Here is a 57671-nt window from a genome sequence, read left to right as displayed (position 1 = left end):
CGCCCCGCCCGCTTCTCCGTGCCCCCGGTCGCGCTGCGCCGCTCTGCCACCAGGGTCACCACGCACTCGATCACCTGGTCGAGCGTGAGCTCGGTGGTGTCCACCTCGACCGCGTCGTCGGCCTTGGCCAGCGGGGAGGTGTGGCGGCCGGAGTCGGCGGCGTCGCGCTTGATCAGCGCCTCCTTGGTGGCCGCGAGGTCCGCGGCCTCCTTGCCGCGCAGCTCGCCGCTGCGGCGGGCGGCGCGGGCCTCCGGGGAGGCGGTGAGGAAGACCTTGAGGTCGGCGTCGGGCAGGACGGTGGTGCCGATGTCCCGGCCCTCGACGACGATCCCGTCGGCCTCCTCGGCCGCCTCGGCGGTGATGGACCGCTGGAGCTCCGTGATCAGGGTGCGCACCTCGGGGACCGCGCTCACGGCGCTGACCTTGGAGGTGACCTCCTTGCTCCGGATCGGGCCGGAGGCGTCCTGCCCGTCGACGGTGATGGTGGGCGCGGACGGATCGGTGCCGGAGACGATGGAGGGCTTGCCCGCCGCGAGGGCGATCGCCTGCGGGTCGTCCGTGTCGATGCCGTTGGTGATCATCCACCAGGTGATGGCCCGGTACTGGGCGCCGGTGTCCAGGTAGCGCAGCCCGAGCTTGGCGGCCACGGCCTTGGAAGTGCTGGACTTGCCCGTGCCGGAGGGACCATCGATGGCGACGATCACGGCGGTCGGAGCTGCGGTTTCCACGGTGCGGGCACCTTCCTGGTTGCGCGTACGTGTCCGGGCGCGCCAATAGCGCCCCTCCTCCAGGTTACCGGGCTTTTCGCCGCCGCCCGCCGGAGCCGGACAACCCTAGGGCTGGCGCAGTGCCCAGCCGCGTTCGCGCAGCTCGGCCTGGAGGCCGGGGACCGCCCGGGGTTCGACCATCAGCTGGACCAGGCCGGCCTGCTGTCCCGTCGCGTGCTCGATCCGTACGTCCTCGATGTTGACCCCGGCCCGCCCGGCGTCGGCGAAGATCCGCGCGAGTTCGCCCGGCTGGTCGGAGATGAGCACGGCCACGGTCTCGTAGACGGCCGGGGCGGCACCGTGCTTGCCCGGCACCCGGACCCGGCCCGCGTTGCCGCGGCGCAGCACGTCCTCGATGCCGGCCGCTCCGCCGCGGCGCTTGTCCTCGTCGGCGGACTGCAGGCCCCGCAGGGCTTCCACCGTCTCCTCCAGGTCGGCGGCGATCCCGGCCAGCACGTCCGCCACCGGTCCCGGGTTGGCCGAGAGGATCTCCACCCACATCCGGGGGTCGGAGGCGGCGATCCGGGTCACGTCCCGGATGCCCTGCCCGCAGAGCCGTACGGCGGTCTCGTCGGCCTCCTCCAGCCGGGCCGCCACCATGCTGGAGACCAGCTGCGGGGTGTGCGAGACCAGCGCGACGGCCCGGTCGTGGGCGTCGGCGTCCATGACCACCGGGACGGCCCGGCAGAGCGCGACCAGCTCCAGCGCCAGGTTCAGCACCTCGTGGTCGGTCTCCCGGGTCGGGGTCAGCACCCACGGGCGGCCCTCGAAGAGGTCCGCCGAGGCCGCGAGCGGCCCGGACTGTTCCTTGCCCGCCATCGGGTGGGTGCCGATGTACGCCCTGGTGTCCACGCCGAGCGCGTCCAGCTCGCGGCGCGGGCCACCCTTGACGCTGGCGACGTCCACGTAGGCGCGTGCCAGGTCCCGGCGGATCGCGTCGGCGAGGGTGGCGGCCACGTGGGCCGGCGGTACGGCGATGACGGCGAGGTCGGCCCGGCCCTCGTAGGGCTCCTCGGTGCCGGCGCCGAGCGCGGCGGCCGTACGGGCCTGCCCGGGATCGCGGTCGGCCAGGTGGACGGCGATGCCGCGGGCGGCGAGGGCGAGCGCCGCGGAGGTGCCGATCAGTCCGGTTCCGATGACGACGGCGGTTCTCACGGGGCTCTCCAGGTGTAACAGGGGGCTTGCGACGGCGGTGCCTGCCTCAGAGTAGCCAGGGCGGACGGCCGAAGGGCCCGGCGGTCCGTCCGCTGGGACGGGCCGCCGGGCCCTCGGGGGTTGCCGTACCGCGGGAAGCGGGGGGGGGCGGTCCGCTCAGAGGTTCTGCTGCTTGATGATGTCCTCGATCGAGCCGGTCGGCACCGAGCCCTCGGGGGTCAGCTTGTCGACGGCCTGCGGCAGCGCCTGCGCGATCTGGTCGGCGGCGGCCTGCGGGGTGACGCCCGCCTGCTCGGCGACCTTGGCCAGGGTGTCGTCCGGGAGGGCCTTGGCGATCTCCGCGCCACTGACCGGCTGGTTCTCACCGGTGCCGACCCAGGACTGGGCCTGGTCGACCAGGCCCGACTTGGTCAGCATGTCCAGCAGCCCGCCGAGCGGGTTGTTCGCCGCCCCTCCGGCCGCCTGGGCGCCGCCCGCACCGCCGCCGCCCATGAGCGCGCCGAGGAGGGAGCCGAGGATGTTGCCGCCACCGCCGCTGCCGCCGCTGCCGCCCTGGCCGCCGCCTCCGAGGAGGCCGCCGAGAAGGGAGCCGAGGTCGTTGCCCGCCATGGTGATGCCTTTCGAAGAGGGACCGGGCGCACGGACATCGGCGTACCCGGCTTCGAGATACGGACAATGTCACCCAGACCGGGCACGCCTGCCACTTGGCGCAGAGCGGTGCGGCCGCTGCGGTAGAACGAACGGCATGATCTACCACCTCGTACCGCTCGCCGACTGGACCGCCGCTCCCGCGCGCCCGTACGCCCCGCCCTCCCTCGGTTCCGAGGGTTTCGTGCACTGTTCCGCGGACCGGGAGACTGCGCTGGCGATCGCCGCCTCGCACTACTCGGGCGTAGGGGGGACGCTGCTCGCCGTGGAACTCGACGAGTCCGCCCTGACCTCCGAGGTCCGCCGGGAGGGTGAATCGGGGGTCCGCTACCCGCACGTCCACGGACCGCTGAACCGGGAGGCCGTGATCCGCGTGTGGGAGGTCGTACGCGCTCCCCGCGCGCCGGCGGAACTCGTTCCCTGGCAACCGGAGGGCTGAGCAAAGGCGTGGCGGGGTGTTGCTGAGGCCCGTCACGCGCCAGGATGCGTCTCGCCATCCCGGCGATCACCCGAGGAGAAGTCATGAGCGACCCCATGCACGCCGCCCGGCGCACGGTTCTGGCGGCCGGCGCGAGCGTCCTGGCCGGCGGTGTGCTGACCGCCTGCGGCGGAACCGAAGAGAAGCCGAAGGCCGAGGGCGGCAGCGCGCCCACGGAGCAGGCCCCGAAGTCCCCGGAGGCGTCCGTGTCGCCGACCGGGCAGGCGAAGGCCATGCTGAAGTCCTCGCAGGTGGAGGTCGGCGGCGGCAAGATCCTCAAGGAGGAGAAACTGGTGATCACGCAGCCGACCGCGGGCTCCTTCCGCTGTTTCACGGCGGTGTGCACGCACCAGGGCTGCCTCGTTGACAAGGTCGCGGACGGCTCCATCGACTGCCCGTGCCACGGCAGCAAGTTCAGCGCGACGGACGGCTCGGTGACACACGGCCCGGCCACCCTGCCGCTGGCGGAGAAGGAGATCGTCGTCTCCCCGGCGGGCGAAATCTCGCTCGCCTAGCGGCGGCCCGCCCGCCTAGCATCCCCGGATGAACGACAAGCCGACGCCCGAGCCGCTCGAACTCACCCTGGTCAGGGACCACACGGTCTATGCGTGCGTGATGGGTTCGAGGGCGTTCGGCCTGGCGACGGAGGCGAGCGACACCGACCGGCGCGGTGTCTACCTCGCCCCCACGCCGCTGTTCTGGCGCTTCGAGAAGCCGCCGACGCACGTGGACGGGCCCCGGGACGAGGAGTTCTCCTGGGAGCTGGAGCGCTTCTGCGAACTCGCCCTGCGCGCCAACCCGAACATCCTGGAGTGCCTCCACTCCCCCCTCGTCGAAGAGCTCGCCCCGGTCGGGGAGGAACTCCTCTCGCTCCGCGGAGCGTTCCTCTCCCGCCGGGCCCACACCACCTTCAGCCGGTACGCCGTCTCCCAGCGCGGCAAACTCCTCGGAGACCTCCGCAACCACGGCGCTCCGCGCTGGAAGCACGCCATGCACCTGCTGCGGCTGCTCCTGTCCTGCCGTGACCTGCTGCGCACGGGCCGCCTGGTGATCGACGCGGGCCCCTACCGCGACCGCCTCCTGTCGGTCCGCCGCGGCGAGCTCACCTGGGAGGAGGCCGACGCCTGGATGACCCGCCTGACGGAGGAATGCGAAGCCGCCCTCTCCAGGACCCCCCTCCCCGAATCCCCGGACCTCGCCCGGGTGGAGGACTTCCTCCTGCGCACCCGCCGCACGTCGGCCTCCGGCCCGGCCTGACCCGCAGGACGGCGGGTACGCCGACGGGGTGGATCCGGCCCGAGCCGCTCGCACCGTACGTGCGGAAACCGGTCTCGTTCGCTCTGCATGGCGAAATCCCCTTTGCCAACCGACCCGTTGACCACCGGACGGGGCAATTCCGCCTACTGGCAGCACGGGAATATCCCGCCTGCGCCACAAACCTGCGACTCACCCCACCCCCCGATATCCGAACCGGCGGCGTCACCGTACCCACGGGATCCCTTCGGGGAAGCAGCGCGCCCGAGGAGAAACCCCAGCTCAGGCGCAACCTAAAAACTCTCCCAAACTCATTGCCTCATACACCAGTTCGACTTAGCATTCGACGGTTTTGATTACTTACCTGGGGTGGAACGTGGGAAGAATTCGTATGAGGGGGCTTTCGGCAGTCGTGACTGCCGCAATCCTCGCGGGCGCGCTGCCGGGGGTGGCAGTAGCGGCGGAGGCCACGAAGCGGCCTTCGCTGCCCGGGCTGAAGCAGCCGAAAGCCGTTCCCGTGGCAAAGGTCCCCGCGGGCGGCGACAAGCGCCCGGACGCGGCGGCCGCCGACGCGGGCAAGAAGCAGAAACCGAAGGCCGTCTGGCCCTCGGCGGGCTCGGCCGAGGTGTCCCTCGCCACGGGCGGACGCGCGGGCAAGCTGCCCGTGACGGTCACCCCGGCCGGGACCGTTCCGGGCAAGTCCGTCCTGCTGAAGGGCAGTCCGGCGGCAGGTGTCACCAATCCCGGCCGGATCAGGGTCGACGTCGCGGACCAGAAGGCCGCCCGCGAGGCGGGCGTGAACGGCGTCCTGCTGTCGGTGGGGCGCTCGGACGGTGTCACGAACTCCGTCCCGGCCGAGATCGAGGTGGAGTACGACTCCTTCCGCCAGGCCTTCGGCGGTGACTACGCGGCCCGTCTGCACCTCGTGGAGCTGCCGGCCTGTGCGCTGACCACTCCCGACCTCGCCGAGTGCCGGATCCAGAAGCCGCTGCAGACGAGGAACGACACCGCGACCGGCAGGCTGACCACGCAGGTCAGCACTCCCGGCACGACACCGGCCAAGGCCGCGGCGGCCGGTTCGGCCCGGTCCGCGCCGACCGCCGGCCCGGGGGCGATGGTCCTCGCGGCCACCGCGGGCAGCGCGGGTCCGACCGGCGACTACAAGGCGACCTCGCTCCAGCCCTCCGGCTCCTGGACCTCGGGCACGTCGACGGGCGGCTTCAACTGGTCCTATCCGATCGAAGTCCCCGACGTGCCCGCGAGCGTGGATCCGAAGATCTCCCTGGGCTACAGCTCGCAGTCGGTGGACGGCCGCATGGCCGCGTCGAACAGCCAGGCCTCCTGGATCGGGGACGGCTGGTCGTACGAGCCGGGCTTCATCGAGCGCAAGTACAAGTCCTGCGAGGACGACAAGACCGGCGGCACGAACACCACCAAGGTCGGCGACCAGTGCTGGTTCAACGACAACGCGACCCTCTCGCTGGGTGGCAAGTCGACGGAGCTGGTCTACGAATCGGGCAAGGGCTGGCACCCGGCCTCGGACTCGGGCGAGAAGGTCGAGAAGCTCACCGGCGCCGTGAACGGCGACAAGGGCACGGCCGGAGTCGACGGCGTGGGTGAGCACTGGAAGGTCACCACGGCCGACGGCACCCAGTACTTCTTCGGCCTGAACCACCTTCCCGGCTGGAAGGACGCCACCACTCCCACGACCAACTCCACCTGGACCACGCCGGTCTTCGGCAACCAGGCGGGCGAACCCTGCTACAACGCCTCGTTCGCGAGCGCCTGGTGCCAGCAGGCCTGGCGCTGGCAGCTCGACTACGTGGTGGCCCCCGGCGGCGACGCCATGGCCTACTACTGGAAGACCGAGACCAACAACTACGGCCGCAACGTCTCGCCCACCACGGGCAAGGGCACGGTCACCCCGTACGTCCGCGGCGGCTGGCTCGACCACATCGACTACGGCCTGCGCTCCGACACGGTCTACACCGCCAAGGCGATGGGCCAGGTCACGTTCGACGTCGCCGAGCGCTGCCTCTCCGCTTGCGGCACCTTCGACGAGACCAACGCCAAGAACTGGCCCGACGCCCCCTTCGACCAGTTCTGCAAGGACGGCTCGACCGAGTGCAAGGGGCAGTTCTCCCCGACCTTCTGGACCCGGACGCGGCTGACCGGGATCAACACCAAGGTCCTCACCGGCGGCGCGTACCAGGACGTCGACTCCTGGACGCTGGAGCAGGACTTCCCGCCGTCCGGGGACGGCATTTCGACCCCGCTCTGGCTCAAGTCCATCCGGCACACGGGCAAGGCCGGCGACGGCCCCGACCTTCCGATGCCGCCGGTGACCTTCGCGGGCGAACAGAAGGCCAACCGGGTCGACAAGACCGGTGACGGCCTCGCCCCCTTCATCCGGCTGCGCCTCTACCAGGTGACCACCGAGACGGGCGGCACCATCGGTGTCACCTACTCCCAGCCCGACTGCACCCCCACGACCCTGCCGCAGCCGGACCAGACCAACACCACCCGGTGCTACCCGGTCAAGTGGGCGTGGGAGGGCGACACCGCCAAGGTCGACTGGTTCAACTCCTACGTCGCCACCCAGGTGGTCGAGGGCGACAACCTGGCCTCCACCCCCGACAAGGTGACCTCGTACGCCTACCTCGGCGGCGCGGCCTGGGCCAAGGACACCGGCGAGTTCACCAAGCCCGAGAACCGCGTGTACTCGGTGTCCCGCGGCTACGGTCTCGTCCAGACCCGCACCGGCGCGGCCGGCGACCCGAAGACCCTCTCCGAGGCCCGCTACTTCCGCGGCCTCGACGGACAGGACGTCAAGGACTCGGCGGGTGTCGCCGTCACCGACCGGGAGCAGTTCGCGGGCAGCCCCCGCGAAACCGCCACCTACATCGGCGACGACACCACCAAGCTCGTCGCCGCGACCTCGGTCACCCCCTGGCGTTCGGCCGCCGTCGCGACCCGTACCCGCCCGGGGCTGCCGGACCTCGTGGCGTACAAGACCGGCACCGAGAAGGAATCGACCCGCACCACGGTCACCAGCGGCACCCGCACCACCGAGAAGACCCAGCACTACGACGCCTACGGCATGATCGACACGGTCTCGGAGACCGGCGACACCGCCAGGACCGGCGACGAGAGGTGCACCACCACCAGCTACGCCCGCAACACCGGCAGCTGGATCCTCGACAAGGTCAGCCGCGTGGAGACCGTGGCCGTCCCCTGCGGCAGCACGGTCAGCCGTCCGGCCGACGTCGTCTCCGACGACCGCACCTTCTACGACAACGGCACCCTCGGCACGCTCCCCGGGCCCGGTCTGGTCACCAGGACGGAGAAGATCAACGGCAAGGGCGACGGCTACGACGTCCAGTCCACGGTCCCCAGCACCTGCGGGGCCGCCAAGAACCAGCTCTGCTACGACGTCTACGGCCGCCGGCTCGCGGAGGCCGACGCGTACGGCAAGGTCACCACGACCTCGTACGCCCCGGCCGCCGGTGAGGTGGCGACCTCCACCACGGTGACCAACGCCAAGGGCCACACCGTCACCACGACCCTGGACCCCTACCGGTCCCAGCCCCGGCAGGTCACCGACGCCAACAACAAGGTCAGCACGACCGAGTACGACGCGCTCGGCCGGCTCACCAAGGTCTGGCTGCCCACCCGTTCCGCCGCCACCTACCCGGACTCGCCGAACCAGTCCTTCGAGTACCTGATCCGCAACGACGGTCCGATCGTCGTCACGACCAGGAACCTCACCCACGACAGTCAGTACGCGGCGAGCTACTCGATCCGCGACGGCCTGCTGCGCCAGCGCCAGACCCAGCAGGAGTCCCCCGACCGCTCCGGACGCCTGGTCAGCGAGGTGTTCTACGACACCCGGGGCCTGGCCTGGCGCAACTCCGGCACCTACTACGCCACAGGGGCCCCTGACGCCACTCTCGTCACCGGCCAGGAGCTGAACTACCCGTCCTCGACGGACACGGAGTTCGACGGCGCCGGACGTCCCACCGCGGTCATCTCCAAGAAGTTCGGCGACGAGACCAAGCGAACGACGACCAGCTACACCGGTGACACCACCACGGTGGTCCCGCCCAAGGGAGGCACCGCCGCCACCACGGTCCTCGACGCCCTCGGCCGCACGGTCGAGCTCAAGCAGTACACGGACGCCGCCCGCACGGCCTCGCAGTCCACGTACTACCGCTTCAACCGGCTCGGACAGCTCGACCAGCTGACCGACACCTCGGGCGCGCGGTGGGCGTACACCTACGACGTCCGCGGCCGCAAGACGGGGACGAACGACCCCGACAAGGGCGCCAGCACCACGGTCTACGACCAGGGCGACCGGGCCACGGACGTCACCGACGCCCGCGGGATCACCCTCCACACCGACTACGACGAGCTGGGCCGCAAGACCGCGGTCTCCAAGGGCGGCACCCTCCTGACGTCCTGGACCTTCGACACCCCCGCCAAGGGCTACCCGGCCAAGTCCACCCGGTACGTGGACGGCCAGGCCTACGAGTCGGCCATCACCACCTACAACAGCCTGTACCAGCCGGTCGTCACCCAGCTCACCGTCCCCTCGACCCCGGAAACGGGTGCGCTGGCGGGCACCTACAAGTGGACCACCAGCTACAACCCCAACACCGGCCAGACGATGTGGACCCAGCAGCCGGCGATCGGTGACCTGCCGGCCGAGAAGGTGGCCAACACCTACACACCCGTCACCGGCCTGCTCAACACCGTGGGCGCCGGCACCGACGTCCTCCTGTCGTCCGCGACCTACGACCACTACGGCCGCGACACCCGCCAGGAGTTCGGCGACTTCGGCCAGCACCTGTGGACCACCACCGAGTACGACGAACACACCGGCGCCGTGAGCCGCTCGTACGCCGACCGCGAGACCGCACCCCAGCGGATCGAGGACACCAAGTACGGCTACGACCTGTCCGGCAACATCACCTCCATCGCGAGCGCGTCCGGCCAGGACGCCCTGCGCACCACGGACACCCAGTGCGTCAGCCTCGACGCCCTGGGCCGGATCACCCAGTCCTGGACCAACACCGGTGAGCAGTGCGCCGCGGCGCCCTCCGCCTCCGTGGTCGGCGGCCAGGACGCCTACTGGACGACCTACGCCTACGACGCGGTCGGCAACCGCAAGACCGAGACGCAGCACAAGACGGCCTCCGGCCCGGCCGCCGACACGCTGCGCACCTACGCCGCACCCACGGCCGGCAAGCACGACCTGCCCAAGGTCACCCAGACCGGCACCGCCGCGCACGACGAGACCTTCACCTACGACGCCGCGGGCAACACCAGGACCCGCACGACCGGTACCGCCCCCGGGCAGACCCTGAACTGGGACGACGAGGGCCACCTGGCCTCCGTCACCACGGGCGGGACCGAGACCGCCTCCTACCGCTACACCTCGGAAGGGGACCGCCTGCTGGCGAAGGACGCCACCGGCACCACGCTCTCCATGCCGGCCGGCAACGAACTCCGCCTCTCCGCGGGCAAGCTCACCGGCACCCGCACCTACGCGGCGGGCACGCAAACCGTGGCCGTGCGGACCGGCGGCAAGCTCGCCTTCCTCCTCAACGACCACCACGACACCACGACCACGCAGGTCGGCGCGGATGCCGCGCAGAGCGTGACCCGGCGCAAGACCGGCGTCTTCGGCGGCGCCCGGGGCACCAAGCCGGCCGACTGGTCCGGGGACAAGGGATTCGTGGGCGGCACGAACGACGCGGCCTCCGGCCTCGTCCACCTCGGAGCCCGCGAGTACGACCCCGCGCTCGGCCGGTTCATCTCGGTGGACCCGCTGTTCCTGATGGACGACCCGCGTCAGCACAACGCCTACCAGTACGGCAACAACAACCCCGTCGGCAACGCGGACCCGAGCGGTCAGGCACTGGAAGAGTGCGCGAGCGGCATGTACAAGTGCCACGGCGGCAACGACCCGTACGACTACGGCAACCGGTACGAGACCATCGTGAACTCCGTGGGCGGCACGCTGTCCCCGGAATACGTGGAGAACAAGCGCCGCAGCCAGTCCGCCTGCCGGCACGACCCCGACTGCAAGTCGAGCGGCTCCTCCGGGTCGTTCTCCTCGTCCGGCAACTCGGGCGGCCAGAAGTCGGACCAGCCCAGGCCGAAGTCCCACAAGAGCGTCCTGGACACCATCGCCGGAGGTCTCAAGAACACGTGGAACTCGGCCAAGAACTCGACGGTCGGACAGTGGGTCGGCGACCACTGGAGTGAGATCAAGGACGTGCTGACCGTCGTCGGGTTCGCCGCCTGCCTCGTCGCCACGGTCGGGGCATGCATGGCCGTGGGCGTCGGGATCGCACTGGTCAAATTCGCGGGGGATACGGCCGAGGAGCTCAACGCCACGGGCAAATTCTCCGGGAAGACCCTGGTCGCCGGTGCCAAGGACCTGGCCTGGGTGGCCGTCGGCGGAGGAACCGCGGCCGCGTTCGGCCGCGCCTTCGGCGGGGCCCGAACCTGGGCGGAGGCCTACGGGACCAACGCCATCGTCCGGGACATCTCCGTGCGCATGGTGCGGCCGGCCAACAGCGTGAGGCCCGCCGTCATGCAGCAGACCATGCGGGTACGCACGGGTGACACCGTCGCCAACATGGGTGTCAACGCCGGATTCAACACCTTGTTCTGCGGATCGGGCAACACCAGCCTCGGCGCCTACGCGCACGGGTGTTAGAAAGATGACCGGCGTCCGGCACGCGGCCCTGCCCCGTGCCGGACGTGTCACCCCCCAATCCCGCAAGGAGTACGGCCGTGAAAACCCAGGGAAAACGACGGCAGGTGCTGCACCGGACGTCCTTCGTCGTCCTTTCGGCGCTCTTCACCACCGGGTTCGGGATCATGGCGCTCGGATTCGCGGTGAGCATGCTGGGCGGAGTACCCCCGCGGGGCCCGCTGGCGGTCGTGGCCGCGTCTCTGGGCGTGATCGCCTTCTGCCGTCGGATCACCGGTTCCCGGATCGTCCTCGGCCCACGGGTACTGAGCGTCGTGAACCCGGTGTTCACGTACGAGGTTCCGTACCGGTACGTGGCCAGGGTGGGCAGCGACCGGCGCGGCAACCTGGTCGTCACGACGAGGGAGGCGGTCGACATCCGCTCCGTCGGCTTCGCCGGATCCCTGATCGACCACTTCGTCGGCAGTACGGACAGGGCGGTGGCCGAGCTCAAGGCCGCTCTGGCCGAGCCCCGGGACCTGCGTGGGGACTCCCGCCCGGTCAGGCGGTGGACCCGCTCGTGGGTGGCCGACGGCTGCACCGCGGGCATGCTCGTCTGCATCGTGCTGGCCGTGTTCGCCAACGCGTGAGACTGCACGGCCAGTGCCCCGGTCCGGGTTTTCGGGACCGGGGCACCGGCCGTTGCACCACCGTCACGCGTCCCAGAGCGCGCCGAAGGACAGGAGTTCGTCGCGGTACTCGATGCGGCCCTCCCAGTCTCGGGGCCAGACGTCCGCGCCGAGGTGGGCGCCCGCGAAGGCGCCGGCCAGGCAGGCGATGGAGTCGGAGTCGCCCTTCGTGCAGGCCGCGCGGCGCAGGGCGAGCAGCGGCTCCTCGGGGAAGAGCAGGAAGCACTGCAGGGCCGTGGCCAGGGCCTCCTCGGCGATCCAGCCGTCGCCCGTGGTCAGGCAGGGGTCGGTTTCCGGGGAGGGGGTGCGCAGGGCGGCTGTGAGGCGGTCCAGGACCGCGAGGCACTCGTCCCAGCCCCGCGCCATGAACGACTCGGCCGAGACGTCGCAGGCGGTCCGCGTCCAGAGGTCGCCGAGCCAGCGCTCGTGGTAGCGGGTGCGGTTCTCCAGGGCGTACGAACGCAGCTGACCGACCAGCCCGGTCACCTCGGTGCCCCGGGCCAGCAGGTGCACGGCCCGCGCCGTGAGGTCGGAGGCGGCCAGTGCCGTGGGGTGGCCGTGGGTGAGGGCCGACTGGAGCTGGGCCGCGCCGGCTCGCTCCTCCTCCGTCCAGCCGGGCACCAGTCCGGCCGGCGCCACCCGCATGTTCGCGCCGCAGCCCTTGGATCCGAGCTGGCTGGCGTCGCGCCAGTCCCGTTCGGGCTGGTTCAGCAGACTGCACGCCTTCAGGCAGGTGTTGCCCGGGGCCCGGTTGTTCTCCGGGGAGTGGTACCAGTCGACGAACTCCTCCCGGACCGGCCGGGCGAGGCCCAGCGGGCCCACCCGGCCCCGGTCGGCGGCGGTCCGAATGCCCCGGGCGAAGGCGAGGGTCATCTGGGTGTCGTCCGTGACGATCGCCGGGCGGGGCAGGTCCATCTGCCGCCACGGGCCCGACTTCGCCAGGATTCCCGGCACGTCGTTGAACTCCGTCGGGAAGCCCAGGGCGTCTCCCAGGGCCAGCCCGAGGAGGGCGCCCGTGGCCGCCCGCTTCGTGTTCTTCGTCGGCTCCGTCATCGCGTGTGTCCTTCCGAGGGGCGCAGCAGGGGCGGGTGCAGGGTGGTCGCGGGTCCGGGCCGGTACAGCGCGGCCGGTTTGCCGCGGCCGCCGGTGAGCCGGGCGGCTCCGGGGACGGCGGCGACGAAGCCGGGTGTGGCCAGGACCTTGCGGCGGAAGTTGGGCCGGTCCAAGGCGGTGTCCCAAACGGTCTCGTAGACGGCCTGGAGCTCGCCGAGGGTGAACTCGGGCGGGCAGAAGGCGGTGGCCAGGCAGCTGTACTCGAGCTTCGCGCCCACCCGGGACCGGGCGTCCGCCAGGATCAGCGCGTGGTCGAAGGCCAGCCCGAAGGACGGCTGCGCCGCCTCGCCCACCGGCACCCAGCGGGCGCGGTCGGCGTCCCCGCCGCCCCCGGCCACCGGTTCCGGCAGGTCGGGGACGAGCGCGGTGAAGGCCACCGAGACGACCCGCATCCGGGGGTCCCGGTCCGGTTCGCTGTAGGTGCGCAGCTGGTCCAGGTGCAGGGCGTCGATCACGTCCGCCGGCAGGCCGGTCTCCTCGGCCAGTTCGCGCCGGGCCGCCGCCTCCGCGGATTCCCGGGGCAGGACGAAGCCGCCGGGGAGCGCCCAGGCCCCCGCGTACGGTTCCTGCGCGCGCCGGATCAGCAGGACGTGCAGGGTGCCGCCGCGGACGGTGAGGACGGCGAGGTCCACGGTCACCGCGAACGGCTCGAAGGCGTACGGGTCATAGCCCGGTCCGGTCTCGTTCACCTGCTCCCCTCCCCCACCCGCTCGGGCAGCGGATCGGCGAAGTGCCAGCCCTCGGCGAGCAGTTCGCCGACGGCCGCCACGGCCGCCGCCAGCCGCGCCTCCCGGTCCCCGCGGACCACCAGGAAGCGCCTCCCGGTCCGCTCCAGTTCCTCCCGGAACCGCCCGGTCATCCACGGCCGCAGCTGCGGGCCGTCGCGCAGTCCGTCGTCCTCGAAGGGCACGTCCGCGTGGTCGGTGAGCAGGTACAGGTCCCGGTGGGTGGCCGCGGCGATCCGCTCGACCTCCTCGCTGCGCCCGCCCGTGTACCGCTCGTGCCAGATGCCGGTGGCGAAGGAGTCGGTGTCGCAGAAGAGCACCGGCGATCCCAGCCGGGCCGCCCGCTCCTCCTGCTCGTCCTGCCGCCGCGCGATCACCGGGAACTCGGCGGAGGTGAAGCTCACGTCGGCCCAGGTCGCCGCAGGGTCCGCCGCGCGCGCCGCCGCGAGCCGCTCCTCGCTGTACTGGCGGCCGTACTCGGCGACCCAGCCCGTCTTCGCCCACGCTCCGCCGCGCCGGCGCCAGTGGGCCGCCAGGGCCCGCGACAGCGTGGTCGTCCCGGTGGACTCGGCGCCGAGCACGACGATCCGCCGGGTGAGGGCGGCCCGTACGGCCGGCCCCAGGAACTCCCAGTTCCCGGCGGGGTCGGCCCGTACGGCCGTTCCGGACACCGGGAAGAGGGTGCGTCCCCGGTCCACGCAGACCTCCTCGGCCCCGAACCGGCGCGCGAGCTCGGTCCCGTAGGCCTCGGAGGTGAAGACGGCGTCGACGCGGCGGCCCACCGCGCCCCGGAAGATCGCCATGTGCGCTTCCCAGACCGCCGGGTCGTGCAGGTCGACCGGGATGTCGTCGACCGCGCCGACCACATCGGCCCCGGGGTGCGCCTCGCGCATCCAGGCGACCCGGTCGGCCAGCGGTACGGACTCCACGGACGCCGCGCACACCAGTACGGTCAGCCGCTCGCACTGGTCCTGTGCGGTGCGCACCAGGTGGTGGTGGCCGGCGTGCGGCGGATAGAACTTGCCGAGGACCAGGCCGTGGCCGTGGCGCTTCATGCCGTCACCCGCCGTGCCTCGTGGGTCCCGCGGACGGGGAGCGCCCGGCGCCAGGCGAGCAGTCCGGCCACGCACAGGGCGAGGAAGACGGCGTAGAGCAGGGAGGTCAGGTAGAGCCCCTTGTAGACGTAGAGCGGGATGTAGACGAGGTCGGCGGCGATCCACAGCCACCAGGATTCGACGAGCTTGCGGCACTGCCCGTAGGTGGCCGTGAGCGAGAGCCCGGTGGTCAGCGCGTCCCAGAACGGGACGGTGGAGTCGGTGGCCCGGCCCAGCAGGAGGGTCAGGCCCAGTACCCCCACCGCCCCCACCGCAGCCAGTGCGGCCCATTCGGCGGCCGTGCTGCGGCGCACCTGCAGGGCCCCGGCGGTTCCTGGTCCACCCCCGTGGGTCCAGGACCACCAGCCGTACGCGGCGAGGGCGATGAAGACGATCTGCAGCCCGGCGTCGGCGTAGAGGCCGGCCGGGTAGAAGAGCGCGATGAAGAAGACGTTGTTCGCGATGCCGATCGGCCAGTTGGCGATGTGCTGCCGGGCGACCAGCCAGACGCACAGAGCCCCTGTGACGAATCCGAGGATCTCGGTCCAGCTCGTCTGCCACCCCATGATGAGGCCCCCGCTCTCTTTATAGTCAGGTTGACTATAAAGGGGGGCGGGGTCCGGCACAACCAAAAAGAACCCGCGGCGCCCAGCGGGCACCACGGGTTCTTCCCGGTTCTTCGGGCCGTGCGGGGAACGGGTCCCCGGGAGGACCTACAGACCGACCTCGCGCATGAGCATGCCGACCTCGGTGTTGGTCAGGCGGCGCAGCCAGCCGGACTTCTGGTCGCCGAGCTCGATCGGGCCGAAGGAGGTCCGCACGAGCTTCTCGACCGGGAAGCCGGCCTCGGACAGCATGCGGCGGACGATGTGCTTGCGGCCCTCGTGGAGGGTCACCTCGACCAGGTAGTTCTTGCCGAGCTGGTCGACGACGCGGAAGTGGTCGGCGCGGGCGTACCCGTCCTCCAGCTCGATGCCGTCCTTGAGGCGCTTGCCGATGTCGCGCGGCAGCGGACCCGTGATGGCGGCGACGTAGGTCTTCTTCACGCCGTACTTCGGGTGCGTGAGGCGGTGGGCCAGCTCACCGTGGTTGGTGAGCAGGATGATGCCCTCGGTCTCGGTGTCGAGCCGACCGACGTGGAACAGGCGCGTCTCGCGGTTGGTGACGTAGTCGCCGAGGCACTGGCGGCCGTCCGGGTCCTCCATGGTGGAGACGACGCCGGCCGGCTTGTTCAGCGCGAAGAACAGGTACGACTGGGTGGCGACGGTCAGGCCGTCCACCTTGATCTCGTCCGACGGCTTGACCCGCTTGCCCTGCTCCAGCACGATCTCGCCGTTGACCTCGACGCGGGCCTGCTCGATGAGCTCCTCGCACGCGCGGCGCGAGCCCATGCCGGCCCGGGCGAGGACCTTCTGCAGACGCTCGCCCTCCTCCTCGGCACCCGGGAAGGTCTTCGGGGTCTTGATCACGGGCTTGTCGGCGTACCGGTCGCGCACGCGCTCCTCGATCCGCGCCTCCAGCTCGCGCGGCTTGGACTGGCCGCTGCGGGAGCCGGGGCCGATGCGCGGGCCCCCGGCGCCGCCGATGCCGGGGGTGCGGGAGGTCTTGGGGCCGCCCTTGGCGCCACCGCGGGCCGCGGCACCGCGAGCACCGCCGCCGCGGTTGCCGTCGGCCGCGCCGCGGGCACCGCCGCCGCCGGCCTTGGCACCGCCGCGGCCGTTGCGCTCGCCCTCGGGGCCCACGTCGTAGCGGCGCTCCTCGGGGCGGGGGTTGCGGATGCGGGGCGCGGGCTCGCGGTCACGGTCGGACCCACCGCCCTGGTAGCCGCCGCCCTGGTAGCCGCCACCGCTGGAGCTGCCGCCGCTGCGGTAGCCGCCGGAGGAGCTGCCGCCGGTGCTGCCACCGCGGGAGCCGCCACCCTGGTAGCCACCGCCCGAGCTGCCACCGCGGGAGCCACCGGAGCCGCCACCCTGGTAGCCACCACCGGAGCTGCCACCGCGGGAGCCACCGCCCTGGTAGCCACCGCCGGAGCTGCCGCCGCGGGAGCCGCCGGAGCCGCCACCCTGGTAGCCGCCACCCGAGCTGCCACCGCGGGAGCCACCGGAGCCACCGCCCTGGTAGCCACCGCCCGAGCTGCCACCGCGGGAGCCGCCGCCCGAGCCGCTGCCACCGCCGCGGTAGCCACCGCCACCGCTGGAGCTGCCGCCGCGGGCGTTACCACGCCCGCCGCCACCGCCGCCGCTGCTGTTCCTGTTGCCGCCACCGTTGCCGTTGCCGCTGCTTCGCATCAAAGTTCCGTCGTCTTGTCGTCTTCATCGGTATCCGGAGAGTCCGGATCGAACGACGGAACACCCTCTTGCGTCTCGGCTTCGATCGCGTCCGCCTCGGGGAGGAAGGGCGCGAGCTCCGGGAGCTCGTCCAGGCCACGCAGGCCCATCCGCTCCAGAAAGTAGTTCGTCGTCCTGTACAGGATCGCACCTGTTTCGGGTTCCGTCCCCGCCTCCTCCACCAGACCCCGCTGGAGGAGGGTGCGCATGACCCCGTCGCAGTTGACTCCGCGGACCGCCGAGACCCTCGACCGGCTGACCGGCTGGCGGTACGCGACGACGGCCATCGTCTCCAGGGCCGCCTGGGTGAGACGGGCCTGCTGGCCGTCCAGCACGAAGGCCTCGACGGCCGGGGCGAAGGCCGCCCGGCTGTAGAACCGCCAGCCCCCGGCGACGAGCCGCAATTCGAATCCGCGGCCCTGCGCCCCGTACTCGTCCGCCAGCTCGCGCAGCGCCCGCGCGACCTCCTGCGGGGTCCGCTCCAGCACCTTGGCCAGGTGCGCCTCGGTCGCCGGCTCGTCCACGACCATGAGGACGGCCTCCAGCGCCGGCTTCAGCGCCAGCCCGGACACCGGCGTCGCCGTCTCGCTCATTCCCCGACCTCCACGATCTGATCGAACTCGTCCGTCACCGTCGGCATGCCGTCACCGTCCCCGCCGCTCCAGCGCACGGTGAGCGTCTTCAGCGCCTCCTCCTGGTCCAGGACCACGGCCTTCTCCCGGTAGAGCTCCAGGAGGGCCAGGAAGCGCGCCACGACGGTCAGGGTGTCGCCGGCGTCCTCGGTGAGCTCCTGGAAGGTGGCCTCGCCGCGCGCCTTGAGCAGGGCCACGACCAGCCCGGCCTGCTCCCGGACGCTGACGAGCGGTGCGTGGATGTGGTCCACGTACACCTGCGGCACGGCCCTGGGCTGCATGGCCTTGACGGCGAGCTTCGCCAGTCCGTCGCCGCCGATGCTGATGACCACCTCGGGAAGCAGCTCCGCGAGCCGCGGCTCCAGCCCCACCGTGCGCGGGTACCGCCTGCCCTCGGTCTCGGCCCGCTCCTGGAAGATCTCGGCGATCCGCTTGTACGCCCGGTACTGCAGCAGCCGCGCGAACAGCAGGTCCCTGGCCTCCAGCAGCGCCAGGTCCGCTTCGTCCTCGACCTCGGCGACGGGCAGCAGCCGGGCCGCCTTCAGGTCGAGCAGGGTGGCGGCGACGACCAGGAACTCGGTCGTCTGGTCGAGGTCCCAGTCGGGCCCCATGGCGCGGATGTGCGCCATGAACTCGTTGGTGACCTGCGACAGCGCGACCTCGGTGACGTCGAGCCGGTGCCGGGAGATCAGCTGCAGCAGCAGGTCGAAGGGGCCCTCGAAGTTGTCCAGCCGCAGGGTGAACCGCCCGTCCCCGGCCGCTTCCCGGGGCGCACCGGAGGCCGGTACGGACCCCTCCGCTCCACCGGGGGCGTCCGGAGCGGGATCAGGGCGTTCCGCTGGGCCGCCGGGGGCGTCCGGAACGGCGGCGGGGTGCTCCGCGGAACCACCGGGGGCGTCCGGAGCGGCAGCGGAGAGCTCCCCGGCCTCCTCCCGCGGTACGGGAGCACCCGGGCCGGGGCCCAGTCGGCGACGGGGCGGGAGGCCTGCTTCGGGGGGAGGGGGCATCGCGGTCCAGGGTGGTACGGAGGGAGGGGCGCCGGTCGGGCCGGGGCCAGGGCCAAGACTCCCATGCGCGGCCGCTCCGGAGGAGCCGGGACCCGCCTGCGGCGAGGCCCGGACGCGGAGCGGGGCCGGGGCCCGTACCGTACCGGCCCCTGAGGGCCGCGTACGGGCCCTGTGGGCGCCCGGAGGCGCCGGACCGCCGCCACGGGGCCCGGAGGGGGTCAGCGGCCCCGCAGGCGGCGGACCAGGATGCTCGCGTCGCCGCGGGACTCCAGGTCCGCCAGGACCACCGCGACGGCCTCGCGGACGATGCGGCCGCGGTCGACCGCCAGGCCGTGCTCACCGCGCAGCACCAGCCGCGCGTGTTCCAGGTCCATGAGCTCCTCGGCGGAGACGTAGACCGTGATCTTCTCGTCGTGCCGCTCGCGCCCGCTGGGCCGCCGGTTCGCGCCCCGGCCCTGCCCCTTGCCCCGCCCGGGGGCAGGGGCGGGGACGGCGCCACCGGAACCTTCCTGCGGCCGCCGCTGCGGGCCCACGCCCGGCTCCGTACCGGCCTCAGCCTCCCGGCTGCGGCCCTCTCCCGCCGTGCCCTCCGCGGCTGCCGCCGCGTGCTCCACGCCGCGCGGCGCGGAGGCCGAGGACGCCGACGATGTGAGCGCCATCCCCCCGGTCGTACGGAACAGTTCGTCGGCTCCGGGCAGACTCACTCGGCGGGACACCGGGCGAGCACCTCCCTGGCGAGCTGACGGTAAGCGGCGGCACCGACGGAGTTGGAGGCGTACGTGGTGATCGGCTCGCCGGCGACCGTGGTCTCCGGGAACCGCACCGTGCGGCCGATGACCGTGTGGTAGACGTGGTCGTCGAAGGCCTCGACGACGCGCGCCAGGACCTCGCGGCTGTGCACCGTACGGGAGTCGTACATCGTGGCGAGGATGCCGTCGAGCTCCAGCTCCGGGTTGAGCCGCTCCTGCACCTTCTCGATGGTCTCGGTCAGCAGTGCCACACCGCGCAGCGCGAAGAACTCGCACTCCAGCGGCACGATGACCTTGTGAGCCGCCGTCAGGGCGTTCACGGTCAGCAGACCGAGCGAGGGCTGACAGTCGATCACGATGTAGTCGTAGTCGGCCATCAGGGGCTTGAGCGCCCGCTGCAGCGTCGACTCGCGCGCGACCTCACTGACCAGCTGCACTTCGGCGGCGGACAGGTCGATGTTGCTCGGCAGCAGGTCCATGTTGGGGACCGCCGTCTTGAGCAGCACCTCGTCGGCCGACATGCCCCGCTCCATGAGCAGGTTGTAGACCGTCAGGTCGAGCTCCATCGGGTTCACGCCGAGACCCACGGACAGCGCGCCCTGCGGGTCGAAGTCGACGAGCAGCACCCGGCGCCCGTACTCGGCGAGCGCGGCACCCAGGTTGATGGTCGACGTGGTCTTGCCCACGCCGCCCTTCTGGTTGCACATCGCGATGATCGTCGCCGGACCGTGGTCGGTCAGCGGACCCGGGATCGGGAAGTACGGCAGCGGCCGTCCGGTCGGGCCGATCCGCTCGCGGCGCTGGCGGGCAGCGTCGGGGGCGAGAGTGGCCGCGTACTCGGGGTCGGGCTCGTACTCCGCGTCGGGGTCGTAGAAATGCCCCTCGGGCACCTGTTCGTAGTCGGCGAAACCCACGGGCTTGTCGCCGCTCAGGTCGCCGGCCCTGGAGTTCACGTCTAGGCCGTCCATGCTCTTTTGGGGCGTCGTCATGTGCTGGTGGTTTGCGAAGGTGCGGACCGCGACGGATCCGACAGCTTCGATTCCGGCAGGACCCTGGCCCCGCGCAGGCCCTCCTGCTCGACCACCTCCAGGAGCAAATGTCGACTCATTCACAAGTCGTCTTACCTCCTCGGACGTGACCAGGACACTTATCGATAGGTCAGCGTGGCACCATGCCGACGGTTGGCGACTCTATGGCGTGTCACCACTCAGCGGCAACACAATCCGCCGGACCCACCGCGATGTGTCGGCAACCGAACACCACTCTGTCAAGGGCGTACGAGCTGTCGCCGGGAAGTTTCGCGGGTGCGCGAAAGGGTTAAAGGGTTACGTTCGAGGCGAGTTGAGCGGCCCTGTCGGCCGCCCCGCGAACGCCTCCGGCCGGACCTCGCGAGCAAGGTCCGGCCGGATACGTGAGATTGACGTCAGTCGTTGACGACTCAGCCGAGAAGCGTGCTCAGCTCGAGGGTCTGGAGACCGTGGGCCTCGGCGACCGGACCGTAAACGACCTGGCCGTCATGGGTGTTGAGGCCCAGCGCGAGCGCCGGGTCACGACGCAGCGCCTCGACCCAGCCGAGGTTCGCGAGCTGCACGATGTAGGGCAGCGTGGCGTTGGTGAGCGCGTACGTGGAGGTGTTCGGCACCGCGCCCGGCATGTTGGCGACGCAGTAGAAGACCGAGTTGTGGACCTGGAAGGTCGGCTCGGCGTGAGTGGTCGGACGGGAGTCCTCGAAGCAGCCGCCCTGGTCGATCGCAATGTCGACAAGGACACTTCCGGGCTTCATCTTGGCGACGAGCTCGTTGGTGACCAGCTTCGGGGCCTTCGCACCCGGGATCAGCACCGCACCGACGACGAGGTCGGCCTCGATGACGGCCTTCTCGAGCTCGTAGGCGTTGGAGACGATCGTCTTGATCTTCGTGCCGAAGATCTTGTCGGCCTCGCGGAGCTTGTTGATGTCGCGGTCCAGCAGGGTCACGTGGAAGCCCATGCCGACGGCGATCTGCACGGCGTTCCAGCCGGAGACGCCGCCGCCGATGACCACGCACTCACCGGCGTGGGTGCCGGGGACTCCGCCGGGGAGCACGCCGCGGCCGCCGACCGAGCGCATCAGGTGGTAGGCGCCGACCTGCGGGGCCAGGCGGCCCGCGACCTCGGACATCGGGGCGAGCAGCGGGAGCGCGCGGTTGGCGAGCTCGACCGTCTCGTACGCGATGGCGGTGGTGCCGGACGCCAGCAGGGCGTCCGTGCACTCGCGGGAGGCCGCGAGGTGCAGGTAGGTGAAGAGCGTCTGGTCCTTGCGGAGGCGGTGGTACTCCTCCGCGATGGGCTCCTTGACCTTCAGCAGCAGGTCGGCGGTGGCCCAGACCTCGTCGGCGGTACCGAGGATCTCGGCGCCGGCCGAGACGTACTCGGCGTCCGTGATCGAGGAACCCACACCGGCGTTCTGCTCGATGAAGACCTGGTGGCCGCCCCGGACCAGCTCATGCACGCCGGCGGGCGTGATGGCGACCCGGAACTCGTTGTTCTTGACCTCGCGGGGGATGCCGACCTTCATCGTGGCTCACGGTCCTTGGCTCAGGGGATGTTTCGGGGTACTTCCATACAAACCCGTTTACAAGAACGCGCAACGGGATGCACCAGGAACCGGCCTGGTGAACCCAGTCTAATGAAGGACGAGCTGCTGTCTAGCCTTGCAAAGCAATAATCTCAGTCGGAACCACTACGGATTTCGCAGGCTGCGGGGTCATCTCCCAGCAATCTGTCGGCTGCGGACCTGTGCAGCCTGGCGGCCGCGGGGTCGCCGAGCCGGTCCAGCGTGTCGGCCAGCCGCACCTGCAGTGCGGCCTGAAGTCGCAGGTCCCCGGCCCTGCGGGCCAGCTCCACCGCCTCCCGGCAGGTGTGCAGCGACTCCTCGGGCCGGCCCGCGTACTCCTGGATCCGCGCCATCTCGCTCAACGCCTTTGCCTGGCCCGGGACATCGGCCAGTTTCCGGTACCCGGCCGAGGCCGCCCGCCAGCTGCGCAGGGCCTCCCCGTACCGGCCCGCGTACGTGTGCACGTTCCCCAGCCGCCCGTACAGCCGCGCCTCGTCCGCGCGCTCCCCCCGCGCGAGGGCGTGGGACAGGGCCCGCCCGAACCAGTCGGAGGCCCGGTGCCAGTCCGTGAGCTCCTGGTACGCGCCGCCTACGGATTCCATCGCGCGGCCCGCCGCGTACGGATCCTTCGCCGCCTTTCCGGCGTCCAGCGCCGCCCGGTAGCGCTCCAGCGCCTCCTGCGTGCGGCCCGTCTCGGCGTCCAGGTCGGCCAGGTTCAGCAGCGCGGCGGCCTGTTCCCGGTGCAGATCGCGCCGCTCGGCCACGTCCAGGACGAGCCGGTGCAGCCCGTAGAGCTCGGGGGCGGCCCCCGCGGTGCCCCGGTGCTCCGACAGGGCCCGCGCGAGCGCCGCCACGAGCCTGCGGGCCAGGGTGTCCAGCTCCCCGTCGGCCACGGCCAGGGAGGCCGCGGCGGACAGGGCGGGCAGCCGGGTGTCCAGCCAGGCCGCGGCGGCCCGCCGGTCGGCGAAGCGCAGCGCGCGCGGGATCGCGTCCAGCTTCTCCGGCGGCCCGACGGGCCCGATGGGCTCCTCGCCGGTCTCGTGCGTCATGGCCCGGCAGGAGAGCAGCAGCCGTACGGTGCGCTCCAGCATCCGGGCCCGTGCCAGCTGGACCTCGGCGGGGCGCTCCTTGGCCTCCAGCAGGGCCTGGAGCAGGGGCGCGAGGCAGCCGGGGAGCAGGAACAGCCCGTCGTGGGCCGACCGGAGCAGGCCCAGCGCGGCGAAGTCCTCCAGGAGCGACTGCGCGGCGGCCACGGAGCAGCCCGCGAGCGCGGAGGCCACGTGCGAGTCGACCAGTCCGGCGGGGGCAAGCGGAAGCAGCCGCAGGGTCCGCTGGGCGGGCTGCGGGAGGGATTCGTAGACGAGCCTGAAGGTCCGGGCGAGGGGGCCGCCGACTCCGGCGGGCATGTCGTGGAGCTGTTTGGCCACGTCCGCGACGGAGGCCTTGGGGCGCGCGGCGAGCCAGCCTCCCGCCAGGGCGAGCGCCGCGGGCTGACCGCCGCACTCCTCGGCGAGGGCTTCGGCGGCGCGCGGGTCGTTGGCCACGCGGATGTCCCCGATGCGCTGGACGAGCATGCGGACGGCGGAGGAGGCCTCGAGGCCGCCGAGGGTGCAGGGGCGAACATCCGGAATCCCGGTCAGGGGACCCTCGGCGGTGACGACCACCAGGCAATCGGGGGTGTCCGGCAGCAGGGCGTCGACCTGGTGCGGATCGGCGGCGTCGTCGACGAGGAGGACCATCCGCCGGCCGTCGAGGGCCGTGCGCAGCGCGGAGCTGAGCTCGTCCTCGGCGGCGCCCGGCGGGGTGGGCCGGCCGAGACCCTCCAGGAGGGTGCGCACGGCCCGCTCGGTGGCGACGCTCTCGCCGGTGGGGGCGGTGAGGCGGACCCGCAGGACGCCGTCGGGGTAGTCGTCGGCGATCTCGCGCACCAGGGCCTCGGCGAGGGCGGTGCGGCCGGAGCCCGGTCGCCCTGCGACGAGCAGCACCCGGGCGCGGGGGGACTTGGCCTTGCGGCCGGAGAGGGTGTCGAGCCCGGTTCGCGCGATGTCCTCGCGGAGCTCCTTGAGCTCACGCCGCCGCCCGACGAAATCCGTCACGGATCCGCTCCTCTCGCTGCCTTCGGATTGCGAGCGTAGTTCACGCAGAGCGACGAGCAGGGTGGAGCGTGGCGGACAAATCGCCCGATCGGATCAACCGATGGTCGGCCTATTCCTCGACACGCCGCGGGTGGCGGCCGACGGCGTCCCGGCTCGGGGCCCGGTGGGCGGGTGCGGGTGGTTCGGCCCTGCGGGGCGGAAGTCCCCTACCCGCCCATCGCCCGTTCCCCGGGCTCCGCCCGGACCCGCGCCTCAAACGCCGGCGGGGCTGGAAATCCAGCCCCGCCGGCGTTTGAGGCGATCCCGGGCCCCCGGCCAGGGGCTACGCCTCGTACGGGCGGGCCGGCCAGGGGGACTGGGCGGGGCGCAGGGAGTCCAGGCCCTGGTCGGAGGCGAGGGCCGCCGACAGGGCCAGCACCCCCGTCACCATGCCGGGGTTGCCCAGCTCGCCGGCCAGGACCCCGCGCACCAGATCGTGCAGCGGCACCCACGTCACCACCATGTCGGCCTCCTCCGACCCGGACTCCGCGTACCGCTCCCCGTCCGCCTCCGAGACGTCCCGCGCGAGGAAGATCCGGATCGCCTCGTCCGAGCCTCCGGGAGAGGCGTAGAAGTCGGCCAGCACCCGCCAGTCGGCGGCCTTGACGTGCGCCTCCTCGTACAGTTCGCGCTGGGCCCCGTGCAGCGGGTTCTCCCCCACCACGTCCAGCAGGCCCGCCGGGAGCTCCCACAGCCGCCGCCGCACCGGGTGGCGGTACTGGCTCAGCACCAGCACCCGTCCCGCGTCGTCCAGCGCCAGCACGCACACCGACCCGGGGTGCACCTGGTAGTCGCGCCGGGCCACGGACCCGTCGGGCATCCGCACCTCGTCCGAGGCCACCGCCGTCTTCGCACCCCGGAACGGCCGCGCCGTCGACACCGTCTCCCAGGATTCCGCCGTGTCCTTGATCTCCATGCCCCGAAGCCCTCCACAACGCGCGACAGCCGGGATACGGATCTCCGTACCCCGGCTGTCTACGTTATGCGGTGGGCGCCGCTACTTCGCGGCCTGCTGCCGCTCCACGGCCGCCTTGACCAGGCCCGCGAACAGCGGGTGCGGGCGCGTCGGACGCGAGCGCAGCTCCGGGTGGGCCTGGGTGGCCACCAGGTAGGGGTGCACCTCGCGCGGGTACTCGACGTACTCGACCAGCTTGTTGTCCGGGGAGGTGCCGGAGAAGACCAGACCGGCCTTCTTCTCCAGCTCGCCGCGGTAGGCGTTGTTGACCTCGTAGCGGTGGCGGTGGCGCTCGTCGACGTACGCCTGGTCGCCGTAGACCTCGCGCACGATGGAACCCTCGGCGAGCTTCGCCGGGTACATGCCCAGGCGCATGGTGCCGCCCAGGTCGCCCGCGCCCTCGACGAAGGCCAGCTGCTCCTCCATCGTGGAGATCACCGGGTTGGGGGTGGAGGCGTCGAACTCGGTGGAGTTCGCGTCCTCGATGCCCGCCAGGTTGCGCGCGGCCTCGATGACCACGCACTGCAGGCCCAGGCACAGGCCGAGCAGCGGGATCTTGTTCTCGCGGGCGTAGGTGATCGCGCCGACCTTGCCGTTGACGCCGCGGTCGCCGAAACCGCCGGGAACGCAGATCGCGTCCACGTCGGCCAGCTGCGCGGCGGCGCCGGCCGGGGTCTTGCAGTCGTCGGAGGTGACCCACTTGATCTGGACGCGGGCCCTGTTGGCGAACCCGCCGGCGCGCAGCGCCTCGGTCACCGACAGGTACGCGTCCGGCAGGTCGATGTACTTGCCGACGAGCGCGACCTTGACCTCGTGGTCGGGGTTGTGGACCCGGTCCAGCAGGTCCTCCCACACCGTCCAGTTGACATCGCGGAACGGCAGGTCGAGCTTGCGCACGACGTAGGCGTCCAGGCCCTCGGTGTGCAGCACCTTGGGGATGTCGTAGATCGACTTGGCGTCGATCGCGGCCACCACGGCGGCCTCGTCGACGTCGCACATCAGCGAGATCTTGCGCTTGATCGAGGTCGGGACCTCGCGGTCGGCGCGCAGCACGATCGCGTCGGGCTGGATGCCGATGTTGCGCAGGGCCGCGACGGAGTGCTGGGTGGGCTTGGTCTTCAGCTCGCCGGAGGGACCGATGTAGGGCAGCAGCGAGATGTGCACGACGAAGACGTTGTCGCGGCCGACCTCGTGGCGGACCTGGCGGACGGTCTCCAGGAACGGCAGCGACTCGATGTCGCCGACGGTCCCGCCGACCTCGGTGATGACCACGTCGACGTCCGCAGTCGCCATCCGGCGGATGCGGTGCTTGATCTCGTTGGTGATGTGCGGGATGACCTGCACGGTGTCACCGAGGTACTCGCCGCGCCGCTCCTTGGCGATGACCTGCGAGTAGACCTGGCCGGTGGTGACGTTGGCCGAGCCGTCGAGGTCGACGTCGAGGAAGCGTTCGTAGTGACCGATGTCCAGGTCGGTCTCGGCGCCGTCGTTGGTGACGAACACCTCACCGTGCTGGAACGGGTTCATCGTGCCGGGGTCGACGTTCAGGTACGGGTCGAGCTTCTGCATCGTGACCCGCAGACCGCGCGCCTTCAGCAGCGCACCCAGGCTGGAGGCCGTCAGGCCCTTGCCGAGGGAGGAAGCGACACCCCCGGTGACGAAGATGTGCTTGGTCGTCATGGATTTGGGCGGCATCGCCAAGAGGGGGCTCCCGTGGTCGCGAGGTGAGGTGCGTCCGGCGCCTTCCACCGTCGATCCGGAGGGGTCTCAGGGGGCGCCGAAGCTGCGGTTTCGGGGCTCCTGATTCGCACAGGCAGACCACCGGTCCACGGGATACCAGCCTATCAGCGCCCGGGCCGGTCCGCCTCCGGCCACGCGGCGGGGCCGTTCGTGGGGCCCGTCACTGCCGCATCGTCCCTGCTCACCCGTTCGGCCGAACCTCACTGTCCCCAGGCTGACGAGGATCACTAGGGTGCGGTCTTGTCCTGCTCGGATCTCGATCAGATCCTTGCCGAGCGGCCCCGCGAACGGCGTAACCCGTCCGGTTCCGGAATCATGGGCTGAACGCGGCGATCCGTCACCACCGGAATTCCGCGCCAACGCGCAATGCAAGCGCCCTTCGGGGCGGACGTGGCTGTTCGACTGGAGATGCAACGTGTCCGGGCGCATCGAGGATTACGCACTGATCGGCGACATGCAGACCGCGGCTTTGGTCTGCCGGGACGGGGCGGTGGACTGGTTGTGCCTGCCACGCTTCGACTCCCATGCCGTCTTCGCGAGCATTCTCGGCACCGAGGAACACGGGTTCTGGCGGGTCGGCCCGGCGTACCCGGCCGGTGCCGAGGCCCCGCGCGCCACCCGGCGCCGGTACCGCGGTGACTCGCTGGTCCTGGAGTCCGAGTGGGACACCCCGCGCGGCACGGTCCGCGTGATCGACTTCATGCCGCCGCGCGAGAACCACGCCCCGCAGATCATCCGCATCGTGGAGGGCGTCAGCGGGCGCGTGCCGATGCGCTCCGCGCTGCGGATGCGCTTCAGCTACGGCCGGGTCGTGCCCTGGGTGCACAAGGTCGACGGGCGCACCGTCGCCGTCGCGGGCCCCGACTCCGTCTGGCTGGACACCGAGGCGCAGACGTACGGCAAGGACCTGACCACGTACTCCGACTTCACCGTCGGCCCGGGCGACCGGATGGCCTTCTGCATCAGCTGGCAGCCCTCGCACAAGGAGCCCCCGGAGGCGCCGGAGGCCGAGGAGGCCCTGGAGGCCACCACCGAGTTCTGGCGCGAGTGGGTCGAGCAGTGCACGTACCACGGCCCCTACCGGGAGGCCGTGATCCGCTCCCTGATCACCCTCAAGGGCCTCACGTACGCCCCCACGGGCGGGATCGTCGCCGCGCCGACCACCTCCCTCCCGGAGGAGATCGGCGGCGTGCGGAACTGGGACTACCGCTACACCTGGCTGCGTGACGCGGCCATCACCCTCTCCTCGCTGCTGCGCACCGGATACCGCGAGGAGGCCCGCGCCTGGCGCGAGTGGCTGCTGCGCGCGGTGGCCGGCGACCCGGAGAACCTGCAGATCATGTACGGGATCGCGGGCGAGCGGGAGCTCGGCGAGACGGAGCTCGACTGGCTGCCCGGCTACGAGAACTCCGGCCCGGTCCGGGTCGGCAACGGCGCCGCCGGCCAGCTCCAGCTCGACGTGTACGGCGAGGTCACCGAGGCCCTGCACCTAGGCCACATGACCGGCCTGGCCCGCAACGACTACGCCTCGCTGCTCCAGCTCAAGCTGATCCGCTACCTGGAGACCCACTGGGACCAGCCCGACGAGGGCATCTGGGAGGTGCGCGGCCCGCGCCGGCACTTCGTGCACTCCAAGGTGATGGCCTGGGTGGCCGTGGACCGCACGATCAAGCTGATCGAGAGCGGGGACGCGGACGGGCCGCTGGAGCGGTGGCGGGAACTGCGCGACGAGATCCACCAGGACGTGTGCGAGAAGGGCTACGACAAGGAACGCAACACGTTCACCCAGTCCTACGGGTCGAAGGAGCTGGACGCCTCCCTCCTGCTGATCCCGCAGATGGGCTTCCTGCCACCGGACGACAAGCGGGTGATCGGCACCATCGAGGCGATCCAGCGCGAGCTGTCGACCACCGACGGGTTCATCCTGCGCTACCCGACGGCCGGCGAGGAGGCCGGCGTGGACGGTCTGGAGGGCGACGAAGGGGCCTTCCTCGCGTGCTCGTTCTGGATGGCCGACGACCTGGCCATGATCGGCCGCGTCGACGAGGCCCGCCGCCTCTTCGAGAAGCTGCTGGCGCTCCGCAACGACCTCGGCCTGCTGGCGGAGGAGTGGGACCCGCGGCTCCAGCGCCAGGTCGGCAACTTCCCCCAGGCGTTCAGCCACGTCCCCCTGATCGACACGGCCCTGCGGCTGACGGCGAGCGGGGCGTACGGGGGCTGACCCGCGGACGGGGCCGGAGGCGGGGCGGGTGGGGCGCACGGGGCTGAAGGGCTGACGCGGCGGACGGACGGGCGGGTGGGGCGCGCAGGGCTGACGGGGCTGGAGGGGCGCGGCCCCGTGTGCCCCGCCCGCCCGCCGCGCCCCTCCGCCGCCCCCCGCCTAGGCTGGAGGGGTCCTATGCCCTCCCTGCGCGGAAGGGGCGCAGCCATGGCTCCCACTTCGAAGGCGGGCACGGCGCTGGCCGCGCTCCGCGAGGACCTGGCCGGTGAGGTCCTCACCCCGGACGACCCGGACTACGACGAGGCCCGCACGGTCTTCAACGCGATGGTCGACCGCCGCCCGGCGGTCATCGCCCGGTGCGAGAGCGAGGCGGACGTCGTCACCGCCGTCCGCTTCGCCCGCGACCTCGACCTCCCCGTCGCCGTGCGCGGCGGCGGGCACAGCGTGGCCGGGATGTCCCTCAACGACGGCGGTGTGGTGGTCGACATGCGCCGGATGAACGAGGTCACCGTGCACCCGGGGGCGAAGGCCGTACGGGTCGCCGGCGGCGCGCTGATGAGCCACCTGGACCGGGCCTGCCAGCCCTACGACCTGGCCACCACCGGCGGCCGCGTCTCCACCACCGGCGTGGCCGGCTTCGTCCTCGGCGGCGGCTCCGGCTGGCTCGACCGCGACTTCGGCCTGGCCGTGGACAACCTGCTCGGCGTGGACCTGGTCACCGCCGACGGGAGTACGGTCACCGCGACCGCCGAGGACTCCCCCGAGCTGTTCTGGGCCCTGCACGGCGGTGGCGGGAACTTCGGCGTGGCCACCTCGCTGACGCTGCGCCTGCACGAGCTGCCGCGGTTCGCGATGTGCCTGCTGCTCTACCCGCCCGAGTCCGGCCCCGAGGTGCTGCGCGCGTACCGGGACCTCGTCGAGGCCGCCGGACCCGAGCTCAGCGGCGGCGTGATCTACATGACCGGCCCGCCGGAGCCCTTCGTACCGGAGCACCTGGTCGGGACCCTGCTGGCGGGCGCACTGGTGACGTACGCGGGCGCCGAGGAGGACCTGCGCGAACAGGTCCGGCCCCTGCTGGCGCTGGAGCACGTGGCCGAGGTGCTGACCGCGATCCCGTACGCCGACCTCCAGTGCATGATGGACGACCCTCCGGGCATGCGGAACTACTGGTCGGCGGAGTACCTGACCGGTCTGCCCGACGCGCTGGTGGACGTGTTCTGCGCCCGCGCCTCCGGGATGCCGGTGCCGACCGGGACCCAGCACGTGATGTTCCCGCTGGGCGGGGCCATCGCCTCGGGGCCCGCGGAGTTCCCGGTCCCCTACCGGGACTCGCCGTGGGCCGTGCACCCCTTCGCGGTCTGGGCGGACCCGGCCGAGGACGACCGGTGCCGCCAGTGGGTCAAGGACGTACGGGCCGACGTGCTGCCCTGGAGCACCGGCGCGGTCTACCTCAACTTCACCGGCGACGAGGGTCCGCAGCGGGTGGCGGCCGGGCTCGGCGAGCAGAACCTGGCCCGGCTGGGCGCGGTGAAGCGGCAGTACGACCCCGACAACGTCTTCCGCTTCAACCACAACATCAAGCCCGGGTAGCCCCGGGAACCGGGCGGCCGGTACGGTCCGCGATATGGACAACCAGGGCGGGATCACGGTTCAGCGGGCGCTGGAGCTGCCGGGGCTGCGCAGCGGTCTCCCGGAGGTGGTGGCCTGCGCCGACCGGCTCGGCCGCAACGTGCGCTGGGTGCACGCGGGCGAGGTCCCCAACATCGCGTCGCTGCTCAAGGGCGGCGAGCTGCTGCTGACCACCGGCCTGGGCCTGGGCACCCGCCCCGCCGAACAGCGGGCCTTCGTGCGCCGCCTCGCGGACCGCGGCATCGCCGCGCTGGTGGTCGAGCTGGGGCCGCGCTTCAGCAGGCTGCCCGCCACCATCGTGGAGACGGCCCGCACCGTCGGACTCCCGCTGGTCCAGCTGCACCGGGAGGTCCCCTTCGTCACGGTGACGGAGGAGGTCCACACCGAGATCGTCAACGGCCACTACGCCCTGCTCCAGCGGGCCGAGGAGGTCCACCGGCGCTGCACCGAAGCCCTGCTGGGCGGCGGCGGGATCCCCCAAGTGCTGCACATCCTGGCCGACTTCACGGCGAACCCGGTCTTCCTGGAAACCCCCGACGGCCAGCTGCTGTACGCGGCCGGCCCGGTCGCCGGAGAGGCCGCGGCGGACCCGCTCCAGGTCTGGGAGGGCCTGCGCGGCCAGCGTGACGCGGAGCCCTCCGGCAATGCCGTGGTGGTCGACGTCCCGGGCGGCGGCCACGGCACGGGGTCGGTCCGGGCGCGGCTCGTCCTGCTGGGCGTGTCCGCCCCGCTGCTGCCCGTGCACCGGATGGCGGCGGAGCGGACGGCGGGGGTGCTGGCCGTCGTCCTGATGCAGGCCCGGCAGGAGGACGAGCTGGCGGCGCGCGGCCGCGGCGACTTCCTGACCGACCTCGCGGAGGGCCGGATCTCGGCGGAGGACGCCCCCGCCCAGGCCCGCGTACTGGGCTTCAGGCCGGGGGCGGGGCCGCTCCTGCCCGTCGTCATGCGGCTGTCCTCGGACCTGGGTCCGTCGGGGAACTGGGCCGTCCTGGCCCGGGCGGTCCTGGAGGAACTCGCCTCGGTCGGCGTCCCGGTGCTCCTGGGGGTCCGGCCGGTGGAAGGCCGCGTCCCCCTGCTGGTCTCCCTCCGCGCCGACTCCGAACGCACCACGGTGGCGGACCGGGTCGCGGCGGCGCTCCGGGCCGGCGTCGAGCGGGCGGGCCTGGACCGGGCGGGGGCCGCGCCGGCCGTGGTCGTCGGCGTCTGCGGCAGCTGGGCGGCGGCCTCCGCGGGGCTGCGACATGCCGCCGAGACCGCCACGGCCGCGCACGGGCTCCCGGACCGGCCCTGGTACGACGCCCGCCGCCTGGACATCGACCTCCTGCTGTGGCGGCTGCGCGAACACCCCGACCTGGCGGCCTTCGTGGACCGCGCGATCGGGGCGCTGCGGGTCCACGACACGGTCTCCCGCCCGCCGCTGCTCCCCACCCTGGAGACGTACCTGGCCCATGCGGGCCGCAAGGCGGAGACCGCGCGCGAGCTCCACCTGAACCGCCAGACCCTGTACAACCGGCTGGCCCGCATCTCGGAGCTCCTGGGCGCGGACCTGGACGACCCGGAGACGGTCCTCTCCCTGAGCCTGGCCCTCCGCGCCCGCCGCCACGCCTCCCCTTCCTGACGCCCCCTCGCACCCCTCGACCCTGGCGGGCCGCCCCTTCCTGACGCCCCCCTCGGCCCTGGCGGGCCGCCCGGGCTTCGCGCCGCTGCGCCGGACTCCGTCCGTCGGTGCCGGGTCAGGGTGCCGCCACCTGGGGCGGGGCCGACACGGTCGCAGCCCCGACCGCCCCGGCGCGGGGCCCGATGCTCGGGTGCGGGTGGTGGGCCCTGCGGGGCGGAGGTCCCCTACCCGCCCTTCGCCCGTTCCCAGGGCTCCGCCCTGACCCGCCGTTCCCAGGGCTCTGCCCTGACCCGCCGGTCCCAGAGCTCTGTCCTGACCCGCCGTTCCAGGGCTGGCGCCCTGACCCACCGTTCCCAAGGCTGGCGCCCTGACCCACCGTTCCCAAGGCTGGCGCCCTGACCTGCCGTCCAGAAGGCTGGCGCCCTGACCTGCCGTCCCCAAGGCTGGCGCCCTGACCCCCCGGTCCCAAGGCTCCGCCCGAGGGCCTTGGGGCTCCGCCCCAGACCCCGCTCCTCAAACGCCGGTGGGGCTGGATTGTGGGCGGCGTCAGCTGCACCTGCACGGCGGCGCTACGCGCACGTACAGCCGACGCCTGCCAAATCCAGCCCCGCCGGCGTTTGAGGCGACTTTTCAGCCCCGCCGGCGTTTGAGGCGATCTTTCAGCCTCTCCGGCGTTTGAGGAGCGGGGGTCCGGGGGCTGGTCCCCCGGCAACGGCGCCGTACGAGGAGCGGGAGCCGGGGGCCGGACCCCGGGGGTGGGGGTCAGCGGCGGCGGGACGTCAGTTCGTCGTAGACCGACAGGACCTGCGCCACCGTGTCGTCCTCCGACGGCCACGTCATCGCCTGCACCCGCCCCGCCAGGGCCAGCGCCTCCCGCCGCGCGGGATCACCGAGCAGCCCGGACACCGCAGCGGCCAGCGCCCCCGCGTCCCCGTACGGCACCAGCACACCCGCCTCCCCCACCAGCTCCGGCACACCGCCCACCGCCGTCGCCACCAACGGCACGCCGACCCGCAGAGCCTCCTGCGCCAGCGGCGACCGCGCCTCCCAGCGGCTCGGCAGCACCGCGACGTCCGCCGCCGCCAGCAGCCGCGCGGCGTCCCGCCGGCGCCCGAGCAGCCGTACCGGCAGGCCCTCCGCCTCGATGCGCCGCGCGAGTTCGGCCCGCATCGGGCCCTCCCCCGCGATCACCAGCAACGGCACCGGGTCCAGCGTCCGCCAGGCCCGCGCCGCGTCCAGCAGTACGGAGTACCCCCGCCGCCGCACCAGGCTCCCGACCGCGATCAGCAACGGCCGTTCGACCGCACCCAGTTCCGCCCGCGCCTTCCCGGGATCCGCCACCGCCACCGGCCCCTGCGGCCCCGCGGGCACCGCCACCGCCGCCAGCCGCGCGTCCCGCGCCCCCCGCAGCCGGGCCAGATCGACTTGCGCCGACGAGGCTCCGAGGACGACCGCGGCCGCCCGGGCCACGTGCCGTTCCAGCAGCAGGCTCAGCCGGCCCGCGCCGGGGCCGCCGCCGTGCCAGCTGACGACCAGGGGGACCCGCCGCCCGCGCAGGGCCAACGCCGCGCGCATGCCCGCCCGTACGCCGTGCGCGTGCACCACGTCGGCCTCGACCACCGCTGCCCGCAGCGCGCTCACCGCGTCCGGGGTGAACCGCGCGCCGGCGCTGGTGAAGTCGTACTCCCCCTCGGTCTCGACGGGCGCGCACACGGTGACCCGTACGCCGCGCGCGGCGAGCCCGGTGGCCAGCGACCGCACGTGCGCACCACCGCTCGCACCGCCGAGTACCTGGACGGTGCGAAGGACGGGGACCGGGACCGGGGAGCTGCTCACGGGCCGAAGCTCCAGGGTGAGGGGAGGCAGAGACGTGGCCCAGAATGCCAGTCCGCACGCGCGTTCCGGGACCATACGGGTGCGGATCCCGTGTGAGATACCGCCCCGACCCCCCGATCCTCACCCACACGGGCTAGCCGGGCGTCAGCACGCTGACTACTTCGCTGACTACATCGCTGACAACGCCGCCGATTACACCGACGCCCGCGCGGCCGCCAGCAACTCCTCCGCGTGCGCCCGCGCCGACACCGAGTCCTCGTGCCCGGCCAGCATCCGCGAGAGCTCGCGGATCCGGTCCTCGCCCTCCAGGACGGTGACCCCGCTGCTGGTCACGGACCCGTCGTTGGTCTTCTCGACCAGCAACTGGCGGTCCGCGAAGGCCGCCACCTGCGGCAGGTGCGTGACGACCACGACCTGCGCCGTTTTGGCCAGCTTCGCCAGCCGCCGCCCGACCTCGATGGCCGCCTTGCCGCCGACGCCCGCGTCGACCTCGTCGAAGAGGTACGTCGGCACCGGGTCGGAGCCCGCGAACACGACCTCCACGGCCAGCATCACCCGGGACAGCTCACCGCCCGACGCGCCCTTGGCGATCGGCCGCGGCTGGGCGCCGGGGTGCGGGGCCAGCAGCAGTTCGACCTCGTCCGTGCCCGAGGGGCCGTACGCGACGAGGCGGCCGCCGACCTCGACCCCGTCGGGGTCCTCGGTCTGGCGCACGTCGATGGTGACCCGCGCGTGCGGCATCGCCAGCGAGGCCAGCTCCTCGGTGACCGCGGCCGCGAAGCGGGTCGCCGCCTCGCCGCGCGCATCGGTCAACGCCTGTGCCAGTGCGGAGAGTTCCAGCCGCAGCCCGTCGCGCTCCGCGGTCAGTTCCCCGATCCGCTCGTCGTCGCCGTCCAGCTCCAGCAGCCGTTCGGAACCCCGTTCCGCCCACTCCAGCACGGAGTCCACGCTGTTCCCGGCGGAGCCGTACTTCCGGGTCAGCTGGGTGAGCGCCGCCCGCCGCTCCTCCACGGCCGCGAGGCGCAGCGGATCGGCGTCCAGGTCGTCGGCGTACCCGGCCAGTTCCCCGGCCACGTCCCCGAGCAGGATGCCGAGCTCCCCGATCCGCTCGGCGAGCGCGCCGAGCGCCGGGTCGTGGGAGCGTACGGATTCCAGCGCGCGGTGCGCCCCGGCGACGAGCGCGCCCGCGTCGATGCCCTCGGGGTCCTCGACGTTGCCGGCGAGGGCAGCGTGCGCGACCTGCGCGGCCGAGGACAGGGATTCGGCGTGGCCGAGGCGCTCCGCCTCCGCCGCCAGCTCGGTGTCCTCGCCCGCGACCGGCTCCACGGCGGCGATCTCGTCGAGCCCGAAGCGCAGCAGATCGGCCTCCTGGGCGCGTTCCCGGGCCCGGGTGGTGATCTCCTCCAGCTCTCCGGCGGCTGCCCGCAGCCTGCGGTGCGCGGCGGCGTACTTCTCCAGCGGGACGGCGACGGCGTCGCCCGCGTACCGGTCGAGGGCCTGCCGCTGCCGGGCCGGCCGGAGCAGGCCCTGCTGGTCGGTCTGGCCGTGGACGGCGACGAGGTCGTCGGCGAGTTCGGCGAGCAGTCCGACGGGTACGGAGCGGCCGCCGACGTGGGCGCGCGAGCGGCCCTCGGCGGAGACGGTCCGGCTGATCAGCAGGGCGCCGTCGTCGAGCTCGGCACCGGCCTCCTCGGCGCGCAGGGCGGCGGGGGCGTCCGGGCGCATGACGATGCGCCCTTCGACGACCGCCGCTTTGGCCCCGATCCGCACCAGGGCCGGGTCGGCGCGCCCGCCGAGCAGCAGCCCGAGGCTGGTGACGACCATGGTCTTGCCCGCGCCGGTCTCGCCGGTCACCGCCGTGAAACCGGGCGACAGCTCGACCACAGCGTCGTCGATGACCCCGAGCGACCGTATCCGCATCTCCTCAAGCACGGGACGACGATACCGAGGTTTCACGGGTGCCATGTGACGTCACCCGCCCAGAACAACTCGAACAGTCATGCTATTTACGTACGCGCGACGTACGAAACCGGCACCGGACCCGCGCCGGACCCGTACGGGGCCCGTGCCGGGCCCGTGCTGGACCCCCGTGCCGGACCCGTGCGGAAACGGTCCGGGACTAGTGCGGCGCCCCGCGCCACCCCGACACCGGAAGCGCGAACTTCGCGACGAGCCGGTCCGTGAACGACGCGTGGTGCAGCCGCGCGAGCCGCACCGGAACCGTCCCCCGCCGGACCTCCACCCGGGCCCCGGCCGGCAGCTCCACCGTCCGCCGCCCGTCGCACCACAGCACCCCGTGCGGGGTCCCGGTCTGCACCTCCACCGCCAGCACCGAGTCCGGCGAGGTCACCAGCGGCTTCGCGAACAGTGCGTGCGCGCTGATCGGCACCATCAGCAGCGCCTCCACCTCCGGCCAGACCACCGGCCCGCCGGCCGAGAAGGCGTACGCCGTCGAACCCGTCGGGGTCGCGCAGACGATTCCGTCACAGCCGAAGCCGGACACCGGGCGACCGTCGATCTCCAGGACCACCTCCAGCATCCGCTCCGGGGACACCTTCTGGACGGCCGCCTCGTTCAGCGCCCAGTCCCGGTGCAGCACGTCCCCGTTGGTCCGCACGATCACATCGAGGGTCATCCGCTCCTCGACCTCGTACTCCCGCGTCACGACCCGGTCCACGACCTTGTCCAGGTCGTCCCGCTCGGCCTCCGCGAGGAAGCCCACCCGGCCCAGGTTGACGCCGAGCATCGGCACCCCCGAGCCCCGCGCGAACTCGGCACCGCGCAGCAGGGTCCCGTCGCCGCCCAGCACGATCAGCAGCTCGCACCCGTCGAGCACCTCCGGCGTGCACTCCGACTCGGCAACCAGCTCCACCTCGGGCGGCAGCGGCAGGTCCACCGCCTCGTGCCGCAGCACCCGTACGCCCAGCCCGCTGCGCAGCAGACCCTGCACGACCAGCTCGGCGCTGCGGATGGCCGCCGGCCGCCCGGTGTGCGCGAGCAGGAAGACCGTCCGCGCCCCCGGCTCCGCCGATTTCCCCGACTGTGCTGATTCCTCCGACACACTGCTCACTGCGGCCCCTCCGCCACTGCACGTTCGACATCCGCCGGGTCGAGCACCGGTGCCCCCGCCCGCAGCCACAGAAAATACTCGACGTTGCCCGAGGGGCCCGGCAGCGGACTCGCCGTCACCCCGACCACGCCGAGGCCCAGCTTCCACGCCTGCGCCGCGACGTCCCGCACGGCCTCCGCCCGCAGTTCCGGGCTGCGCACCACACCGCCGCTGCCGAGCCGGTCCTTGCCGACCTCGAACTGTGGTTTGACCATCAGCACCAGATCCGCGTCCGGCGCGCAGCAGCGTACGAGCGCGGGCAGCACCAGCCCGATGGAGATGAAGGACAGATCCCCGACGACCAGGTCGACGGGCACCCCGTCGATCAGCTCCACCGTCAGCTCGCGCACGTTCGTCCGGTCCTTGACGGTGACCCGCTCGTCGCTCTGCAGCGACCAGGCGAGCTGCCCGTAGCCGACGTCGACGGCCATCACGTGGGTGACCCCGGCGCGCAGCAGGACGTCGGTGAACCCGCCGGTCGACGCGCCCGCGTCCAGCGCCCGGCGGCCCTCCACGCGCAGTCCCTGCGGCTGGAAGGCCGCCAGCGCGCCCGCCAGCTTGTGGCCGCCCCGGGAGACGTAGTCCGGGTCGCTGTCGTCCTTGAGGACGACGAGGGCCGCGCTGGTCTCGACCTGGGTGGCCGCCTTGGTCGCGGTGTTTCCGCCCACCGTCACCCGGCCGGCGGCGATCAGCTGCGCGGCGTGCTCGCGCGAGCGGGCCATGCTGCGGCGCACCAGTTCGGCGTCCAGGCGGCGGCGTGCCACTCCTGCCACGTTCGGTTCAGCTCCTGTTTTCGAGAGGACGGGGGCCGGTGGGCGCGTCCAGCGCGGTCAGCGCGGAGCGCAGCCCCCTGTGCACATCCTCGTACACCTCGAGGTGTCCGTCCGCCGGGAGGTGGTCCGCGTCCGCCAGCCGCTCCAGCCCCGCGTCCACCCCGGCGTGCCCGGTGGGCGTGCGTACGAGGCCCAGCGCGACCGGCCCGGCGGGCGCGGCCCCCTCGTCGGAGGCCTCGCCCAGCACCTCGTCCGGGGCCTGCGGGGACGGGTCCTGCGACACGTCGGGCACTTCTTCGGTCATGCCCCGACGCTACCCCGTACCGTGCCCGCGGCCGCGCACGGCTCTGCGGTACGGTCGGGATCACGATGGCTACGATCGAGGAGTGCCGTGCGGCACTCGACCAACTCTCCGACAACCTGGCGCGGGCCGAAGGCGACGTGCGCGGTGCGACCGCGCTCGACCGCTCGCTGAGCTGCCACATCACCGACCTGGACCGGACCTTCACGGGCCGCCTCGACGGCGGCCGGATCCGCGTGGACGCGGTGGCCCCCGGGCCGCCGCCCGCCAAGGCCGAGATCCGGCTCGCCATGGCCGGCGACGACCTCGTCGCCCTGGTCGCGGGCGACCTGAAGTTCGCCAAGGCCTGGGCCTCCGGCCGCATCCGCCTGGAGGCGGGCTTCCGCGACCTGCTGAGACTCAAGAGCCTGCTGTAGATCCCGCCGCATCCGGCCCCGCCCGCCGCATCCAGCCCCGGCGGCGTTTGAGGCGCGGGGGTCCGGGGGCGGGCCACCCCCGGCAACGGCGCCGCACCCGCCTACTCGGCGTGAACCACCGACCGGGCCCGCCGCGCCGCGGGAATCACCAGCGGCGTCCCCGTCTCCGGGTCGGAGATGACCTGACACCGCAGCCCGAACACCCGCTCCACCAGCTCCGCCGTCACCACCTCCGCCGGCGCCCCCTCCGCCACGACCCTGCCGTCCCGCATCGCGATCAGGTGCGTCGCGTACCGGGCCGCGTGGTTCAGGTCGTGCAGCACCGCGACCAGCGTCCGCCCCTGCTCCTCGTGCAGCTCCGCGCACAGGTCCAGCACGTCGATCTGGTGCTGGATGTCCAGGTAGGTGGTCGGCTCGTCCAGCAGCAGCAGCGGAGTCTGCTGCGCCAGCGCCATCGCGATCCACACCCGCTGCCGCTGCCCGCCCGACAGCTCGTCCACGGCCCGGTCGGCGAGCTCCGCCACCCCCGTGGAGGCCATCGACTCGTTCACGATCCGCTCGTCCCCGGCCGACCACTGCCGCAGCATGCCCTGGTGCGGGTAGCGGCCGCGCGAGACCAGGTCGGACACCGTGATCCCGTCGGGTGCGATCGAGGACTGCGGCAGCAGGCCCAGCGTCCTGGCGACCTTCTTCGCCGGCATCGACCCGATGACCTGTCCGTCCAGCAGCACCCGCCCCTGCGAGGGCTTCAGCATCCGCGACAGGGCGCGCAGCAGGGTGGACTTGCCGCAGGCGTTGGGGCCGACGATCACGGTGAAGGAGTTGTCCGGGATCTCCACCGACAGGTTCTCGGCGATGACCCGCTGGTCGTATCCGAGCGTCACGTTCTCCGCGGTCAGCCGCTGCACTTGCCTGCTCCTCTGGTTGCTCATACCCCTCTGGTCCTTCATATGCGGCCTGCCTTGCGCTCGGTGACGAGCAGCCACAGCAGGTAGACGCCGCCGACCAGGCCCGTCACCACCCCCACCGGCAACTGGTCGGCGCCGAAGGCCCGCTGGGAGGCCCAGTCGGACACCAGCAGCAGCAGCGCGCCCATCAGCGCCCCGGTCAGCAGGCTCGCCCCGGGCGAGCGGGTCAGCCGGCGGGCCAGCTGCGGCGCGGCCAGCGCGACGAAGCTGATGGGCCCGGCCGCGGCGCTGGCCGCGGTGGTGAGCAGGATCGCCGCCACCATGAGCAGCAGCCGGGTCCGCTCCACCCGCACTCCCAGGGCGTACGCCGCGTCGTCGCCCATCTCGATCATCCGCAGCGCCCGGCTCTGGCCGAGGATCAGCGGGAACAGCACGGCGCAGCTGACGAGCAGCGGCCACACCTGGGCCCAGTCCCGGCCGGCCAGCGACCCGGTCAGCCAGACCATCGCGCGGGTGGCCTCGACGAGCTGCGCCTTCGTCAGCAGGTACTGGATGACGGCGATCAGCATCGCTGAGGCACCGATGCCGACGAGGACGAGGCGGTAGCCGTGGATGCCCTGCTTGTAGGCGAGCAGGTACACCAGCAGGCCGGCCACCAGACCGCCCACCAGCGCGCCCACGGCCACCTGGCCGGCGCCGCCGTTGAACAGCACGATGACGACCAGCGCGCCCACGGCCGAGCCGTAGCCGAAGCCGAGCACGTCCGGGGAGCCGAGCGGATTGCGCGAGACCGACTGGAAGACGGCCCCGGCCATGCCGAGGGCCGCGCCGACCAGTACGGCGACCAGGACCCGCGGCAGCCGCAGGTCGTTGATGATGAAGTCGTGCGCGGGCGTGCCGTTGCCCAGCAGGGTCTGCACGACGTCCCACGGGGCGATGTCGAAGTCCCCGGTGCCGATGAGGACCACGGCCATCGCCAGCCCGAGCGCCAGGAGCAGCACCCCCACGCCCAGCGCACGCCGCTCCACGCGCAGCGATATCCCGCCGGGCAGGTGCAGCGGCCGGGGGCCGGTCCGCCGCGTGCGCACCTTGCGGGGTGCGTCGGTCACTGTCACAGCGCTGCCATCCTCTTGCGGCGGACGAGGTAGATGAACACGGGTCCGCCGATGAGGGCCGTGACGATGCCGACCTGGAGTTCGGCGGGCCGGGTGACGACCCGGCCGATGACGTCGGCACCGAGCAGCAGTACGGGCGAGAGCACCGCCGAGTACGCGAGCACCCAGCGCATGTCCGGCCCGGTGAAGAACCGTACGAGGTGCGGGATCATCAGGCCGACGAAGACGATCGGTCCGCAGGCGGCGGTCGCGGCCCCGCACAGCAGGGTGATGGCGATCATCGCGCCGATCCGGGTCCGCGTCAGGTTCGCGCCCAGCGCCCGCGCGGTGTCGTCGCCCATGGCCATGGCGTTGAGCGGCCGGCCCAGCGTCAGCGCGAGCGCGGCGCCGACCAGCAGGAAGGGTGCCACCTGCTTGACGGTCTCCATGTTGGCGGAGGCCAGCGAGCCGACGGTCCAGAAGCGGAGCTTGTCCAGTGCCTTGCTGTCCATCAGCTGCACGGCGTTGATGTACCCGACGAGGGCCGCGCTGGCCGCCGTACCGGCGAGCGCCAGGCGCACCGGCGTGGCGCTGCGGCTGCCGCCGAGCACGTACACGACGACGGAGACCACGGCGGCGCCGAGGAAGGCCCACCACACGAACTCGCTGAGCGAGGTGGCCCCGAAGAAGCTGATGGCCGATACGACGGCGGCCGCGGCCCCGGCGTTCACGCCGAGGATCCCGGGCTCGGCCAGCGGGTTGCGGGTCAGTGCCTGCATCACGGCGCCGGACAGGCCGAGACCGAGGCCGACGAGCACCCCGAGGAGGGTGCGCGGGACCCGCAGGTCCCGCACGACGACGTCGGAGGTCGTCCCTGAGTAGTGGAACAGGCCGTGCCAGACCTCGTGGAGGGGCATCTGCTTGGCGCCGACCGCGATGCTCGCCACCGCGATCAGCGCGAGCACGCCGACGGCGGCGAGCAGACCGACGGCCCGCGCCCCGTGGCGCGGGCGGGTGGCGGCGACCGGCGCCGCACTCGTTTCGGGGGGACTCTCGACCAACACGAAGTTAGGTTAGCCTACCCTCCGCCTGCCCGGAGCCCCCCGAACGGCCCCTCCTGCCGGGCCCGCAGACCCTGCTACAGGCCGAGCAGGGCCAGCGCCTTCCCCGCCTCCAGCCCGCACGAACCTTCCCCGGCGTGCGTCCACGCCGCCGCGCACAGCGCCCGCAGCCCGTCGATGGGGTCCGGCTCCGCGCCCTCCCCGCCCCGCAGCTCCAGTACGCCGTCCAGCGCGACCGCGGTCCAGCCCCCGCAGCGGAAGCCCCCCTCGGGCCCGCCGGCCGCCACCACCTCGGGCTGCCCGGTCAGCAGCCCGCGCAGGTCCCGGTCCACGTATGTCGGCCGGTACTTCGGCTCGGCCCCCAGCAGCTGCGCCCCGTCGGTCACCCCGGTCAGCACCAGCAGGGAGTCCACCTCCCCGTTGAAGGCGCCCTCGATGTCGGTGTCCAGCCGGTCCCCGACCACCAGCGGCCGCTCCGCCCCGGTCCGCAGCACCGTCTCGCGGTGCATCGGGGGCAGCGGCTTGCCCGCCACCTGGGGCTCGGCGCCCGTGGCGATCCGTACGACCTCCACGGCGGCCCCGTTGCCCGGAGCGATCCCCCGCGCCCCCGGAATCGTCAGATCGGTGTTCGAGGCGTACCACGGCACCCCGCGGTTGATCGCGTACGAGGCCTCCGCGAACCGCGACCACTGCAGGTCGGGCCCGCCGTACCCCTGGACCACCGCGGCGAGACCCTCCTCCTCGGCGGAGTCCACCGGAACCAGCCCGCGTTCGCGCAGCGCCACCCGCAGCCCCTCGCCGCCGATCACCAGCACCTTGGACCCCGGCGCCACCTGCTCGGCGATGAGCCGGGCCACCGCCTGCGCGGAGGTGATCACCTCGCCCGCCTCCGTCGGGATCCCGAGCTCGCTCAGGTGCTCCGCGACCGCGTCCGGAGTGCGCAGCGCGTTGTTCGTCACGTACGCCAGGTGCATCCCGTCGGACCGCGCCACGGCGAGCGACTCCACGGCGTGCGCGATGGCCTCCCCACCCGCGTACACCACCCCGTCGAGGTCGAGCAGGGCCGTGTCGTACGCCTGGTGCAGACTCCGCTCACTGCCCGCGGGACTGGTCCTGCTCTGCCGGGTCATGGTGTCCGTTCCTCCTGGGCCCCGCCCAGCGGTGACGGGGCGAGATCGATCTTGTCCGGTTTCCGTACTCCCCCGATCATCCCGCATGGCGAGACGGGTCTTACGATTCACCAATGACCACATCTGGCACCGCGGACCATGGACTGCGCCTGATCCCGTTCCATGGCCTGCGTTACGTACCCGAGCGTGTCGGCAGCCTGGCCGCCGTCACCTCACCGCCGTACGACGTGGTCGTGCGCCCCGACGGACTCAACCACCTGGAGTCCGCCGACCCGCACAACATCGTCCGCCTGATCCTTCCGCAGGCCGACAGCCCCGACGCGCGCAACCAGCAGGCGGCGCACACCCTGCGCGACTGGCTCTCCGAGGGCATCCTCAGCGCCGATCCGGAGCCCGCGCTCTACGTGTACGAGCAGCGCAAGGGCGACCTGCTGCAGCGCGGCGTCATCGGAGCCCTGGCCCTCTCCGCCGCCGACGCCGGGATCGTCCTGCCCCACGAGGACGTCATGCCCCACGTGGTCACCGACCGCGCCGGCCTGATGCGCGCCACCTCGGCCAACCTCGAACCGCTGCTCCTCACCTATCTGGGAGCGGACCCGGCCACGGGCACGGCCGCGGTCGTCGAGCACACCTCTCGGCGCACCCCGCTGTTCTCCACCACCACCGAGGACGGTTTCCAGCACCGGCTGTGGGCCATCACCGACCCCGCTGAACTGGCGGCGATCACCGCCGACCTGGGCGACCGCCAGGCCCTCATCGCCGACGGCCACCACCGCTGGGCGACGTACCTGCGCCTCCAGGAGGAGCACGGCTCGCCCACCCCGTGGGACTTCGGCCTGGTCCTCCTCGTCGACACCGCCCGCTACCCGCTCCAGGTCCGCGCGATCCACCGGCTGCTCCGGCGCCTGGCACCCGCCGAGGCGCTGGCGGCCCTGGACGGCAACTTCCGGGTGCGTACGGTCGACGGGCCGCTGCCGCGCGCCATGGAGGCCCTGGGCGAAGCAGCGGAGCGCGGCAACGCCTTCCTCCTCACCGGCGACGGCACCTTCCACCTGGTCACCGACCCGGAGCCGGCCCTCATCGAGCGCACGGTCCGCGGCGACCGCCCCGAGGCCTGGCGCCGGCTGGATGCCACGGTGCTGCACGCGACGCTGCTGGACACGCTGTGGACCGTCCCCGACACCCCCGAGCAGATCTCGTACATCCACGACACGGAGGCCACCGTGGAGATGGCCGAGCGGCTCGGCGGCACGGCCGTCCTGCTGAACCCCGTACGCGAGTCGGTCGTCCGGGAGCTGGCCCGCCAGGGCGTGACGATGCCCCGCAAGTCCACCTCCTTCGGCCCCAAGCCGGCCACGGGCCTGGTGCTGCGCAGCGTGGACTGAGCGCAGCGCGGACCGACCGGCCCCGGACAAAGAAAAAGGGCGGTACCCCCACCGGGGGTACCGCCCTTCTCAGTTCACTCAGGCCTTGTCGCGGCCCTGGTCCTCATCACGCCGGTCCAGGACGTCGTCGTCGTCATCCTCGTCCTCGTCTTCGTCGAGAACGACGATCTCGTCGGTGGCGTCGACATCGACGTCGCCTTCGTACTCGTCGTCGTCCTCGTCGTAGTACTCGGCCTGGTCGGAGGCACGCTCCGCCGCCACGACCTCGGGGTCGTCGTCGCGCTCGTCGTCCTCGTCGAGGTCGTCCTCGTCGAGGCCGTCCTCCACGTCGCCGTCCTCGTCCGCGGACGCGTCGACGAACTCGACCCCGTCCAGCTCGGCGAGCCGGTCCGAGGCGTCCGTGGCCCCGTCCTTGTCGGCCTCGAGGGTCTTGGCGAACCACTCGCGCGCCTCGTCCTCACGGCCCGCCGCCAGCAGGGCGTCCGCGTAGGCGTACCGCAGGCGCGCGGTCCAGGGCTGCACCGAGTTGGAGGCCAGCTCCGGGCTCTGCAGGGTCACGATGGCGGCGTCGAGCTGGTCCATGTCCCGGCGGGCACCGGCCGCGACCAGACGCATCTCGACCTGACCGGCCTTGTCCAGCTTCTGCACCTCGGGCTCGCCGGCCATGGCCAGCGCCCGCTCCGGACGGCCGAGGCCGCGCTCGCAGTCGGCGATGACGGGCCACAGTTCGACCGAACCGGTCATCCGCTTGGCGGCGCGGAACTCCGCGATCGCCTCGGCGTACTTCTGCGTGGCGTACGCGGCGAAGCCGGCGGCCTCGCGCACGGCGGCGACACGGGAGGCCAGCCGCAGGGCGATGCGCGAGTACGCGTACGCCTGCTCCGGGTCCTCGTCGATCAGCCGGGCCACCATGACCAGGTTCTTGGAGACTTCCTCGGCCAGACCCTTGGGCAGGCTCAGGAGCTCCTGGCGAACGTCGGAGTCGATCTCGAAACCGGTGACGTCCTCGTCGATCGGAAGCCGCTTGACCGGGTCACGGTCGGAGCGGAAGTCACGGTCGCCACCACGATCGTCACGCCCGCGGAACCCACCGCGGTCGCCGCCGCGGTCGTCGCGGCGCGGGTACGAGGGGCGGTCGCCACCGCGGTCGTCGCGGTTGCCGCGGTAACCACCGCGGTCGTCGTCCCGACGGGGGTAGGACGGACGGTCACCGGAGGGACGGTCGTCACGGCGCGGGTACGAGGGGCGGTCGCCACCGCGGTCATCGCGGTTGCCACGGAATCCACCGCGGTCATCGTCACGGCGCGGGAAGGACGGACGGTCCCCACCGCGGTCATCCCGGCGCGGGAAGGAGGGGCGGTCGCCACCGCGGTCGTCGCGGTTGCCGCGGTAACCACCGCGGTCGTCGTCCCGACGGGGGTAGGACGGACGGTCACCGGAGGGACGGTCGTCGCGACGCGGGTACGAGGGGCGGTCGCCACCGCGGTCATCGCGGTTGCCACGGAATCCACCGCGGTCATCGTCACGGCGCGGGAAGGACGGACGGTCACCACCACGGTCATCACGACGCGGGTACGACGGGCGGTCGCCGCCCCGGTCGTCACGACGCGGGAAGGAGGGACGGTCGCCACGGTCGTTGCCGCGGAAGCCACCACCAGTGGGACGGTCACCACGGTCGTTCCCACGGAACGGCGGACGGTCACCGGAGGGACGGTCGTCACGGCGCGGGTACGAGGGACGGTCGCCACCGCGGTCATCGCGGTTGCCACGGAATCCACCGCGGTCATCGTCACGGCGCGGGTACGAGGGACGGTCACCACCACGGTCATCACGACGCGGGAAGGAGGGACGGTCGCCACGGTCGTTGCCGCGGAAGCCACCACCAGTGGGACGGTCACCACGGTCGTTCCCACGGAACGGCGGACGGTCACCGGAGGGACGGTCGTCACGGCGCGGGTACGAGGGGCGGTCGCCACCGCGGTCATCACGGTTGCCACGGAATGCACCGCGGTCATCGTCACGGCGCGGGAAGGACGGACGGTCACCACCACGGTCATCACGACGCGGGTACGACGGGCGGTCACCACGGTCGTTGCCACGGAAGCCACCACCGGAGGGACGGTCTCCACGGTCATTACCGCGGAAGCCACCACCAGTGGGACGGTCTCCACGGTCATTACCGCGGAAGCCACCACCAGTGGGACGGTCACCACGGTCGTTGCCACGGAAGCCACCACCGGAGGGGCGGTCACCGCGGTCATTACCGCGGAAGCCACCACCAGTGGGACGGTCACCACCGCGGTCGTCACGGCGCGGGAAGGACGGACGGTCGCCGCCACCCGAGGGACGGCCGCCACGGTCGTCATCACGGCGGGGGTAGCTCGGACGGTCGCCACCACGGTCGTCACGACGGGGATACGACGGGCGGTCGCCACCGCCGGCCGGCCGGCCGGCACGGTCGTCACGACGGAAGCCACCGCCGCCACCACCGGTGGGACGGTCGCCGCGGTCATCGCGACGGAACGGCGGACGGTCGCCGCCACGCTCGTCACGGCCCCCGCGGTAGCCGCCCCTGTCACCGCCGTCGTTGCGCCGAGGCTCGCGCTCCGGACGATCGTCGGGAGAGTTGGACATGGGTGTGACTCCTGTCTTCGGGGTACCGCTAGTCATTCTCGCGCAACCAACCCATGGCCGCGCTTCGGCGTAAAGCTGTGGAAAACAAAAAAGGACCCTTGGTCCAGCGTTGAACGCTGGACCAAGGGTCCTTTGAAAAATTGTTCGGCGGCGTCCTACTCTCCCACAGGGTCCCCCCTGCAGTACCATCGGCGCTGAAAGGCTTAGCTTCCGGGTTCGGAATGTAACCGGGCGTTTCCCTAACGCTATGACCACCGAAACCCTAATCGGTTTCGAGCGAACAAGCACACTTTGTAGTTATGTTCTAGCTCTAGAAACCAGCAACCGTTCGTTGCTTCAGAACTAACACAGTGGACGCGAGCAACTGAGGACAAGCCCTCGGCCTATTAGTACCAGTCAGCTCCACCCGTTACCGGGCTTCCACATCTGGCCTATCAACCCAGTCGTCTACTGGGAGCCTTACCCTCTCAAGGAGGTGGGAATACTCATCTTGAAGCAGGCTTCCCGCTTAGATGCTTTCAGCGGTTATCCCTCCCGAACGTAGCCAACCAGCCATGCCCTTGGCAGGACAACTGGCACACCAGAGGTTCGTCCGTCCCGGTCCTCTCGTACTAGGGACAGCCCTTCTCAATATTCCTACGCGCACAGCGGATAGGGACCGAACTGTCTCACGACGTTCTAAACCCAGCTCGCGTACCGCTTTAATGGGCGAACAGCCCAACCCTTGGGACCGACTCCAGCCCCAGGATGCGACGAGCCGACATCGAGGTGCCAAACCATCCCGTCGATATGGACTCTTGGGGAAGATCAGCCTGTTATCCCCGGGGTACCTTTTATCCGTTGAGCGACGGCGCTTCCACAAGCCACCGCCGGATCACTAGTCCCGACTTTCGTCCCTGCTCGACCCGTCGGTCTCACAGTCAAGCTCCCTTGTGCACTTACACTCAACACCTGATTGCCAACCAGGCTGAGGGAACCTTTGGGCGCCTCCGTTACTTTTTGGGAGGCAACCGCCCCAGTTAAACTACCCATCAGACACTGTCCCTGATCCGGATCACGGACCGAGGTTAGACATCCAGCACGACCAGAGTGGTATTTCAACGACGACTCCACCCCAACTGGCGTTGGGGTTTCAAAGTCTCCCACCTATCCTACACAAGCCGAACCGAACACCAATATCAAACTATAGTAAAGGTCCCGGGGTCTTTCCGTCCTGCTGCGCGAAACGAGCATCTTTACTCGTAGTGCAATTTCACCGGGCCTATGGTTGAGACAGTCGAGAAGTCGTTACGCCATTCGTGCAGGTCGGAACTTACCCGACAAGGAATTTCGCTACCTTAGGATGGTTATAGTTACCACCGCCGTTTACTGGCGCTTAAGTTCTCAGCTTCGCCACACCGAAATGTGACTAACCGGTCCCCTTAACGTTCCAGCACCGGGCAGGCGTCAGTCCGTATACATCGCCTTACGGCTTCGCACGGACCTGTGTTTTTAGTAAACAGTCGCTTCTCGCTGGTCTCTGCGGCCACCCCCAGCTCACGGAGTAAATCCGATCACCAGTGATGGCCCCCTTCTCCCGAAGTTACGGGGGCATTTTGCCGAGTTCCTTAACCATAGTTCACCCGAACGCCTCGGTATTCTCTACCTGACCACCTGAGTCGGTTTAGGGTACGGGCCGCCATGAAACTCGCTAGAGGCTTTTCTCGACAGCATAGGATCATCCACTTCACCACAATCGGCTCGGCATCAGGTCTCAGCCTTATATGAGGGACGGATTTGCCTACCCCTCGGCCTACACCCTTACCCCGGGACTACCACCGCCCGGGCTGGACTACCTTCCTGCGTCACCCCATCGCTTACCTACTACAAGTCTGGTCCGCCGGCTCCACCACTTTCCTTTCCCCGAAGGGTCCGGAACGGCTTCACGGGCTTAGCATCGCCTGATTCGATATTGGGCGTTTCAAAGCGGGTACCGGAATATCAACCGGTTGTCCATCGACTACGCCTGTCGGCCTCGCCTTAGGTCCCGACTTACCCTGGGCAGATCAGCTTGACCCAGGAACCCTTAGTCAATCGGCGCACACGTTTCTCACGTGTGTATCGCTACTCATGCCTGCATTCTCACTCGTGAACCGTCCACAACTAGCTTCCGCTGCTGCTTCACCCGGCACACGACGCTCCCCTACCCATCACAGCGGGCGTTGGCCCTATAGCTGCAATGACACGACTTCGGCGGTACGCTTGAGCCCCGCTACATTGTCGGCGCGGAATCACTTGACCAGTGAGCTATTACGCACTCTTTCAAGGGTGGCTGCTTCTAAGCCAACCTCCTGGTTGTCTCTGCGACTCCACATCCTTTCCCACTTAGCGTACGCTTAGGGGCCTTAGTCGATGCTCTGGGCTGTTTCCCTCTCGACCATGGAGCTTATCCCCCACAGTCTCACTGCCACGCTCTCACTTACCGGCATTCGGAGTTTGGCTAAGGTCAGTAACCCGGTAGGGCCCATCGCCTATCCAGTGCTCTACCTCCGGCAAGAAACACGTGACGCTGCACCTAAATGCATTTCGGGGAGAACCAGCTATCACGGAGTTTGATTGGCCTTTCACCCCTAACCACAGGTCATCCCCCAGGTTTTCAACCCTGGTGGGTTCGGTCCTCCACGAAGTCTTACCTCCGCTTCAACCTGCCCATGGCTAGATCACTCCGCTTCGGGTCTAGAGCGTGCAACTCAATCGCCCTATTCGGACTCGCTTTCGCTACGGCTTCCCCACACGGGTTAACCTCGCTACACACCGCTAACTCGCAGGCTCATTCTTCAAAAGGCACGCAGTCACGACCGTCATTCCGAAGAATAACGGCGACGCTCCCACGGCTTGTAGGCACACGGTTTCAGGTACTATTTCACTCCGCTCCCGCGGTACTTTTCACCATTCCCTCACGGTACTATCCGCTATCGGTCACCAGGGAATATTTAGGCTTAGCGGGTGGTCCCGCCAGATTCACACGGGATTTCTCGGGCCCCGTGCTACTTGGGAGATTCTTAAGCAAGCCACTGATGTTTCGTCTACGGGGGTCTTACCCTCTACGCCGGACCTTTCGCATGTCCTTCGACTACATCAACGGTTTCTGACTCGCCGACCGGCCGGCAGACCGATCAAAAGAATTCCCACAACCCCGCATGCGCAACCCCTGCCGGGTATCACACGCATACGGTTTGGCCTCATCCGATTTCGCTCGCCACTACTCCCGGAATCACGGTTGTTTTCTCTTCCTGCGGGTACTGAGATGTTTCACTTCCCCGCGTTCCCTCCACACTGCCTATGTGTTCAGCAGTGGGTGACAGCCCATGACGACTGCCGGGTTTCCCCATTCGGACACCCCCGGATCAAAGCTCAGTTGGCAGCTCCCCGGGGCCTATCGCGGCCTCTCACGTCCTTCATCGGTTCCTGGTGCCAAGGCATCCACCGTGCGCCCTTAAAAACTTGGCCTACAGATGCTCGCGTCCACTGTGTAGTTCTCAAGCAACGACCAGCCACCCATCACCCCCACCAGACAAGCTGGCGAGTTCACTGGGGCCGGCATCACAGAAGGCATGACCTCACGGCCGTACCCTCAGATACCCAACAACGTGCCAAGCACGATCCCCCATCAGTGAGTCACTTTCCACGCCGAAGCAGTACTCGTGATCCATCAAGGAAACCGTGCCAACTAATCAACGTTCCACCCATGAGCTGACCGTGCAGAACATTTGTCTGCAATCGGTACTGTGCTCCTTAGAAAGGAGGTGATCCAGCCGCACCTTCCGGTACGGCTACCTTGTTACGACTTCGTCCCAATCGCCAGTCCCACCTTCGACAGCTCCCTCCCTTACGGGTTGGGCCACCGGCTTCGGGTGTTACCGACTTTCGTGACGTGACGGGCGGTGTGTACAAGGCCCGGGAACGTATTCACCGCAGCAATGCTGATCTGCGATTACTAGCAACTCCGACTTCATGGGGTCGAGTTGCAGACCCCAATCCGAACTGAGACCGGCTTTTTGAGATTCGCTCCACCTCACGGTATCGCAGCTCATTGTACCGGCCATTGTAGCACGTGTGCAGCCCAAGACATAAGGGGCATGATGACTTGACGTCGTCCCCACCTTCCTCCGAGTTGACCCCGGCGGTCTCCTGTGAGTCCCCATCACCCCGAAGGGCATGCTGGCAACACAGGACAAGGGTTGCGCTCGTTGCGGGACTTAACCCAACATCTCACGACACGAGCTGACGACAGCCATGCACCACCTGTATACCGACCACAAGGGGGGCACTATCTCTAATGCTTTCCGGTATATGTCAAGCCTTGGTAAGGTTCTTCGCGTTGCGTCGAATTAAGCCACATGCTCCGCTGCTTGTGCGGGCCCCCGTCAATTCCTTTGAGTTTTAGCCTTGCGGCCGTACTCCCCAGGCGGGGAACTTAATGCGTTAGCTGCGGCACCGACGACGTGGAATGTCGCCAACACCTAGTTCCCAACGTTTACGGCGTGGACTACCAGGGTATCTAATCCTGTTCGCTCCCCACGCTTTCGCTCCTCAGCGTCAGTAATGGCCCAGAGATCCGCCTTCGCCACCGGTGTTCCTCCTGATATCTGCGCATTTCACCGCTACACCAGGAATTCCGATCTCCCCTACCACACTCTAGCTAGCCCGTATCGAATGCAGACCCGAGGTTAAGCCTCGGGCTTTCACATCCGACGTGACAAGCCGCCTACGAGCTCTTTACGCCCAATAATTCCGGACAACGCTTGCGCCCTACGTATTACCGCGGCTGCTGGCACGTAGTTAGCCGGCGCTTCTTCTGCAGGTACCGTCACTTTCGCTTCTTCCCTGCTGAAAGAGGTTTACAACCCGAAGGCCGTCATCCCTCACGCGGCGTCGCTGCATCAGGCTTTCGCCCATTGTGCAATATTCCCCACTGCTGCCTCCCGTAGGAGTCTGGGCCGTGTCTCAGTCCCAGTGTGGCCGGTCGCCCTCTCAGGCCGGCTACCCGTCGTCGCCTTGGTGGGCCATTACCCCACCAACAAGCTGATAGGCCGCGGGCTCATCCTTCACCGCCGGAGCTTTTAACCCCCGCCCATGCAGGCAGGAGTGTTATCCGGTATTAGACCCCGTTTCCAGGGCTTGTCCCAGAGTGAAGGGCAGATTGCCCACGTGTTACTCACCCGTTCGCCACTAATCCACCCCGAAGGGCTTCATCGTTCGACTTGCATGTGTTAAGCACGCCGCCAGCGTTCGTCCTGAGCCAGGATCAAACTCTCCATGAATGTTTACCCGGCTGTGCTTAATTAAAAGCTGCCCGGTTGCACACGCACTTAGAGCGGGACAGTCATGTCGGAATAAGACCGACCGTCCACTGCGTCCTCGCTGTGTAATTGCCTGCAAGCATCACAGCCGGAGCCGCGACCTCACAGGTCTTTTTCAAAGGAACCTCATCCACCGAAATGGACGGGGTATCAACTTTTGGCGTTGATTTTTGGCACGCTGTTGAGTTCTCAAGGAACGGACGCTTCCTTCGTTCCTGTTTCCAGGCCCTCCGGGCGCTTCCTTCGTTTCCAACTCTACCAGATCATTTCCGCGCCGTTTCCGGCGGTGGATTTGAATTCGGTGACCGTTGGGGGTCTTTGCCTTTCGGCGCTCCACCACATTAGCGCTTATCCCTTGCGGTTCATAATCGGCCGATCGGAATCGAATTCGGACATGCCGAATAAGACCCCGTCAGGGGTAAGTCGTAGGTAGTGGGTTGGCCGCTCTGGGGGTCTGCCGATAGCAGTGCCCCGTTCAAGCGGCTCGGGCTACGTTAGGCGTCCGTAGAGGCCGAGTCAAGTTGAGCGGCGGCGTGGCGCGTGGGCGCGGTACGGGCTCACCGTCGGGTCGTCCGTGATCCAGTAGCGGTACGGGTGGACCGCGCCGGCGCCGCCCACTCCCGTGCGGGGGCCGTTGCCCAGCAGGTCGGGTGGGGCGGGGGTGCCGGTCAGCATGGACAAGGGGGAGTCCGGTCCCGCGCAGAGGTCCGTGCCGTCGAGCGAGCGGTCCACGTCCAGGGCGGTGGCCAGGCGGGCCGGGCCTTTGGCCAGTTCCCGGTCGGTTCTGGCTGAAAGTCGGCGTTTGCGAGCCAGGTCGGCACCCACGGTGATCTCCCCCGCCCGCAGCAGGACGCCGCTCGCCCGGCCCGGCGGGCCGCACACCAGGTTGAGGCTGAACCACATGCCGTAGATGAAGTAGACGTACGCGTGGCCGGGTGGACCGAACATCGACGCGTTGCGTGCCGTCCGGCCGCGGTAGGCGTGGGAGCCGGGGTCCGCTTCTCCCTCGTACGCCTCCACCTCCGTGATGCGCAGTTCCACGGGGCCGTCCGGGGTACGGCGGACCAGGGTGCGGCCGAGGAGGTCCGGGGCCACGGTGAGGACCGGGCGGTCGAAGAAGGACCTGGGCAGGGGCGTACGGTCGGGGCGCGCGCTCATCCGGTCGAGCGTAGTGGACTGCGTAGGTCTGCAACCGGGGCCTAAGGTTCCGCGTTTGTAGGGGTAGTCCTGCGCGTAGTCGCACATGTCTTCACGTACGTCTTCAAGGGGAGTCAGAGCATGGGGTTCAGGAAGCTGTTCGCGAGCCTGGGTGCCGGTGGTGCTTCGGTGGACACGGTCATCACCGAGCCGAACGTCGTGCCGGGCGGGATCGTCCAGGGCGAGGTGCGGATCCAGGGCGGGTCCGTGGAGCAGCAGATCGAGGGGCTGTCCGTCGGGCTCCAGGCGCGGGTCGAGGTGGAGGGCGGCGACCAGGAGTACAAGCAGGACGTCGTCTTCACCAAGCAGCGCCTCGGCGGTGCCTTCCAGGTGCAGCCCGGTGCCCTGCACGTGGTCCCGTTCGGGCTGGAGATCCCGTGGGAGACGCCGATCACCCACTTCGGCGGTCGTCACCTGAACGGCATGAACATCGGGGTCAGCACGGAGCTGGAGATCGCGCGCGCGGTGGACGCCGGCGACCTCGACCCGATCCACGTGCACCCGGTGCCGGCGCAGCAGGCGATCCTCGACGCCTTCACGCAGCTGGGCTTCTCCTTCCGCAGCGCGGACATGGAGCGCGGGCACATCCGGGGGACGCGCCAGACGCTGCCCTTCTACCAGGAGATCGAGTTCCTGCCGCCGTCGCAGTACCGGGGGCTGAACCAGGTCGAGCTGACCTTCGTCTCCGACGGGCGCGAGATGGACGTGGTCCTCGAGATGGACAAGAAGCCGGGCCTGTTCAGCGAGGGCAGCGACACCTACCGCTGCTTCCAGGTGGGGCTCCAGTCGTACCAGGGGACCGACTGGGCGGCGTACCTGAACCAGTGGATCGCGTCGGTGGGTTCGCAGCGCAACTGGTTCTGAGCGGTTCTAGGCTCGGCCGTACCGATGCCGGTACCGGTACCGGTACCGGTAAGTGACGACGCCATCCAGCAGGAGGTTCAGCAGTGGCCGAGCAGAGCAGGGCGCCGCTCCCCCACGAGTTCCATCCCCCGGTGCACGAGTTCACCGTGCGCAGCGCGGACCTGGAGCCCGGGGCCGATCTGGGCGATGCCCAGGTGCTGTCGGGCGGGAACGTCTCGCCGCACCTGCGGTGGGAGGGGTTCCCGGAGGGGACGAAGAGCTTCGCCGTGACGTGCTTCGACCCGGACGCCCCCACGGGCAGCGGGTTCTGGCACTGGGTGCTCTTCGACCTGCCGGTCTCGGTCACCGAACTGCCGGCCGGGGCGGGCACCGGGAAGTTCGAGGGGCTGCCCGCCGGGGCCGTGCACGTACGGAACGACTACGGCACCAGGGACTTCGGCGGGGCGGCCCCGCCGGCCGGGGAGCGGCACCGGTACGTGTTCACCGTGTACGCGGTGGACGAGGAGCGGCTCGGTCCCGGTGCGGAGGTCTCGCCGGCCGTCGTCGGCTTCAATCTGCGGTTCCACTCCCTGGGGCGCGCACAGCTGGTCGGTGAGTACGAGGCTCCCGCGAGCTGATCATTCCGCTTGGCGTTCTCCGAGCGTTTGCCCGGTCCTGGTCTAAAGACGGCCAGGACCGGGCATTTTTATTGCGTTGTCCCGCGTGGCGCGCGCGGCCAGAGTGGTTGCGGGCCCTGCCGCCGGTGTGGTCGCGGGCCTGCACACGGGAGGTGGGCGAGATGCGGGACACGCTGGTGCTGAACGCGAGCTTCGAGCCGCTGTCGACGGTGACGCTGAACCGGGCGGTGGTCCTGGTGCTCCAGGACAAGGCCGTGGTCGAACAGTCGCATCCCGAGTTCCGTGTGCGCGCGGCCACGATGGATCTTCCGATGCCGCGGGTGATCAGGCTCTGCAGGTACGTACGGGTGCCATTCCGAAGACATGCTCCCTGGTCACGGAGGGGGGTGCTGATCCGGGACCAACACCGGTGCGCGTACTGCGGGAAGCGCGCGACCACCGTGGACCACGTGCTTCCGCGGGCCCAGGGTGGCGGGGACACCTGGTTGAACACGGTGGCCTCCTGCTCCGAGGACAACCACCGCAAGGCGGCCCGGACTCCGGAGGAGGCGGGGATGCCGCTGCTGCGCAAGCCGTTCGTTCCCTCGCCGGCGGATGCCATGCTGCTCGCCCTCGGGGTGGCCGGGCGGGACGTGCTGCCGGAGTGGCTGGAGCGTTCCGCATAGGGCCGCGGGTGATCGCGTAGGGCAGGTCCGTCCTGCCGGATAGACGGCTGCGCTGGGCGACGTACGTTTTCTACGTCGCTCAGCGGAGCAGGAGTTGGACGATCGCGAGGATCCCGACCGTCACGATGACCGCGCGCAGGACGTTGGGCGACAGCCGGCGGCCGACCTTGGCGCCGAGCTGGCCGCCGATGGTGGAGCCGACGGCGATGAGCAGGACGGCCGTCCAGTCGAACTCGGCGACGAAGAGGAAGAAGACGGCCGCGATGCCGTTCACCATCGCGGCGACGACGTTCTTCGCGGCGTTGATCCGCTGGAGGTCCTCGCGGAGCAGCAGGCCCATCAGGCCGAGGTAGAGCACTCCCTGCGCGGCCCCGAAGTAGCCCCCGTACGCGCTGGCGAGCAGCATTCCGGACAGTAGGGCCGGTCCGCCGTCGGGGTGGCCGGTGTCGCCTCCCGCCGCCTCCTGGCGCTTGCGCAGGGCTGTGGCGAGCCGGGGCTGGAAGACGACGAGGACGAGGGCCAGGCCGATCAGGACGGGCACGATCGTGTCGAAGGAGTCCGACGGCAGGGTGAGGAGCAGGATCGCGCCGGCGAGTCCGCCGACGAGGGAGACGGCTCCGAGCCTGATGATGCGGGCGCGCTGGCCCCGGAGCTCCTTGCGGTAGCCCCAGGCTCCGCTGAGCGAACCGGGCACGAGGCCGAGGGTGTTGGAGACGTTGGCGGTGACCGGCGGCAGGCCGGTGGCCAGCAGCACCGGGAAGGTGATCAGGGTGCCGGAGCCGACGATGGTGTTGATGGTGCCGGCGCCGATTCCGGCGGCGAAGACCGCGAGGGATTCCCAGAGGGACATCGAGAAGGCAGACACAGCCGTCCCCTTTGCGTGAGTGAGTCGCCTCCCCGCCGTGAAGGTCGGGGGGCCTCACTGATCATGCAGCAGGGACGGGCCGTTCAGTCGATGGGGGGCTGCTCGCGGCGCTCCGCGGCGGCCTTGTCGGCCGCGGCGGGCGCGTCCTTGCCGACGTTGCCCGGGTTGAATCCCGAAGCGGCCCCCATCGGGCCGAAGTTGCCCATGGCCCCGGAGAGGCCCTTGAGGGCGTCGCCGATCTCGCTGGGGACGATCCAGAGCTTGTTGGCGTCGCCTTCGGCGAGCTTCGGGAGCATCTGGAGGTACTGGTAGGCGAGCAGCTTCTGGTCGGCGTCGCCGGCGTGGATCGACTCGAAGACCGTACGGATCGCCTGGGCCTCGCCCTCGGCGCGCAGGGCCGCGGCCTTGGCGTCACCTTCGGCGCGCAGGATCGAGGACTGCTTCTCGCCCTCGGCGCGCAGGATCTCGGACTGGCGGACACCTTCGGCCTGGAGGATCGCGGCGCGCTTGTCGCGGTCGGCGCGCATCTGCTTCTCCATCGAGTCCTGGATGGAGGTCGGCGGCTCGATGGCCTTGAGCTCGACGCGGTTGACGCGGATGCCCCACTTGCCGGTGGCCTCGTCGAGGACCCCGCGCAGCGCCGCGTTGATCTCCTCGCGGGAGGTCAGGGTCCGCTCCAGGTCCATGCCGCCGATGATGTTGCGCAGGGTGGTGACGGTGAGCTGCTCGATGGCCTGGATGTAGCTGGCCACCTCGTACGTCGCGGCCCGGGCGTCGGTCACCTGGTAGTAGATGACGGTGTCGATGTTGACGACCAGGTTGTCCTGCGTGATGACGGGCTGCGGCGGGAAGGGGACGACCTGCTCGCGGAGGTCGATCCGGTTGCGGATCGAGTCGATGAACGGGACGACGATGTTGAGGCCCGCGTTGAGGGTGCGGGTGTAGCGGCCGAACCGTTCGACGATGGCGGCGCTGGCCTGCGGGATCACCTGGATCGTCTTGACCAGTGCGATGAAGACCAGAACCACCAGAATGATCAGAACGATGATGATCGGTTGCATGCGGTTCCCCGTGCCCTTCCGGCTGTCTGTGCTGCCCCGTTCAGCGGAGTCTCGCAGACCCCGGGGCCGCGCGTCGGCTGCTTGCTCACATGCTGGTCGCCCGCGTACGGCTCGCTCACATGACGACCGCGGTCGCCCCGTCGATATCGACGACGTCGACGGACTGTCCCGGTTCGAAGCT

General features: G+C 70.7%; 43 protein-coding genes, 3 rRNA genes and 1 pseudogene (2 of these 47 only partly in view). 13 read left to right on the top strand and 34 right to left on the bottom strand.

Translation table 11 applies throughout. The annotated features are described in order from the left end of the window. The 3 genes from cmk to OG904_RS24715 form a co-directional block, all read right to left on the bottom strand. On the bottom strand, nucleotides 1-728 hold the 5' portion of the coding sequence (cmk, locus tag OG904_RS24725; RefSeq protein WP_405494483.1) for a (d)CMP kinase. It extends 7 nt beyond the left edge of the window; the window shows 728 of its 735 coding nt (coding positions 1-728); the start codon lies at nucleotides 726-728; the stop codon falls past the left edge of the window. Nucleotides 729-833: 105 nt separating this feature from the next. After that, the gene (locus tag OG904_RS24720; RefSeq protein WP_405494481.1) at nucleotides 834-1922 is read right to left on the bottom strand and encodes a prephenate dehydrogenase; all 1089 of its coding nucleotides are present in this window, start codon (nucleotides 1920-1922) and stop codon (nucleotides 834-836) included. Nucleotides 1923-2078: 156 nt separating this feature from the next. After that, complete coding sequence (locus OG904_RS24715) at nucleotides 2079-2531, bottom strand: YidB family protein (protein ID WP_405494479.1); 453 nt, start codon at nucleotides 2529-2531, stop codon at nucleotides 2079-2081. 136 nt (nucleotides 2532-2667) lie between these two features. On the opposite strand from OG904_RS24715, the gene OG904_RS24710 reads away from it, so the two are divergent. The 5 genes from OG904_RS24710 to OG904_RS24690 all read left to right on the top strand — a co-directional run bounded on the left by OG904_RS24710 (nucleotide 2668) and on the right by OG904_RS24690 (nucleotide 11655). Beyond that, a complete protein-coding gene (locus OG904_RS24710) occupies nucleotides 2668-3009 on the top strand; it encodes a DUF952 domain-containing protein (protein ID WP_405494477.1) in 342 nt (113 codons plus the stop codon). Between the two features lie 83 nt (nucleotides 3010-3092). Then, nucleotides 3093-3563 (top strand): Rieske (2Fe-2S) protein, encoded by a 471-nt coding sequence (locus tag OG904_RS24705; RefSeq protein ID WP_405494475.1) that lies wholly within the window; start codon nucleotides 3093-3095, stop codon nucleotides 3561-3563. Nucleotides 3564-3591: 28 nt separating this feature from the next. Further along, nucleotides 3592-4305 (top strand): DNA polymerase beta superfamily protein, encoded by a 714-nt coding sequence (locus tag OG904_RS24700; protein ID WP_405494473.1) that lies wholly within the window; start codon nucleotides 3592-3594, stop codon nucleotides 4303-4305. A gap of 409 nt (nucleotides 4306-4714) precedes the next feature. Then, nucleotides 4715-11029, top strand: coding sequence for an RHS repeat domain-containing protein (locus OG904_RS24695; RefSeq protein ID WP_405494471.1), 6315 nt, complete (start codon nucleotides 4715-4717; stop codon nucleotides 11027-11029). A gap of 77 nt (nucleotides 11030-11106) precedes the next feature. Further along, nucleotides 11107-11655 (top strand): hypothetical protein, encoded by a 549-nt coding sequence (locus OG904_RS24690; protein WP_405494469.1) that lies wholly within the window; start codon nucleotides 11107-11109, stop codon nucleotides 11653-11655. Between the two features lie 63 nt (nucleotides 11656-11718). On the opposite strand, the gene OG904_RS24685 is transcribed toward OG904_RS24690, so the two are convergent. From OG904_RS24685 to OG904_RS24625, 13 genes are all read right to left on the bottom strand, one after another. Further along, entirely contained in the window at nucleotides 11719-12747 is a 1029-nt protein-coding gene (locus OG904_RS24685; RefSeq protein WP_405494467.1) for an ADP-ribosylglycohydrolase family protein, read from the bottom strand. Next, on the bottom strand, nucleotides 12744-13496 hold the full coding sequence (locus OG904_RS24680; RefSeq protein WP_405494465.1) for an NUDIX hydrolase: 753 nt from the start codon (nucleotides 13494-13496) through the stop codon (nucleotides 12744-12746). Before OG904_RS24680 ends, OG904_RS24685 begins: the two co-directional genes overlap by 4 nt. Beyond that, complete coding sequence (locus tag OG904_RS24675) at nucleotides 13493-14587, bottom strand: AAA family ATPase (RefSeq protein ID WP_405494463.1); 1095 nt, start codon at nucleotides 14585-14587, stop codon at nucleotides 13493-13495. Before OG904_RS24675 ends, OG904_RS24680 begins: the two co-directional genes overlap by 4 nt. Then, complete coding sequence (gene pnuC / locus OG904_RS24670; protein WP_405494461.1) at nucleotides 14584-15192, bottom strand: nicotinamide riboside transporter PnuC; 609 nt, start codon at nucleotides 15190-15192, stop codon at nucleotides 14584-14586. Before pnuC ends, OG904_RS24675 begins: the two co-directional genes overlap by 4 nt. A gap of 147 nt (nucleotides 15193-15339) precedes the next feature. Further along, complete coding sequence (locus OG904_RS24665) at nucleotides 15340-16914, bottom strand: pseudouridine synthase (protein ID WP_405494459.1); 1575 nt, start codon at nucleotides 16912-16914, stop codon at nucleotides 15340-15342. After that, nucleotides 16914-17546 (bottom strand): SMC-Scp complex subunit ScpB, encoded by a 633-nt coding sequence (scpB, locus tag OG904_RS24660; protein ID WP_405494457.1) that lies wholly within the window; start codon nucleotides 17544-17546, stop codon nucleotides 16914-16916. The genes OG904_RS24665 and scpB overlap by 1 nt, the downstream gene beginning before the upstream one ends. Continuing rightward, nucleotides 17543-18592 (bottom strand): segregation/condensation protein A, encoded by a 1050-nt coding sequence (locus OG904_RS24655; protein ID WP_405494455.1) that lies wholly within the window; start codon nucleotides 18590-18592, stop codon nucleotides 17543-17545. The genes scpB and OG904_RS24655 overlap by 4 nt, the downstream gene beginning before the upstream one ends. 218 nt (nucleotides 18593-18810) lie before the next feature. Continuing rightward, nucleotides 18811-19308 carry a hypothetical protein gene (locus OG904_RS24650; RefSeq protein WP_405494453.1) on the bottom strand — a complete coding sequence of 166 codons (498 nt, stop codon included), beginning with the start codon at nucleotides 19306-19308 and terminating at the stop codon, nucleotides 18811-18813. Then, nucleotides 19293-20453: a ParA family protein gene (locus OG904_RS24645; protein ID WP_405494451.1), complete on the bottom strand. Its 1161-nt coding sequence runs from the start codon at nucleotides 20451-20453 to the stop codon at nucleotides 19293-19295. The genes OG904_RS24650 and OG904_RS24645 overlap by 16 nt, the downstream gene beginning before the upstream one ends. Nucleotides 20454-20779: 326 nt before the next feature. After that, nucleotides 20780-21895 carry an alanine dehydrogenase gene (gene ald, locus OG904_RS24640; RefSeq protein ID WP_405494449.1) on the bottom strand — a complete coding sequence of 372 codons (1116 nt, stop codon included), beginning with the start codon at nucleotides 21893-21895 and terminating at the stop codon, nucleotides 20780-20782. 152 nt (nucleotides 21896-22047) lie between these two features. Further along, nucleotides 22048-24030, bottom strand: a complete 1983-nt coding sequence (locus tag OG904_RS24635; protein WP_405494447.1) for an AAA family ATPase — start codon at nucleotides 24028-24030, stop codon at nucleotides 22048-22050. Between the two features lie 322 nt (nucleotides 24031-24352). After that, on the bottom strand, nucleotides 24353-24985 hold the full coding sequence (locus OG904_RS24630) for an NUDIX domain-containing protein (protein WP_405494445.1): 633 nt from the start codon (nucleotides 24983-24985) through the stop codon (nucleotides 24353-24355). 81 nt (nucleotides 24986-25066) lie between these two features. Next, on the bottom strand, nucleotides 25067-26719 hold the full coding sequence (locus tag OG904_RS24625; RefSeq protein ID WP_405494443.1) for a CTP synthase: 1653 nt from the start codon (nucleotides 26717-26719) through the stop codon (nucleotides 25067-25069). Between the two features lie 460 nt (nucleotides 26720-27179). Here OG904_RS24625 and OG904_RS24620 point away from each other — a divergent pair, with 460 nt between their 5' ends. From OG904_RS24620 to OG904_RS24610, 3 genes are all read left to right on the top strand, one after another. After that, nucleotides 27180-28985 carry a glycoside hydrolase family 15 protein gene (locus tag OG904_RS24620; RefSeq protein WP_405494441.1) on the top strand — a complete coding sequence of 602 codons (1806 nt, stop codon included), beginning with the start codon at nucleotides 27180-27182 and terminating at the stop codon, nucleotides 28983-28985. 207 nt (nucleotides 28986-29192) lie between these two features. Beyond that, on the top strand, nucleotides 29193-30575 hold the full coding sequence (locus tag OG904_RS24615; protein WP_405494439.1) for an FAD-binding oxidoreductase: 1383 nt from the start codon (nucleotides 29193-29195) through the stop codon (nucleotides 30573-30575). A gap of 34 nt (nucleotides 30576-30609) precedes the next feature. Continuing rightward, a complete protein-coding gene (locus tag OG904_RS24610) occupies nucleotides 30610-32232 on the top strand; it encodes a PucR family transcriptional regulator (protein ID WP_405494437.1) in 1623 nt (540 codons plus the stop codon). 762 nt (nucleotides 32233-32994) lie between these two features. On the opposite strand, the gene OG904_RS24605 is transcribed toward OG904_RS24610, so the two are convergent. From OG904_RS24605 to OG904_RS24585, 5 genes are all read right to left on the bottom strand, one after another. Beyond that, the gene (locus OG904_RS24605; RefSeq protein WP_405494435.1) at nucleotides 32995-34068 is read right to left on the bottom strand and encodes a glycosyltransferase family 4 protein; all 1074 of its coding nucleotides are present in this window, start codon (nucleotides 34066-34068) and stop codon (nucleotides 32995-32997) included. A 192-nt stretch (nucleotides 34069-34260) separates the two neighbouring features. Continuing rightward, the gene (recN, locus tag OG904_RS24600) at nucleotides 34261-35988 is read right to left on the bottom strand and encodes a DNA repair protein RecN (protein WP_405498238.1); all 1728 of its coding nucleotides are present in this window, start codon (nucleotides 35986-35988) and stop codon (nucleotides 34261-34263) included. A 199-nt stretch (nucleotides 35989-36187) separates the two neighbouring features. Then, nucleotides 36188-37138 carry an NAD kinase gene (locus OG904_RS24595; protein WP_405494433.1) on the bottom strand — a complete coding sequence of 317 codons (951 nt, stop codon included), beginning with the start codon at nucleotides 37136-37138 and terminating at the stop codon, nucleotides 36188-36190. Further along, nucleotides 37135-37950: a TlyA family RNA methyltransferase gene (locus OG904_RS24590; RefSeq protein ID WP_405494431.1), complete on the bottom strand. Its 816-nt coding sequence runs from the start codon at nucleotides 37948-37950 to the stop codon at nucleotides 37135-37137. The genes OG904_RS24595 and OG904_RS24590 overlap by 4 nt, the downstream gene beginning before the upstream one ends. 7 nt (nucleotides 37951-37957) lie before the next feature. Beyond that, nucleotides 37958-38254 carry a hypothetical protein gene (locus OG904_RS24585; RefSeq protein WP_405494429.1) on the bottom strand — a complete coding sequence of 99 codons (297 nt, stop codon included), beginning with the start codon at nucleotides 38252-38254 and terminating at the stop codon, nucleotides 37958-37960. Nucleotides 38255-38319: 65 nt separating this feature from the next. Between OG904_RS24585 and OG904_RS24580 the strand changes: the two genes are divergently transcribed. Beyond that, entirely contained in the window at nucleotides 38320-38667 is a 348-nt protein-coding gene (locus OG904_RS24580; protein ID WP_405494427.1) for an SCP2 sterol-binding domain-containing protein, read from the top strand. Between the two features lie 101 nt (nucleotides 38668-38768). Here the strand turns inward: OG904_RS24580 and OG904_RS24575 are convergent, their stop codons facing one another. From OG904_RS24575 to OG904_RS24560, 4 genes are all read right to left on the bottom strand, one after another. Next, the gene (locus OG904_RS24575) at nucleotides 38769-39599 is read right to left on the bottom strand and encodes an ABC transporter ATP-binding protein (protein ID WP_405494425.1); all 831 of its coding nucleotides are present in this window, start codon (nucleotides 39597-39599) and stop codon (nucleotides 38769-38771) included. 14 nt (nucleotides 39600-39613) lie between these two features. After that, nucleotides 39614-40690 (bottom strand): FecCD family ABC transporter permease, encoded by a 1077-nt coding sequence (locus OG904_RS24570; protein WP_405494423.1) that lies wholly within the window; start codon nucleotides 40688-40690, stop codon nucleotides 39614-39616. Continuing rightward, complete coding sequence (locus OG904_RS24565; protein WP_405494421.1) at nucleotides 40687-41733, bottom strand: FecCD family ABC transporter permease; 1047 nt, start codon at nucleotides 41731-41733, stop codon at nucleotides 40687-40689. Before OG904_RS24565 ends, OG904_RS24570 begins: the two co-directional genes overlap by 4 nt. Nucleotides 41734-41807: 74 nt before the next feature. Next, nucleotides 41808-42860 (bottom strand): HAD-IIA family hydrolase, encoded by a 1053-nt coding sequence (locus OG904_RS24560; RefSeq protein ID WP_405494419.1) that lies wholly within the window; start codon nucleotides 42858-42860, stop codon nucleotides 41808-41810. A gap of 113 nt (nucleotides 42861-42973) precedes the next feature. On the opposite strand from OG904_RS24560, the gene OG904_RS24555 reads away from it, so the two are divergent. Then, on the top strand, nucleotides 42974-44245 hold the full coding sequence (locus OG904_RS24555; RefSeq protein ID WP_405494417.1) for a DUF1015 family protein: 1272 nt from the start codon (nucleotides 42974-42976) through the stop codon (nucleotides 44243-44245). A gap of 78 nt (nucleotides 44246-44323) precedes the next feature. Here OG904_RS24555 and OG904_RS24550 read toward each other — a convergent pair whose 3' ends face one another. From OG904_RS24550 to OG904_RS24525, 6 genes and pseudogenes are all read right to left on the bottom strand, one after another. After that, nucleotides 44324-45205 (bottom strand): hypothetical protein, encoded by an 882-nt coding sequence (locus tag OG904_RS24550; protein ID WP_405498236.1) that lies wholly within the window; start codon nucleotides 45203-45205, stop codon nucleotides 44324-44326. 81 nt (nucleotides 45206-45286) lie between these two features. Next, a pseudogene (locus tag OG904_RS24545) lies at nucleotides 45287-46864 on the bottom strand (hypothetical protein); the annotation flags it as partial. A gap of 157 nt (nucleotides 46865-47021) precedes the next feature. Beyond that, nucleotides 47022-47138: ribosomal RNA gene (gene rrf, locus OG904_RS24540) — 5S ribosomal RNA — on the bottom strand. 107 nt (nucleotides 47139-47245) lie between these two features. Continuing rightward, nucleotides 47246-50368 (bottom strand): 23S ribosomal RNA (locus OG904_RS24535). 289 nt (nucleotides 50369-50657) lie between these two features. Further along, nucleotides 50658-52182 (bottom strand): 16S ribosomal RNA (locus tag OG904_RS24530). The 16S, 23S and 5S rRNA genes sit together here, the layout of an rRNA operon. 555 nt (nucleotides 52183-52737) lie before the next feature. Beyond that, a complete protein-coding gene (locus OG904_RS24525) occupies nucleotides 52738-53379 on the bottom strand; it encodes a DNA-3-methyladenine glycosylase (RefSeq protein ID WP_405494415.1) in 642 nt (213 codons plus the stop codon). Between the two features lie 120 nt (nucleotides 53380-53499). Between OG904_RS24525 and OG904_RS24520 the strand changes: the two genes are divergently transcribed. The 3 genes from OG904_RS24520 (at nucleotide 53500) to OG904_RS24510 (ending at nucleotide 55564) form a co-directional block, all read left to right on the top strand. Continuing rightward, nucleotides 53500-54282, top strand: coding sequence for a sporulation protein (locus OG904_RS24520; protein ID WP_405494413.1), 783 nt, complete (start codon nucleotides 53500-53502; stop codon nucleotides 54280-54282). Between the two features lie 83 nt (nucleotides 54283-54365). After that, nucleotides 54366-54899, top strand: coding sequence for a YbhB/YbcL family Raf kinase inhibitor-like protein (locus OG904_RS24515; RefSeq protein WP_405494411.1), 534 nt, complete (start codon nucleotides 54366-54368; stop codon nucleotides 54897-54899). 161 nt (nucleotides 54900-55060) lie between these two features. Further along, the gene (locus OG904_RS24510) at nucleotides 55061-55564 is read left to right on the top strand and encodes an HNH endonuclease (RefSeq protein WP_405494409.1); all 504 of its coding nucleotides are present in this window, start codon (nucleotides 55061-55063) and stop codon (nucleotides 55562-55564) included. Between the two features lie 79 nt (nucleotides 55565-55643). Here the strand turns inward: OG904_RS24510 and OG904_RS24505 are convergent, their stop codons facing one another. The 3 genes from OG904_RS24505 to OG904_RS24495 all read right to left on the bottom strand — a co-directional run. Next, nucleotides 55644-56414 carry a sulfite exporter TauE/SafE family protein gene (locus tag OG904_RS24505; RefSeq protein ID WP_405498234.1) on the bottom strand — a complete coding sequence of 257 codons (771 nt, stop codon included), beginning with the start codon at nucleotides 56412-56414 and terminating at the stop codon, nucleotides 55644-55646. A gap of 98 nt (nucleotides 56415-56512) precedes the next feature. Continuing rightward, complete coding sequence (locus OG904_RS24500; RefSeq protein ID WP_405494407.1) at nucleotides 56513-57490, bottom strand: SPFH domain-containing protein; 978 nt, start codon at nucleotides 57488-57490, stop codon at nucleotides 56513-56515. A 115-nt stretch (nucleotides 57491-57605) separates the two neighbouring features. Beyond that, a protein-coding gene (locus OG904_RS24495) for an NfeD family protein (RefSeq protein WP_405494405.1) crosses the window boundary here: on the bottom strand, nucleotides 57606-57671 show its 3' end. The gene runs 366 nt beyond the window's last position; the window shows 66 of its 432 coding nt (coding positions 367-432); its start codon lies beyond the right edge, outside the window; its stop codon occupies nucleotides 57606-57608.

It is taken from the genome of Streptomyces sp. NBC_00096 (genome assembly GCF_045041305.1).
In the GTDB taxonomy this organism is placed as follows: domain Bacteria; phylum Actinomycetota; class Actinomycetes; order Streptomycetales; family Streptomycetaceae; genus Streptomyces.
This window is presented reverse-complemented; position numbering and strand designations above follow the sequence as displayed.

Coding starts and splice junctions, on each gene's coding strand:
- OG904_RS24715 (WP_405494479.1), bottom strand. CDS start 2,531: ATGGCGGGCAACGACCTCGGCTCCCTTCTCGGCGGCCTCCTCGGAGGC.
- OG904_RS24710 (WP_405494477.1), top strand. CDS start 2,668: ATGATCTACCACCTCGTACCGCTCGCCGACTGGACCGCCGCTCCCGCG.
- OG904_RS24705 (WP_405494475.1), top strand. CDS start 3,093: ATGAGCGACCCCATGCACGCCGCCCGGCGCACGGTTCTGGCGGCCGGC.
- OG904_RS24700 (WP_405494473.1), top strand. CDS start 3,592: ATGAACGACAAGCCGACGCCCGAGCCGCTCGAACTCACCCTGGTCAGG.
- OG904_RS24685 (WP_405494467.1), bottom strand. CDS start 12,747: ATGACGGAGCCGACGAAGAACACGAAGCGGGCGGCCACGGGCGCCCTC.
- OG904_RS24675 (WP_405494463.1), bottom strand. CDS start 14,587: ATGAAGCGCCACGGCCACGGCCTGGTCCTCGGCAAGTTCTATCCGCCG.
- pnuC (WP_405494461.1), bottom strand. CDS start 15,192: ATGGGGTGGCAGACGAGCTGGACCGAGATCCTCGGATTCGTCACAGGG.
- OG904_RS24665 (WP_405494459.1), bottom strand. CDS start 16,914: ATGCGAAGCAGCGGCAACGGCAACGGTGGCGGCAACAGGAACAGCAGC.
- scpB (WP_405494457.1), bottom strand. CDS start 17,546: ATGAGCGAGACGGCGACGCCGGTGTCCGGGCTGGCGCTGAAGCCGGCG.
- OG904_RS24655 (WP_405494455.1), bottom strand. CDS start 18,592: ATGCCCCCTCCCCCCGAAGCAGGCCTCCCGCCCCGTCGCCGACTGGGC.
- ald (WP_405494449.1), bottom strand. CDS start 21,895: ATGAAGGTCGGCATCCCCCGCGAGGTCAAGAACAACGAGTTCCGGGTC.
- OG904_RS24630 (WP_405494445.1), bottom strand. CDS start 24,985: ATGGAGATCAAGGACACGGCGGAATCCTGGGAGACGGTGTCGACGGCG.
- OG904_RS24625 (WP_405494443.1), bottom strand. CDS start 26,719: ATGCCGCCCAAATCCATGACGACCAAGCACATCTTCGTCACCGGGGGT.
- OG904_RS24615 (WP_405494439.1), top strand. CDS start 29,193: ATGGCTCCCACTTCGAAGGCGGGCACGGCGCTGGCCGCGCTCCGCGAG.
- OG904_RS24610 (WP_405494437.1), top strand. CDS start 30,610: ATGGACAACCAGGGCGGGATCACGGTTCAGCGGGCGCTGGAGCTGCCG.
- recN (WP_405498238.1), bottom strand. CDS start 35,988: ATGCGGATACGGTCGCTCGGGGTCATCGACGACGCTGTGGTCGAGCTG.
- OG904_RS24585 (WP_405494429.1), bottom strand. CDS start 38,254: ATGACCGAAGAAGTGCCCGACGTGTCGCAGGACCCGTCCCCGCAGGCC.
- OG904_RS24580 (WP_405494427.1), top strand. CDS start 38,320: ATGGCTACGATCGAGGAGTGCCGTGCGGCACTCGACCAACTCTCCGAC.
- OG904_RS24575 (WP_405494425.1), bottom strand. CDS start 39,599: ATGAGCAACCAGAGGAGCAGGCAAGTGCAGCGGCTGACCGCGGAGAAC.
- OG904_RS24560 (WP_405494419.1), bottom strand. CDS start 42,860: ATGACCCGGCAGAGCAGGACCAGTCCCGCGGGCAGTGAGCGGAGTCTG.
- OG904_RS24555 (WP_405494417.1), top strand. CDS start 42,974: ATGACCACATCTGGCACCGCGGACCATGGACTGCGCCTGATCCCGTTC.
- OG904_RS24525 (WP_405494415.1), bottom strand. CDS start 53,379: ATGAGCGCGCGCCCCGACCGTACGCCCCTGCCCAGGTCCTTCTTCGAC.
- OG904_RS24520 (WP_405494413.1), top strand. CDS start 53,500: ATGGGGTTCAGGAAGCTGTTCGCGAGCCTGGGTGCCGGTGGTGCTTCG.
- OG904_RS24510 (WP_405494409.1), top strand. CDS start 55,061: ATGCGGGACACGCTGGTGCTGAACGCGAGCTTCGAGCCGCTGTCGACG.
- OG904_RS24505 (WP_405498234.1), bottom strand. CDS start 56,414: ATGTCCCTCTGGGAATCCCTCGCGGTCTTCGCCGCCGGAATCGGCGCC.
- OG904_RS24500 (WP_405494407.1), bottom strand. CDS start 57,490: ATGCAACCGATCATCATCGTTCTGATCATTCTGGTGGTTCTGGTCTTC.